A 55950-nucleotide genomic window follows, 5' to 3' on the forward strand; every position below is an offset into this window, starting at 1 on the left:
TGGATCTGTTGGAAGTGGCCGACCGCGACGGCTATTCGGTGGACTGCTGTTCTTATGGCCGGGTGAATATGGGCTATATGAAACTGTTAAAAGAAGAAGCCATCACCGGAAAAACGCCCGAAGCGCTGGCAAATTCGCCGGCAGCCCGTGTCCCGTTGCCTGATTTTGTCCTCACTTGCAACAACATCTGTAATACGCTGCTCAAATGGTATGAGAATCTGGCGGCAGAACTGAATATTCCCTGCATCGTAATAGATGTCCCCTTTAACCATACGATGCCGATTCCAGAATATTCCAAAGAATATATTTCCGACCAATTCCGCAATGCCATTTCACAGCTGGAAGTCATTTGTGGCCGTCCCTTTGACTATCAGAAATTCCACGAAGTCCGCCAGCAGACCCAGCGTTCGATTGTTCAGTGGAATCGCATTGCTTCTATGAGCCAGTATAAGCCTTCTCCGCTCAACGGCTTTGATTTGTTTAACTATATGGCACTGGTGGTCTGCGCCCGCAGCCGCAGCTATGCCGAAGCCACTTTCCGGAAATTTGCCGATGAGCTGGAGGAAAAAAACAAGAAGGGAGAATATGCCTTTAAAGGAGCGGAACAGAACCGCATCACATGGGAGGGAATTGCCGTATGGCCTTATCTGGGTCACACGTTTAAATCTCTGAAGAGCATGGGAACCATCATGACCGGCTCGGCGTATCCCAACATGTGGGATTTGACCTATGATGCGGAAGACGAATCTCTGCACTCAATGGCCGAAGCTTATACCCGTACTTATATCAATACTTGCCTCGATAACAAGGTGAATGTCCTTCTGGGCATTATGGAAAAGGGTCAGTGTGACGGAGTGCTTTATCACCTCAACCGAAGCTGTAAGCTGATGAGCTTCCTCAATGTGGAAACTGCCGAAAAAATCTATGAGAAAAACGGCCTTCCCTATGCCAGCTTCGACGGCGACCAGACCGATCCGCGGAACTTTGCTCCCGCCCAGTATGATACCCGTATTCAGACACTGGGTGAGATGATGGCGAAAAAATCATCTGCGGCTGACGGGGAATAAGGAGAGGAGAGAAAAGCATGAAACAGAACAGAAAAGAACTTTTGGCTCAATTTCGATCCATTGCCGCCAACCCCCGCAAAGCAATGGAAGACTATCAGAAACAAACCGGGAAGGGTGCCATTGGCATTATGCCGGTTTATTCCCCAGAAGAATTGGTTCACGCCACCGGGTTTTTACCCATGGGTCTTTGGGGTGGGCATTGTCCGGTATCAAAAGCCCGTGTTTATCTGCCGCCGTTTGCCTGTTCGATTATGCAGCAGGTAATGGAATTGGAGTGTGACGGGGTCTATGACGATTTGGCCGCCGTGGTATTCTCGGTTCCCTGTGATACCCTCAAGTGTATGAGCCAGAAATGGAAAGGAAAAGCCCCGGCGCTGGTCTTTACTCATCCCCAAAACAGAGGACTGGAATCGGCCAACCGCTTTTTGGAAGAGGAATATTCCATTTTAAAGAAAAAGCTGGAGAAGATTACTGGCGTAACCATTACCAATGCCGCACTGGAAAATTCCATTCAAATCTATAATGAGAATCGGGCCGTGATGCGTGAATTCTCTCGGTTGGCAGCGGAATATCCTCAGTTCATTTCTGCGGTGGATCGTCATGCAGTGTTTAAATCCCGGCAGTTCTTGGAAAAATCGCGCCACACCGCAATGGTGCAGTGTCTTATCGAAGCTGTTCGGGCTGAGGAGCCGAAACCATGGGACGGCAAACGGGTGATTGTTACCGGAATTCTGGCAGAGCCTGACGGTTTGCTGGAATTGTTCGATGAGTTAAAGCTGGCCATTGTAGCTGACGATTTGGCACAGGAATCCCGTCAAATCCGCGTGGATGTGCCGGAAGGCAACGAGGCTCCGCTCTATCGTTTGGCGCGGGTTTGGCAAAACATGTATGGGTGTTCTTTGGCAACCGATACCAAGAAAAAGCATGGCCCCATGCTGGTGGATATGGTTCGCAAGAATGAGGCGGATGCGGTTATCGTGGCAATGATGAAATTCTGCGACCCCGAAGAGTGGGATTACCCCATCTATCGGCAGCAGTTTGAAGAGGCCGGCATCCGCCACCTGATGATTGAAGTCGATCAGGAAATCACTGCTTTGGGTCAGGCGCGCACCCGGCTGCAAAGCTTTGCGGAAATTCTGTAAGGGGGCGATTGAATGGAGAAGGTCAAAATTATCACCGCCGAACAGGCCGCCGACCTTCTGAAAGACGGTGATACCTTTACCACCAGCGGGTTTGTGTCCAGCTGTATTCCCGAGGCTTTGAACAAGGCAGTGGAACAGCGGTTCCTGAATACCGGCCACCCCAAAAACCTTACTTATCTTTACGCCAGTTCACAGGGAAACAAAAAGGGCTGCGGCGGTGAGCATTATGCCCATAAGGGGCTGCTGAAACGCTTTGTGGCCGCCCACTGGGCTACCGTTCCCACTTTGGGTGAAATGGCCATGCGCAATGAGATGGAAGCCTATAACCTGCCCCAAGGGGCCTTGTGTCATCTGTTCCGGGACATTGCGGCCAAAAAGCCCGGTTCCATCACGCAAGTGGGCCTTGGAACCTTTATAGACCCCCGTAACGGCGGTGGTAAGCTCAATGAAATTACCAAAGAAGATATGGTGGAGCTCATCCACATACACGAAAAAGAATATCTGTTTTACCCCTCTTTTCCAGTTCAAGTGGCCTTTTTGCGGGGAACTTATGCAGATGAGCACGGCAATGTGACACTGGAGCGGGAAGTCGCCACTTTAGAGGCCACTTCGGTTGCTCAGGCTGTAAAAAACAGCGGCGGCATTGTAGTGGTTCAAGTGGAAGGCGTTGTGGAAGCCGGCACTCTGGATGCCCGAATGGTTAAGATCCCACGCATCTATGTGGACTATGTGGTTGTTGCTGCCCCTGATGATCACGAGCAGTGCCTGGGCTGCTCTTTCGATCCGTCGATCTGCGGGGAACGAAGAATCTTGGCGGAAACAGCCGCCAGCACTCCGGATTTCCCCATGAGTGCCAAGAAAATCATTGGCCGCCGGGGTGTTTTTGAACTCAAGCCGGGTGATGTGGTAAATCTGGGAGTGGGCGCGCCGGAATATGTTGCTGCGGCGGCAGCAGAAGAAGGCATCGGCGATCAGATGACCCTGACGGTAGAAAGCGGACTGATCGGCGGGATTCCGCAGGGGGGCCCCCGGTTTGGTTCTTCTCAAAATGCAGAGGCGGTTCTGGATCAGGGATATCAATTTGACTTTTATGACGGCGGCGGCTTGAATCAGGCTTTTCTGGGCTTGGCAGAGTGCGACGAGAAAGGCAATATCAATGTCAGCCGGTTTGGCCCGCGGATTGCCGGCTGCGGCGGATTTATTGATATTTCTCAGAACACCCGCAATGTGTGCTTCTGCGGAACCTTTACCGCCGGCGGCTTAAAAATTCATGTGGCCGACGGCAAGGTTCAGATTGTTCAGGAAGGTCGGCAGAAAAAGTTTCTGAAACAAGTGGAAGAAGTTACTTTCAGCGGTGACATGGCGATCAAAAACGGTCAGCTGGTCCGGTACATTACGGAACGCTGTGTAATGGAACTGCGAAAAGATGGAATGCATCTGATTGAGATTGCACCGGGTGTCGACCTCCAAACCCAAATCCTGGATCAGATGGAATTTATGCCAATCATCGATAAAGTAAATGGCGAAGTACCGCAAATGGATCCCCGCATTTTTGCCGAAGAGATTATGGGGATGCATTAAGCCCCGTAATGGTCTGGTTTTCTGATACTGTTCCCATGGTTATGGATTATTTCAAACGATTTCTCGTAACAAAACTCTCTTTCAAAAACCAATAAAACACATTTCTTTTGGTACGATACTCTTTGCAGTGGGGCATCCCTCTTTGCTCTGGCAATCGGAATATTTGTTATGATGTGCAAGCAAGGGATGCTCTTTGCAAAAAACTTTAACTTTCTCGCTTTGCGGAAAATTTTTAAAACCACAATTGTGTTTACAACATTCCTTCTGATTATATAAAAACAGGGTAGATTTTTCGCATCAAAATCTACCCTGTTTTTGTTTGTTTTTTTATAAAAGACTTAGAAGCGAATGGTTTTTGGCTCGTCGGTAAAAGATTCGATGGTGGCTACTGCATTTTTCAGATACAGCACTTCCATTCGGCCATCATCGGCTTGGTACATGCTGCCCAGTGACTCCCGATTATCCTCCAGCATTTTGACACGGGCTTCTCGGCGGCTGTCGGGAACGACTTCTGCCGTTATCCGGATCCAGGTTCCCCTGTCCATGCCTGAAATTTCCACTTTGGGGTTTTTCAGCATCTGCTGGTATACCTTTTTCTGGTTATTGGTCACAAGATAAAGCTTGCCCTCAAATTCTGCAACAGCGCCAAAAGGCCGTACTCTGGGCTGATCCCCCTCATTGGTTGCAAGATAGAAAACTCCGCATTCTTTTAAATAATTTAAAACGTCATTCATCTCGGATTGCTCCTTTCGCGTATTTATGATATATTGATTATATAAGTTTATTATAAAGACTAATATAATAAAATCAACTACGATATTTTAGGATACCAGTATTTTATAGGATACTAGGAGGGGTATATGAATCAAGATTTGTTTGGGCTGTGTCCTTATGTGACATCACAAAAAGTGCTGACCGGAAAATGGTCGATTTACATTTTGTATTTATTAAAGGACGGCCCCATTCGATTCAATGAATTACAGCGTCGGCTGCCGGAAGAAATTACCCACGCAACCTTGTCCCGGCAACTCAAAACATTAGAGCAGGAAGGTTTGATTTTGAGAAAGGAATATACTCAAATTCCACCTAAGGTAGAGTATTCTTTAAGCACTATTGGGGAAAAGTTTCACGTTGTTTTACAGGCGCTGGAAATTTGGGGAAACGAGTACATCGATTATCTGAATCGAAAAAGCCAGAAGGAAACTCAAGTACAAAATTCTTTGGAATAATCGGTGCCGCTATTGGATTTTTCATGATCGGCATTGGGGAGGCAACCGAATTGCACCCGAAAATCAAAGTGACACCCTTGGCAGAAAAAATCGAAGAAACCACCTCAGTCCCGAACGCTCTTTGGGATTAAGGTGGTTTCTTCGTTTGTAAAGTACCAGTACGCACAACACGAAAATAAAAAGGATGACTTTGGATGATACTCTATGTGTATGATATGATTTGCGATTTATTTCCCGGGACACGCTGAAAGATTTGGGGTGAACACAGAAGTGTAAAGAGTTCCCCCCAGATCAAAATGATCTGTTTGTAAAAAGTTATTTTCCTTTAGCTGAGTTTTCAGCTGTTTCGGACTGAACCGGTGTTCCAAAGGGGGGCCGTAGGAAGTTTGCTTTGGGTGGAATTCAATGATTGCCAACATTCCGCCCGGGGTTAAAATGCGTCTGATTTGGCGCAGCATTTCTGGAATGTCCTGAAGCTCATGATAAACGGTGGAAAGCAGAGCAATGCGGCAAGAGGAGGAAGGAACCTTAGAGATTTCTTTTTCCAGAATCACATTTTCCGCCTTTTGTCCTGCCTTTTTTTCTTCTAAAATAGCCAACATTTCCGGTGAGAGATCTACCGCATAAATCAAAGCATGGCTTTGGTTTGCTGCGGCAAAAGTGAAAATTCCCGTTCCGGCGCCGATATCGCACAGGGAATCATTTTCTTTCAGGCCGATTTTTTTGAGCGTTTCCACCGGATTTAATTCTTTGATCCGTTGGGGATTTTCTAATTTGTGTTTCATGTTTTTTCACAGTTCCTTTCGGGTGGCAGCGTGTTTTAACATTGTGCAGGATGGGGAAGCGGCACTCATTAGAAAGAGGAAGAAACCCTGCACCATGCTGATTTTGTTCAAAGCACTTTTTCTTAGGCAGTCGAATGAGAGTTCATCAATTTTTTTCTTCTCCGCTGACGGTTTCATAAGGCCAGTCGATAATGCCGCCAAAATCATAAACTGAGGGATAACCCAGTTCCGCCAGTTTTTGTGCGGCAAGGGCACTTCGGCGTCCGCTGCGGCAATAAACCAAAATGGGGGTGTCTTTCTCAGTTAGTGTTTTTTCTGCCTCAGCGGCGATTTGATAATCCGGAATCAATGTCGCACCCTCAATTCGTTGTTCTAAAAATTCTTCTGCTGTGCGAACATCCAACAAAATAAAATGTTCCAAACTGTCCATTTTTTGTTTCGCTTCTTCTGGGGAAATGGTTTTATAGGCCGTTTTGCCGCTGCTAGTTGAAAGGGAAGAAGAATTGCCAGCCTTTCGGGTACAGCCCCCCAAAAGGAATGCGCTGACACAGATGAAAATGCCCAGTAAAAGAAATGCAATGAGATATTTTTTCACAGTTCTTCTCCTTCACAATAATATTGTTTCAGGACATCTATCACCTTTTCCACACGCTCATCCGCAATTCGATAGGTAATGCTTTGGCCGGATTTTGTAAAATCCAGAATTCCATGAGCTTTTAAAAGTGCCAGGTGCTGGGATAAAGCAGATTGTGTAATATTGGGGATTTTTTCTGCCAATTTACTTACTGTTTTTGGGCCTTCTATCAGCTGGCATAAAATCAAAAGCCGGTTTTCATTGGCAAGCATTTTCAGCAGTTCCGCAATTTGTTTTGCTTTTTCTTCCATTGGAATCGTCCTTTCTGTGTTTTAATTGGCAAATTCCCTGTGTCATCGTGCCCATTGGGCAGTAAACACACCAGGAACGAGGTTTAAAGAGAATCATTGTGACAAGGCCCAAAACAGTGGAAGTCAGCATCACGCCGTAAAATCCAAACGCAAATTGGGCGACCGCCGGAGCGGCAAAAGAAGTGTTTACCCAATTCCAGGGAAGTCTAAAAACCCACAGCAGTGTGACGGCCTCTCGCAAATCAGCACCGGCAAATACCAGATAAGTGGAATAAAGCATCAACCCGAACATGGTCATAAAGAATGTTAAAAATCCATAGCGAAACCACTTGGAGCGCAGAAATTTCGGAGGGGCCTGTTGGCGGGAAAGACCGAATCGTCCGCCCAGCAGTTCAAATAACTGGCCGCGCCCACAATATTTGTTACAGTACGCTTTATTTCCTTTCCAAATAGAAATCAGTAAAGGAACAAAAAAACAAATCAGTCCCAGCCATGCAAATAGAATATTGAAAATACCTAAGGTGAGATAAACGGCTGAGAAAATCCAGAGATATTCATACCACGGCTTGCGCTTTTTCATACATATCCTCCCTTGCAATCATGGTGATGACTTGAGCCGGGCAAACCTTGGCGCATCTTGTGCATCCAATGCATAGTTGTTCGTTCACTTCTGCACGGATTCCCTTGGGAACCGTGATGGCTCCTTTGGGACAAACCTTTACACAGCATCCGCAGGCCACACATTCGGGCGATACAAAAGCAATTTTTTTCATAATCGATTCAAACACCCTTTATCAGTATATTAGTAATTACTAATATACTGATATTAATTTATTTTGTCAAGAGTTTTATTTGTTATTGACATATGCCATAAAAGGAGTAAAATAATAGATGGCATATGCCAATATAGCGCCAGGGAAGGAGAGGGTTTTATGCCCAGACCCCGAAAGTGCAGGCGAGTGTGCTGCCTGCCAAAACGGCAGCATTTTGGTCCGCTGGATGGCAAAGAGATCCAAGAAATGAGCATCGTCATGACGGTGGACGAATTTGAGAGCATCCGTCTGATTGATCTGGAAGGGCTTACTCAGGAAGAATGCGCGAAACGCATGGACGTTGCCCGAACCACGGCGCAGGGGATCTATAACAGTGCCCGCAAGAAATTGGCGGAATGTCTTGTGCATGGCAAACGGCTGCAAATCAGCGGCGGCGATTATACCCTTTGCGGCAACGGGACAGAGTGTCACTGTATTCATTGCCCCAAAAAACAAACGAAAGACTGAATAGGAGGAAAAAAACATGATACTGGCAATTCCTTATCAAGATGAAAAAGTGTTCCAGCATTTTGGGAAAAGTGAAGCTTTTAAGCTGTATGAAACAGAAAATGGTGAGATTTTAAACGGCCGTGTGGTGTCTACCAATGGAAACGGCCACGGTGCTTTGGCAGAAATGCTGGAGCAGTGGAAGGTTTCAGTGCTGATTTGCGGGGGGATCGGTGCCGGTGCAAAAGAAGCTTTAACGCAGCGGAGCATTGAAATTTTTGGCGGAGTGAGCGGGTCAGCGGATCAGGCGGCCAAAGAGTATCTGGCCGGGACATTGATCTATAACCCGGATGTAGCCTGCAATCATCACCATCATGAGGAAGGCCACAGCTGTTCCGGAGAAGATCACTCTGCGTGCGGTCATTGAAAAAGAAATAAATATAAAAACAGAAAGCCTGAAGCAAAAGCTTCAGGCTTTCTGTTTTATTGATTCCTCTTTGCACAAACTTTGTTTTGATTTTAGAGGAATCTGCAAAATGAAAAATCCGATGAGTTATTCTATTTTCAGTCGATTAAATGATGGGAATACCATTGGTTGCCTTTAAGCCGCCACAGAAAGATTACAGCCCGAATCACCCATTCTAACACCATTGCCAAATAAATTCCCATCAGACCAAAGCCAAGGGGGAGGGCCAACAGCCAGCCGCAGCCAACGCGCAGACCCCACATGCAGAACAGGGACACCATAGAGCTGAATTTTGCATCGCCCGCAGCACGAATCGCAGCAGGGATAATAAAGCTGGCGGACCAGAGAAGGGGCTGTGCCAAAGCTGTTACCACCACGATGTTCCAGACTTCAGATACGATTTCTTCCGGTGGTTGAAAAATACCGATTAAGGGTTTGAGAACCGGCAGAATCAAAAGGAAAGTGAGAAGAAAGCTGAATCCGGATAAAACCACAAAAGTGCGAATGAACTTGCGGGCGTCCTGAATCTGCCGCCGCCCCATGCATTGCCCGATGATGGTCACCGCCACCTGACTGATGGTGTTGCTGGGAATTTGCAGAATCAAAATAATTGACCAGCTGATGGCGTTGGAGGTAAGAGCCAAGGTCCCCAGTGCTACAATAAAGGTTTGGGTGAGCAGTTTTCCGCCATTAAAGAAAATTTGCTCTGCCGCAAAGGGAATTCCGATATAAAGAATTCTTTTCAGAATATCCAGATTGGGTTTTAACGCGCCCCGCCACTGAAAATGAAGCATGTCGTCCAGCCGAATCAGGAAGAACAAAGAGCATGTCGCACCCAGCAGGCGGGCGATGTTAACGCCTATGGCCATACCGACTACGCCCCAATCGAATATGTAAATGAAAAGAATGTTTATCAGTACATACGATACATTAGTAATCAGGCTCAAAGCCAGGGCGGGGCGGGTTCGCCCCACACCCCGCAGGCAGCAGACCGCACCCTGATATAAGCCATAGGCAGGGTAAGACAATACACTGCCTAAAAGGTAAAGCCTTGCGTTGTGGAATACCTCTGCGTCGGCATTTCCGAACAGAACCGACAAAAGCGGATCGCGAAATAAGATTAGAAGCAGTCCCAGCGCAAAGGACGCCGTCGGAACCAGCGACACGGCCTGTTCGGTGGAACGGGACACCATTTCAGGGTTCCGGTTGCCCTGATATTGGGCCACCAGCACAGTGCCTCCGGTTGCGATAGCGATAATGACAGTTGTCATCAGAATATTCAGTGAATCCACCATATTGACGGCACTGATGGCCGCCACGCCGGCTGTGCTGATCAAGGCGGTATTAAAAAAATTGATGCCAAGAATAAAGGTTTGTTCCACCAGAATCGGCAGAGCAAGAGAAAGGATTTGCTGGTAGTGGATGTTTTGGCCGGACAGATGCTTTTCCATCAGTCCGACCGAGCGCCTTTTTAAGAAATGCCAATAGTTAACCACAAAATCACACCAATTCATTTTACGGATGGCATCGATTCATTTGCCACGGTTTGTTTTATTCGGTTTGGGACAGAATGTCCCGGGTTGCGACCACGTCTACTCCGGTGCCGCACACATTTTCCAACACGGTTTGCCCCATGTGTACCGGGGCGGTTAAGGTTGCTTTATTTATTTCACGCATTACATCAAACATCATGCCCTTGGGAATGCCGCCGCTGGTTTTCACCGGGCATCGGCGCAAAGAGCTGTTTTTCAGCCGAACGGTAGAAGTGATAATGCGCATGGGGGCAGTCAGTTCCTGTTTGGCGTATACCGGCCCCCGGGAACAGGCATTGCCGGTAACGTGGAATCCATTTTCTGTATCTACCCGCAGGCGGCAGCCTCTGGGACACACAATACAAGTCAGTTCCGTCATCCTTGTGCCTCCTCTATGGATATCTCAATGGTGTTTGCACCTTCCAGCAAGGTTTTAGGCAGCGACACACGCTCCATTTCACCGGGAGCCAGATAAGGCTTGGGGTATCGTGCGGCGATTTCGCCGTCGCGGCGCACAATCACGGCGCTTTTTTCACAGCTTCGGTTCACACGAAAGAAAACACCCACATTCTTTTCCACCCGTTCCGGTCGAATTCTTTGGGGTACGGTATAAGTGACCCCCGAACCGTTTTTCAGTGTTACCGTGTGGGAAGCCGCATTGTCTTTCTGGGCGGCAGCGGTTCCGGCCAGTTGGCTTTCCGCTGTGACGAAGTCCACCAAATCATGCACATGCACGGCATTTCCGCAGGCAAAAATCCCGGGGATAGAGGTTTCCATATTTTCATAGACCATGGCGCCGCCGGTGCGGGGATCCATCTCGATTCCCGCTTTGCGGGTCAGCTCGTTTTCCGGAATCAGGCCCACTGAAAGCAAAATGGTGTCACAATCGAAAATCATCTCGGTTCCGGGAATCGGCTGGCGGTTTTCGTCTACTTGGGACACCACCGCCTGTTCCACCCGCTTTTTCCCTCGGATTTCAGTAATGGTGTGGGAAAGATACAGCGGAATATTAAAATCTTCCAAACACTGAACGATGTTGCGCTTTAAACCGCCGGAATAGGGCATCACTTCCACACAAGCCAACACCTTGGCACCTTCCAGCGTCATGCGGCGAGCCATAATCAGCCCAATATCGCCGGAACCCAGAATCAAAACCCGGCGGCCCACCATATACCCTTCCATATTAACATAGCGCTGGGCGGTTCCGGCAGTGAAAATACCGGCTGGTCGGCTGCCCGGAATGGCAATGGCCCCCCGGGTGCGTTCCCGGCAGCCCATAGACAGAACAATGGAGTGCGCTTTTAAAATCTGAAGGCCATAGGTTTTGCTGACGGCGGTAATGGTTTTATCAGCAGTAATTTCCAGAACCATGGTATCGGTCATCAGTTCAATTCCGGTGCCTTCCAGCATGTGGATGAATTTTCCGGCGTATTCCGGCCCGGTTAGTTCTTCTTTAAAATAATGCAGGCCAAATCCGTTGTGGATACATTGGTTTAAAATACCACCCGGTTCCCGATCCCGCTCTATTAATAAAATGCGTTCAAGCCCCGCCTTATGGGCAGCCAATGCGGCGGCCAGTCCGGCTGGGCCAGCCCCGATTACAATCAGATCATACATTTCATTCATCGGCGGACCCTCCCTTGGTTTCTCCCATTAAAATATTGGTTCCTTCGCCGTCCTGGGGCACCTGATCGGGAGAGACATTCCAATGCTCCGCCAAAAGTTCCAGAATTCTGGGGCTGCAAAAAGAGCCCTGACATCGGCCCATTCCCGCGTTGGTGCGGCGTTTCACCGCATCGATAGAGCGAGGGGGAACCGGGCTGCTGAAAGAATCTCGGATTTCGCCTTCTGTCACGGTTTCACACCGGCAAATGACTCGTCCGTAATCGGGATTCTCTTGAATCAGGCGTGCTTTTTCTTCTGTGGGCAAATGGGCAAAGCGTATTCTGCGGCGCGATTGCACAAACTGCTCTTTTTCGGCCAAAGAAAGTCCGGACTGCCCCAAAAGCTGCACCGCCATTTTTCCGATAGCCGGCGCACAGGTTAATCCCGGTGACTTGATTCCGGCCAAATCAATAAAGTCTGGCACATCGGCTGCGGATTCGATGATAAAATCATCCCGATCCGCTGCCGCACGGATTCCGGCAAAATTGCGGATGGACTGACGCAGATTTAAGTTGGGCAGGGATTTGCGGGCGTTTCGCGCTACCTGTTCCAGCCCGGCTCGGGTGGTGGACAGATCGTTTGGGGACTCAGGCGGCTCATTGTTGGGGCCCACAATCAAATTGCCGTGGACGGTGGGGGCAACCAAAGTTCCTTTGCCCGCCTTGGTGGGACACTGAAAAACAACATGAGAGACCTGATTCCCTTCGCTTTTATCCAACAGATAATATTCACCCCGATCGGGCACAATGGTAAAAGAAGGTTTTGCCACCAGATTGTGAATGATATCTGCACTGACGCCGGCAGCATTTAAAATGTGGCGGGCATGAATGTCTTTTTCTCCTGCTGTAATTGAGAAGCCGTCTTTCTCTTTCGTAATGGCGGTTACCGGACAGCTTAAAAACAGCTCTGCACCGTTTTGTACAGCGGTTTCTGTCAAAGCCAAAGCCAATTCCCAGGGGCTGACAATTCCTGCTGTGGGGGCGTACAGTGCCCCGGACACCGGACTGAGATTTGGTTCCATCGTTTTGACTTGTTCAGGGGTTAGCAGCTCCAGCCCGGGAACACCGTTTTGAACACCCCGTTGGTACAATTCCCGAATCTTTGGCAGCTCCTCTTCGGTAAAAGCCAGCACCAAAGAACCTGTTTGCAAATAAGGGACATCCAATTCCCGGCACAATTGGCCCATTAACTGGGTGCCTTCCCGGTTTAATTTTGCCATCAAAGTTCCCGGTTCCGGGTCATATCCAGCGTGAACAATGGCGCTGTTGGCCTTGGTGGTTCCCATAGAAATATCATTTTCCTGTTCTATGATGGCAACACGCAGGCGATAGCGGGACAACTCATAAGCGGCAGAAGCACCGGTAATTCCGCAGCCGATAATCGCAACATCAAACATAGCGGTCTCCTTTTTTATCTTGGGTCAGGCGACTTTTCGCCTGCTTGGCACAAATAATTAAATCTGGTTTCATCAATTAAATACTATACAATGAATCCCTCGATTTGTCATGGTACAACACAGCCAAAAGCATTTGGAAAAGATACTTTTTTTGGTGAAGTTTCGCTTCGATAAAAAATACACTTACAAGGGGATAGATCGTTTTTGAGGAATAGAGTATAATAACCTCACGGCATAACCGAAAGCAGAGCTTTCGATGCCTGAGAGAACATTGAAGCAGGCTGATGCGCAACGGTGCATCAGGGTATGGTTGACAAAAGGCACTGGCCTTTTGCTATTCTGCTAAAATAACCTCACGGCAGAAGCGAAAGCAGAGCTTTCGATGTTTTGAGAAAAATATCATACCTCTGTATTTTAAACATCACATTGCTTTTAGTATATCAATTTTCGGGAAAAACAACCGGGGACAAGCAGAATGGCGGGGAAAAGTTACTGGGATTCTTTTCCGGCGGGGTGCAAAGTGACAAGAGTGCGCTGGGGGAACCGTATGCCCAAGCAGGGGGGATTTTGCATCAGCAGTTGGCAAAACAAACGGATACTGTCGCAGAATGTGTCAGCTGGGAAGTGAAAAGAGATTGAATGAAACTTTATTTTGTATAGAAGGGGAATACTTTATGGATGGAATGCTAAGAAAAAATATCACGGTGGGTGCACTGGTGGATGTGGTGCAAAAACAGGATCAAAGAACAGGGAAGCTGACCCGGGGCCGGGTTGCACGGCTTTTGACCAAAAGCCCCAGCCACCCCCATGGCATTAAGGTGATGTTGGATTCCGGCATTGTTGGCCGGGTTCAACAGGTGATACAGGAACAGGAGGAAGCGTAATGGAATTTACATTTGTATGTTACCCCAAATGCACGACCTGCCAAAAGGCGAAACGTTGGTTAGAGGAACATCATATTCCTTATACCATGCGGGATATCAAAGAACAAAATCCCACAAAAGAAGAGATAACCCTTTGGTATCAGGCCAGCGGGCTGCCGCTAAAACGTTTTTTCAATACCAGCGGATTGATTTACCGCTCAATGGAGCTTTCTAAAAAATTGCCCCAAATGAGCGACGAAGAACAGCTGGATCTGCTGTCTTCTGATGGGATGCTGGTCAAGCGTCCAATCCTGACTGACGGCCAGACGGTGTTGGTTGGGTTTCGGGAAAAGGAATGGGAAGAAAAGCTGCTGTAACAGAAAAAGATTCAAAACGGAGTCCATAATCCTCTCCCTTTTGAATCTTTTTTCGGTTATATGCTTTTGGGTTCGGCGGCCTTCTGGTAACGGGGTTCAGCCCGCCCCAAGTGGCGCGTTTTTGCAAGTCCAGCTTGCGGCGCTGGGATTTGCTCATCTTTTCTCTGGGTGTCATGTTTTTCAACCACATTCATCCTTTCCTTTGGATGCGCTCAGCATCTCATAAACGGCAGATTGTTTTTGCGGCACAGCCGCTCTTGTGCGAAAGCACGAACTATGATTCTATGCTCTTTAAGGTATTAAATACCGTAAGACTATTTTATCATAAAACACAAGAAAAGTCACTGGCACACAAAACCAGCCGCTTGAAAGAATTCTATAATGTAAAACGTTTTAGGTTGGGATTTTAGATTCCATCAGTGCAAAAATACACCATTTCAATTTTGGTGTTTTCTGTATCAAAAATAGATTTTTGTATTTCATGACAATTCGCTTTCCAAATTGTAGAAGAAATCAAAGAAAGGAGCAGATTTATGAGAAGAAAAATACGTAAAACAGTGACCGGCAGCACCCAGAAAGACGGTGCGGGAGTAAAATTAGTACGGGTAATCAGCCGCCCTGATGTGGAGGAATTTGATCCTTTTTTGATGCTGGATGCGTTTGATTCCACCGATCCGGCAGATTATGTGAAAGGATTCCCCTGGCATCCCCACCGGGGAATCGAAACCGTTACCTACCTGATTGAGGGAACCATTGAACATGGCGACAATTTGGGGAATCAAGGCAGCATCCAAGACGGCTGCTGTCAGTGGATGACCGCAGGCAGCGGTATTCTGCATCAGGAAATGCCCAAGGAAAGCCGGCGGATGTTGGGATTACAGCTGTGGCTGAATCTGCCCCAAAAAGATAAAATGACACCGCCCCAATACCGGGATATTCGGGCAGAGCAGATTCCCGTGGTTCAGACTGATTCCGGAACAACCCGTGTCATTTCCGGGAGCTTTCAAGGAACAAACGGCCCTGCACAAGGCGATTTTGTCCCGATGACCATGCTGGATGTGGCGGTTTTGCCCGGCGGGCAGTGGAGCCTGTCCGTTCCTTTTGAAAACACGGTATTCCTTTATGTGGTGCGCGGTTCCGGTGTTTTTGAGGAATCGGGTTCTGTCGTACAGGAAAAGCACGCAGTTTTGTTTCATGAGGGGGATGATCTTGTGGTACAGGCCAGTGCCGAAACAGGCGTTCGATTTGTTCTGTTCAGCGGGCGTCCGTTACAGGAACAGATTGCATGGGGCGGCCCCATTGTAATGAATACCCGGGAAGAACTGCAAAAAGCATTTCAGGAATTGGAAGAGGGAACCTTTATCCGCAGCTGATTATTGCAGGTTCCGAATGAAAGGGAGCTTTTAGCAAGCGCACAGAACGAAGAGGAGAGTTCAAAGGGTTATTCATTATTGTGAGATAGAAAAGAAAAATTCCAAAATAGGGAACGTGGCCTGCCAAACGGCAAGCCACGTTCCTTTTGTTATAGTTCCACTGGCGCCTATGCCGTGGATTTTTATGATTGAATGGAATCGGCGTAATGTTTCATTGCCTTTTCTAAAAAGGCAGAAAGCCCCTCGCCGAATTGATCGATATTTTCGGTGAACCGTTGGTCGCAGACATACATCTGCCCCAGTCCGGCAAAAGCTTCGGGAGTATAATGATATCCGAAATTTTGATTAAAATAGCGGTACATTTTTTCCATTTCCGTCATCACCTGAGGGCAGTCCGGCGGCATGTGCCTGTACTCTGCCAATTCTTGAAACAGCTGATTCATTTCTGTAGAGATGGTCTGTTGTTCCTTTTGGCTCATCGAACGGATTTTATCGTTGCTGCGGGTTACCACCTCATCGCCCCACAAACGGCGGGCCTCTTCTTCATAAGGGTTATTGGACCAATCAAATCCCTCGAATTTTTCTTTTGGTGTCATGGTTGTTTCTCCTTTCCACGCTTTTCTGGTTTTTGTTAAGGTTTCCAGCATGGTTTCGATTCGCTTTTTTTCATACAGCAGATAATTTTGCTGCACCTGAAATGCCTGTTCCCGATCAAAAGCAGGGTCTTTCAGCATACTGCGAATCACCGCAAGGGAAAAACCGCATTCTTTAAAGAATAGAATCTGCTGCAGACGATCCAAATCTTCTTCGGAATATTCACGATAGCCGTTTTCCGGGTTGCGGACAGGGCATAAAATTCCCATTGCGTCGTAATGGTGAAGCGTGCGCACGCTGATGCCTGTCAGGTTGGCGACTTCTTGTGTATTCATTGGCTTTTCCTCCTTGCAAGGACTATCTTAATCCATGACGCCGCGTCATAGTCAAGCGCTTTTTTATTAATCTTAAAAAATGAATGATGTTTCTGTATTTTGTATCCTTAGTTTCTGTCAATTCAGGGTAAGAATACAGACATTTGGCATTCCCATTCTGGAGTAAAGAGTATGATTAGAATCTGACCGATCAAACTCTTTTATTTCAAAAACAACGGAATCGAAAAAACAGCCTGGTAAAAACCAGGCTGTTTTGTATTTTGCAGGCTATTATTTTGCAGGCACAACGGCTCCGCTATAAGTGTTGTCGATATACTCTTTGATTTCGTCACTTTTCAGCACTTCAATCAAGGCTTTGATGTCCTCTCGGTTTTCATCCCCTTCGCGTACCGCAATTACGTTCACATAAGCGGTAGCAGCCAAAGAAGCATCCGATTCGGTGGCCAGTGCATCGGCAACCTTCAGGCCGCCGGAGATGGCATAGTTTCCGTTAATAACCGCCAGATCCACATCAGGAAGGGAGCGAACAGTCTGGGCTGCTTCAATTTCCTGAATCTTCAGATTTTTGGGGTTCTCGGTAATATCATTTTTGGTTGCGGTGATTCCGGCATCCTCTTTCAGCTTGATCAGACCCTGATCTTCCAGCAGAAGAAGAGCGCGGGCTTCGTTGGTGGTGTCATTGGGCACAGCTACGACAGCGCCATCGGCCAAAGCATCCAAAGACTTTGTTTTACCGGCATAAATACCGAAAGGCTCATAGTGGATGTCGCCGGCAGAAACCAGCTTGGTGCCCTGTTTTTCATTAAAGTCTTTCAAATAGGTAATATGCTGAAAATAGTTGGCGTCCAGTTCCTTATTGTTTACTGCCAGATTGGGCTGGATATAGTCGTTGAATTCCTGAATTTTCAGTTCATATCCTTTGCTCTTGAGCAATTCGTTTGCTTTTTTCAGGATTTCGGTATGGGGGGCAGGGGAAGCCCCAATTGTAATTTGCTTGAGTTCGGTGCTGCCAGCACCGGAATCGCCTGCGGCACTGCTGTCAGAGGATCCATTGGAGCAGCCTGCCAAAACCGAAACGGAAAGAGCTGCTATTAACAGGGTGGAAAGAATCTTTTTCATGTTGAAACATACCTCCATCAATTTTAATACCGGTGTGCTTTATTTTAAGATTTACGCTTATCGCTGCGGTTGGCCGCGCGCATGCCGATTTCCTGAAAAATCTGCACAATGATAACCAGAAGAATGACAGTAATAAGCATAATATCCGTCTGATAACGATAATATCCGTAGTTGGTTGCAATGCTGCCCAGTCCGCCGCCGCCCAAAAAGCCAGCCAAAGCAGAATAGCCTAAAATAGTGGTAATGGCAATGGTGGCCCCGTTCATCAAAGAAGGAACAGCTTCCGGCACCAACACCTTAAAGATAATCTGCCAATCGGATGATCCCATGGAGTGTGCCGCTTCTACAACGCCTTTGTCGACTTCTAACAGAGCAGATTCGATGAGCCGAGCCACAAAGGGCGCCGAACCCAGCACCAGCGGAACAATGGTGGCAGTGGGGCCTAATGTGGTGCCCACAATGGCGCGGGTAATGGGAATAATCGCTACCATCAAAATCAAAAAGGGAATGGAACGGGTGATGTTTACAATAATATCTAAAACCTTAAACAAAGGCTGGTTGGGGCGAATTCCGTCTTTGGCACTGGTGACCAGCAGGATGCCCAGAGGGAAGCCGATAATATAAGAGAAAATGGTGGAAACCACCGTCATGTATAAAGATTCCAGAACGCCTATGGTCAGCATATTAATGGTGGTACTATCCAACATAACCGGTCACCTCCTCTACCGTTACGCCCCGTCGCGTTAAATAGCGAAGCATATTTTCCCGCAAAGCCTGCTGCTCGGGAACCTGAATGACAATTTGCCCAAAGGCTTTTCCATCTATGTTTTTGGTATCGGCATAAATGATGTTTACGGGCATCTTGAATTCCAGCACCATCCCCGCAATAACCGGCTCAAAGGAAGAGTTTCCGTCAAACACAATGCGGTAACAAGGGGAAGAATCCTGAGCAGAGAAGGGCTCGCTTTTCTTGCCATCCGGGTATACCAGCTTTTGAGCGGCAGCTGTTTTGGGGTGAAAGAAGATGTCTTCTACACTGCCCACTTCTGCAATATGGCTTTGATCGATAATGGCTACTTTGTTGCAGATTTGTTCAATGACGCTCATCTCATGAGTGATGATGATAATGGTAATGCCAAGCCGCCGGTTAATATCCTTTAAAAGAGAAAGGATAGAAGCGGTTGTGGTGGGGTCCAGTGCGCTGGTTGCTTCGTCGCAAAGAAGCACCTTGGGGTTCGGGGCCAGTGCCCGGGCAATGGCGATACGCTGTTTTTGTCCGCCGGATAATTGGGACGGATAGGCATGTGCCCTGTCTGACAGCCCCACCAGTTCCAACAGCTCTTTGGCCCGTGCTTTGGCCGTTTGTTTGTCTACACCGGCAATTTCCAGGGGAAAGCAAATATTGCTTTCTGCGTCGCGCTGCATCAGCAAATTGAACTGCTGAAAGATCATGCCCATAGAGCGCCGTACTTGGCGTAAATCTTTGCCGCCAAGCCTTGCGATATCTTTGCCGTCAAACAGAACTTGCCCGGCTGTGGGGCGTTCCAGCAGGTTCATACAGCGCACCAAGGTGCTTTTACCGGCGCCGCTCATGCCGATAATTCCAAAAATATCACCTTGTTCGATTTGCAGATTAATATCTTTTAAGGCGTGAACCGCGCCGTTTTTGGTTTGAAACGTCTTTTCCAGTGCTTTAATCTCAATAATGGGTTGAGAAGCCACAAGATTCCCTCCTTTTCAACATAACCCTCTTAGTATATACCAAAATTCTTTGTTAGTAAATGGGGTATCTAGGTAGAAAAAGGGTTTTTGCAAAAAGAACAATGGGATGGGGAAATGAGAAGTTATGCTTATTATAATCAGGTGAATTCCATTTGTCAATCAAAAATTCATATATTTCATATAAGTTTTGTTTTGTTAGCTGGTGCTGCCGGATAAGATGCCGTGATTTTTACAGAGCTGATGGGATTTTGGGCGATTGCAAAAAGCCAGACATCACAATTAATTTGTGGTGTCTGGCTGTGAAAATCAAAATAGCTCTTAATAAAAGTTGTTTTCCAAAGGTCTTTTGACCGGAGGAATTGTTTTTTGCCGGCTTCTTTTTTTGGCATGTTTTCGTTTGGCCAGGTAACGATCGACTTCGTCCAGCACTTCACCCCCCAGCAAAAACAAGGCAATCAGGTTGGGGAAGGCCATAAAGCCGTTGAAAATATCGCAGATTTCCCATACCAGATGCAGATCCAGAACACAGCCTGCAATGGCTGACAGCGCAAACAGAATCCGGAATAAGGGGACAGCCCGGTTGCCGATTAGGTAACGGACGCCACATTCCCCATAATAAGACCAGCCCAGCAATGTGGCAAAAGCAAACAGCGCAATGGAAATCGCTATCAGAATGCCGCCAAACTCCCCAAATACGGTGGAAAAAGCGGCGGCGGACAAAGCGGCCCCGTCTTTTCCGGTGGAAAGAGCCCCGCTGCAAAGAATAACCAGAGCGGTGATGGTGCACATAATAATCGTATCTAAAAATACCTGAAAGATGCCCCACATGCCTTGTTCCACCGGTTCTTTCAGGGTGCTGCCGGAATGTGCCATAACCGAGCTGCCCAGCCCGGCTTCGTTTGTGAAGATTCCGCGGGAAACCCCGGTTTTCATGGCATTCATCATCACAGCGCCGCCGATTCCTCCGGCAGCCTGGCGCATGCCGAAGGCTTCCTGAACAATTTGAGCCAGCACATCGATCAGCATGTGGCGGTGAAAGAAGAGGACGATTCCCGCAGCGATAAGATAGCTGATCGCCATAAAGGGAACCAGTTTTTCGGTTACCTTTGCGATTCTGCGGATTCCCCCAAAGGTCATGATGATCAAAAGTACTGCCAACACAAGACCGGTGAGCGGCAGACTGGTGCCAAAGGTTTCTTGCATGGCGCCGGCAATGGAATTGGACTGAGCCATGTTTCCCATTCCAAAGGAAGCCAGAACACACCCTATGGAAAAAACCACGGCCAATGGTTTGCTTTTGACTCCCCGTTCCAGATAATACATGGCGCCGCCCTGCCAAGTGCCATCCATGTTCTTTCGGCGGTATTTCATGCCCAAAACGTTCTCTGAAAAAATCGTCATCATTCCCAAAAGGGAAGAAACCCACATCCAGAAAATAGCTCCGGGCCCGCCCAAAGTCAGAGCGGTGGCAACTCCCACAATATTTCCGGTGCCGATGGAACCCGCCAGTGCTGTGGTTACTGCTTGAAAGGGGGAAATACCATCGTCATTTTGTTTTTTGTTCTTAAATAAATTACCAAAAGTAATATGCATCCATAATCTACAATGAGTAAACTGAAAAAAGCCGGAGCGAAAGCTAAAATTGGCTCCGGCTAACAAAATGGCGGCCAAAACCGGCCAGCCCCAGATTAATGGATGCAGAAAATCATTTACACTTTTTATGGTATCATAAATTCCCAAACCAAAAACGCCTCCCATACACCTGTCATATCAAGTGTATGGGAGGGCGCTTTTTTTCATGCCCTTTTCTGGGCGAAAGCTGTTACAAGTCCCAAAAGCAAAACAATTCGATTATAAAGATTCGATTTCTTTGAGCCAAAGCTGCGCACTGGCGTCGCTAGGCATACGGAAATCGCCTCGGGGTGAAAGGGTTACGCTGCCAACCTTGGGGCCATCAGGGAGGCAGGAGCGCTTAAACTGCTGGGAGAAAAAGCGGCGGTAAAAAGTCAGAAGCCATTTTTTGATGATTTCTTCCTCATAGACTCCGGCAAAAGCCAAGCGAGCCATCCGGTAGATTTTAGACGGCCGGAAGCCGAAACGAAGCATATAGAACAGGAAGAAGTCGTGCAGCTCATAGGGCCCCACCAGATCCTCCGTTTTTTGAGAGATCTCTCCGTTAACGGGGGGAAGAAGCTCTGGGCTCACAGGGGTGTCCAGCACATCCAGCAAGAGCTTTTTTACCTGAGGTTCGCTGTGTTCGGCAGCATGGCGCACCAGATGACGCACTAATGTTTTGGGAATGGAAGCGTTCACTCCGTACATAGACATGTGATCGCCGTTATAAGTGGCCCAGCCCAAAGCCAGCTCTGACAAATCGCCGGTTCCAATGACCAGCCCGCCGGTCTGATTGGCAATATCCATCAGCACCTGGGTGCGCTCCCGTGCCTGAGAGTTTTCATACGTTACGTCATGCACCTGGGGATCGTGCCCAATGTCTTTAAAATGCTGCAATACTGCATCGCCGATTGATATTTCGCGGAACGTGACACCCAGCTGTTCCGCCAACCCATTGGCGTTGCTTTTGGTGCGGCTGGTGGTTCCGAAACCGGGCATGGAAACTGCGGTAATCCCTTTGCGGTCCAGATTCAGGGAATCAAAAGCACGGACTACCACCAGCAGGGCCAAGGTGGAATCCAGTCCGCCGGAAAGGCCCAGAACCACATTTTTTCCGCCGGTGTGGCGAAGGCGGGTTTTCAGTCCTTCTGCCTGCATAGATAAAATCAGCTCACAGCGTTCATTCAGATCAGAAGAATCGGACGGAACAAAGGGAAGGCAGGGGAAGTTCCTGCGGACTTCAAGCGGCTTGGCAGTAAAATCAAAGGCAATTTCATGGCTGCAGCAGCTGCTTTGCCAGGTGGTCATACGACGGCGCTCCTGAATGAGCCGCTGTAAATCCACATCCGCACAGACAAGCCCCGTGCTGAATAATGGAGCTTCTGCCAGAAGAGTTCCGTTTTCTGCAATTAAGTTATGCCCCGAAAAAACCAAATCGGTCGAGGATTCCCCTTCGCCTGCATCTGCATAGGCATAGGCACAAATTAGCCGGCCGGACTGCCCGGTTACCAGTGCGCGCCGATAGGCTGCTTTGCCGATGACTTCGTCACTGGCCGAAGGATTTAAAATTACCGTGGCACCGCAGGAAGCCAAATTGGCAGAAGGCGGCTCGGGCATCCATAAATCCTCACAAATTTCCACACCAAGCGCCAGTTCGGGAATGGAAGAGCAGCGGAAAATCAGATTTCCGCCCAAGGGGACAGTTTGTCCGCAAAATGAAATTTCACGGGTGGCCGGGGCGGAAGAAAAGTGTCGTGCCTCATAAAATTCGGAATAATTCGGGATGCTGCGTTTAGCAGACAGTCCCAGAATTTTGCCTTTGTAAATCACCGCAGCAGTGTTGTACAGTTCTGCATTGACTGCCACAGGAATACCGATAACGGCGATTAAATCCATTTCTTTCGTCTTGTCCAAAAGATTGGCCAGTGTGGCCTCGGCACCCTGAATCAAGGTGCTGTCGCGGAACAGGTCACCACAGGTATATCCGGTGACACACAGCTCAGGGAACACCACGGCGCCAACCTGCTGTTGAGCCGCTTGTTCCATCAGGCCCAAAATGGCGGCTCCGTTGTGTTCACAGTCCGCCACCCGGATGACAGGGGTAGCGGCGGCAATTCTAAAAAATCCGTCCTTCATAACAATTGTTCCTCCATATGGAAAACAGGGCTGCGGTTCCGGGCTGCTTTTTTAGCTGTGCAGCCCAAAAGGACACGGCATCCTGTATTTTCCTTATTAATTTTTTGCACGCCTTTTGGAATGAGAAAAAGGGCGCGGAATCATCGCGCCCTTAGTATTACCGGGTAGAATAATTTTTTTTCAAAGCCGGTGGACATACGGCAACGTCTGGCATATGGCGGCGCAGGTTTTCCAGGGTGAATGGTTTGCTGCTGCAATAGCGGATGCCCCGGTGAACCCGTTTCAGATTACTAAGGCAATTGGCACCTTTTTTCTCGCGCAGGTGCATTTTTAAAACATAATAAACACAGCACATACAGGTTTTGCGGCACAGCGCACGATAGGCTTTTTCGTAATCCCGGTAAACCCCGGAATGTTCTAAAGTGGAACGAACCATGGCAGTTGCATAAATAAAATCGTTGATTTTGTCCGCATTTATGGTTGCCAATGTGCTGGTGCTTTGCTGGCTGTAATAGTATAGGGCTTTATCAATTACCACGACTTTATTCGCATGAGAAAACAGACGGTTGGCGGTGGCCAAATCTTCAAAAGCCATGGTGGGGAAGGTGATTCCATGTTCGGTGAACAAACTTCTTTTATAGATCTTGTTCCATACCAGGCTTTGAATCTGTGTATCATGCAACAGCTTGTTCATCGCGGTATCTCGGTCGAACACCCCGTGACATCGAAAAGGATACTTGTACAGCACGTCGGAGCGAACGAAATGATAATAATAATAGCAACAGGCAATATCCGCTTGGTAAGTGGTGACAGCCCGGTACAATTCTTCCAGAAAATAGGGGGATACATAATCATCGCTGTCTACAAAACACAAATATTCCCCGCGGGCTTGTTCCATTCCACGGTTGCGTGCCATCGACATACCAGCATTTGGCTGGTCGATTACAGTAATGTGGGAATATTTCCTCTCAAAATAGCGAAGAATTTCAAGAGAGCCATCTTTCGATCCATCGTTGACCGCAATAATTTCAAAATCCTGAAATGTTTGATGAACCAGAGTAGAAAGACACTTGCCGACAAAAGGCTCTACATTGTAGACCGGAATGATAATACTGATTTTAGGGTCTTTGGTAACAATTTGATCCGGCAAAGCTTATTTCTCCTTTCACGATATACTCGCGCTGCCCGCCGGTTCGGTTCCGAAACCGGCGGGCAAGGTTGATATTCTTCTAAAACTTCTCAAAACCTAGGGTGTTTGAGTTTGATCTTGTGACTCTGTTTTAGAGGAAGAAGGGACAGACTCCGCTGGCAATGAGGAAGCAGGAGCCGAGGATGCAGGGGCCGAAGATGCCGGCTTAGAGCTGGATGGAGCGGAAGAAGCAGGCTTAGAAGAAGCGGGCGAGGATGACGTAGTGGTGTCCGGCCCCACTTTATAAATAGTAGCAATCGCGCGGTAATAGCTGTTGGGAAGTGCTTCTGTTTTTACCACTTGGCCGTTTAAATAAAAGGTTCTTTGTGCAGAGGCGCGAATTCCGGCATTGCCCTTCCGGTCTAATATCTTTTCCCCTTTTTTCAGGGAAGTATCCACCACAAACTGATCTTCCGGCTGGGGAACTGTACCAGTCTGTTTCGAGGTAATCTCTATTTTATCATAATCCGGGGACTGATAACCGTAAATGGTAACCGTTACCTTAGAGCCGTACATTCCCGCCAGAATGTAAATGGGATAATCGGAAGAGTTTTTGAATTTAAAATCCAAACCAGGATAACTTACGGTTGCATCTAAACCAACCGGCACATAAGAAGACTGCCACATATGGTTGGCACGAGAAGTAATCTCTAAATTAGCGCGAATCACCGCACCATAAAGGGTAGAAGAGACCTGACAGACTCCGCCGCCGTATTCCATTACCTTTTTGCCGCCGGAAATCGCCACCGCTTTGCGGTAGCCATTTTGGGGCAGGTTGGTGTCGCCCGTGGCCTGATTAAAAGAAAATACTGCGCCGGGCTGCACAACGCTCCCATTAATAGCCTCTGCCGAAAGTTTCATATTATGGTTACCGTCGGCTGAGTTGGTAGAGGTTGTGGTGAAGCTGGCTAATTTCTGCATACGACTTTTTAGATGTGCCTGAGTGACATCAAAGGGAACGGATTTTACCGGAATGGAAACAGCACCCACCCCGCCTTTCTCCGTTAAAGATTTGATCTGCTTCAAAAGCGCTGCTTCATCGACGGCGATTCCATTCTTGCCGTCTTTGTATTGAAAAGTAGCGGTACTCGCATCAAAAGATGCCACCGTTGCATCAATGGGAGCAGTATTGATCGTTCCGGCAATGTCAGCCAGTTTTTGTTTTAAAATGGAATCATCCTGAGTCATTTCCAGTTTGTATTCCTTGGGCTCTGTTTTTAGTTTTTCAATTAAAAGAAGACGCTCCTCATCGCTGCCGGAACGGGCGTAGTCATAAGCTTCTTTCAGAACTTGTTCGGTGTTAAACCCAAAGCCCATGTCCTGCTCGGTGATGTTCCAGTCTTTGGTTTCATCATCGTCTTCATAGGTTAACCGAATATCGTATTTTGGCAAAAGCTTTGTTTCTGCCGCTGCAAGAGCCTTTTGTGCCTCTTCCTGAGTTTTTCCTCCCAAATCGATGCCTTCTACCACGATACCCGCGTAATAAGTATTGGCCTGAAGAAGTTCGGCCTCGCGTTTTTCTTGCTGCTGTTTTTGAAAATAAGTAACGCCTGCAAAAATTGCGGCGCCGATGACCAGCACGCCGACCGCGGCGGCGCCGATTTTTTTCCAGCGCCCGGTGTGATTCTTGCCATGTTTTGGCGAGGAAGAGTATACATCCGTTTTGATTTCCTCTGACACGGATTGCATTGTTTGGTTCATGTTGGATTCTCCGTTTCTGGGACAGTACAGTCTTAATTTGGCTGCATCCCGCAACATACGCCAGAAGTGCGGTTTTTAGCGCGAAAAATGGTACTTTCAGTGTGTACTATTTTATCGCCTTTTTGCTGAAAAGTAAAGTTACATCTTTTACATAAGTTTTTCGGACTTCTGGGTTCCATCAGAAATTTTTTACAAATGGAGGCTTGAAACTTTGATGATTATGCTATATTGTATAGATACGCACAAAGTAGGGCAAAAATGCGAATTTTGTATGCCTTATTGCCGTGTAAATTACCCAAAAATATAAAAATACGCAGTATGAATCGGAATTTGTTATTCTGACAGGAGGAACCATCAGGTGAAAATCATCATTTTATCTGCGGCGACCGGAGGGGGCCATTTACGGGCATCTCATGCGATTGAGTCATACCTTTTGGAAAACACCACAGATGTCGAGGTAAAGGTGGTTGATGCGCTTAAAACCATACACCCTATATTAGACAAGACGATTTGCGACGGATATCATTTTCTGGCAACGAAAACCCCAAAAATGTTTGGAATTTTATACCAAAAATCCAATGAGGAAACTCCTTTGGCACAGATGGTGCCAAAGTTTAACAGCTTGTTTAGCCAAAGGCTTTTGCCTTTGTTTGAGGAGTATCAGCCGGATGTTATTATTGCAACCCATCCTTTTGTCACAGAAATGGTGTCGCACTTAAAAGAAAAAAACCATGTGACAGCACCGCTTATCTGCATTATGACGGACTATGGCCCGCACAAGGCCTGGATATCGGAAAATGTGGATGCTTATGTCGTATCCAGCGAAGATATGGTGCCGGAAATGCAGGAGATGGGAGTTCGCAGAGAAATTGTACATCCCTTTGGCATACCGGTTCACAATGTTTTCTTTAATAAAACGGACAAAGCCGATCTTTTGGAAGAGTTGGGGATGAAGCCCGACCTTCTGACTATTTTGATTATGGCAGGCAGCTTTGGCGTAACGAATATCATGCAGATTTATCAGGATATCATTCGGCTGAATCTGCCGTTTCAAATCATTGTGATTACCGGCCGCAATGAAAAGTTATTTCAGGCGTTTGAAGATGCGATAGAAGAAAGCCGAAAAAATCCTTGGGATGGGTACAAGCATACCCGTTTGGTGTATTTCACAAATGAAGTGGATAAATATATGCACGCTTCAGACTTGATTATTACAAAACCAGGCGGCTTGACCGTGTCAGAGGCGCTGGCCTGTAATGTTCCCCTTGCGGTGTTTGATGCCATACCCGGGCAAGAAGAGGACAATGCTAATTTTCTGATGACCCACGATATGGCGGTTCGTATCAAGAAGGGCGATGACTGTGCAGCGACCATTTCAGAGCTGCTTCGCAATCGGGAAAAGCTGGAGCGAATGAAGCAATCCTGCCAAAGTTTTGATAAATCCCAATCCAGCAAAAATATTTTTACATTGATTAACGAATTGCTGCAAAACCAACAGGAAATGAAAGAATGAATCCCATAAAAAAACAAGAGGGACTGATTGAATTCAGTCCCTCTCTTTTTTTGTTTTTTAATTGCCAGAGCTCAAAATGTGTTCCATATTAGGAAGCTGATCCACATGAACCACAGCCACCACTTTGTCGTTGGCCATCAGCTGGGTTTCCCCGCGGGGAATCAGCAGATCAGAATTGCGGATGACAGCAACCAGCACGCACTCGGTGGGAAGCTTAACCTCTTTGAGCAGCTTGCCCTGAATGGGAGAGTTGGGCTCTACCATTCGCTCTACCAGCGAATATTTTCCGCCGTGCAGCTTTAACAGGGTCATCATATCGCCCATGGACATTTCTTCTGCCACCAGCCGCGCCATCAGATCTGCCTGATTCAGTGCGGCGTCGATTCCCATTACCGGTGTGAACAGCCATGCGTTTTTCGGGTTGTTCACACGGGCGACAACCCGGTGTACGCCGTATTCCAGCCGTGCCAGCGTGCCGATCACCAGATTGTTTTCATCCGAGCCGGTGACTGCGGCCACCACGTCGGCCTGCCGAACACCGGCCGCTTCTAAAACAGCGGGTTCGGCTCCGTTGCCATGCATAATGACCTCCCCCGGCAGGCTTCTGTTCAAAACCTCGATTCTGGCGTCTTTTGCTTCTATAATGGTAATCTGGTGGCCCCGTTCCCTTAAAAGTGAAGCCAGATAAGAACCCACTTGGCCGCCGCCAACAATCAGTACTTTCATAACTGCATCCCCCTTATGTCATTGATGCCCAGCAGTTTTCTCAGCTGATTTCTCGATGCCGCTGTCACAGCAATATATAAGATATCACCGCGCTGAAAAACCGTTCCGGAGGTGGGCAGCATAGTTTTGTTGCCCCGTTCAATGGCGGTTACATGAATATCGCCCAGAACAGTCAAGTCATGCACCTTATACCCGGCCATCAGGGAAGGCAGTTCCACCCGCACCAGTTCCACGTCTCCGCTGCCGAAGCTGTAGATCTGATTCAGTGTGGAGTAAGAGAGCAGATCGGAAGCCCGCTGAATGCCCCAGGTGGTGGAAGAAAGGGTCTGTACGCCAAGACGCCTATAGATTTCGGCTTTTTCCCGGTCATACAGCCGGGCGACTACTTTGGGAACATGATAGATTTCCCGGGCGATTCGGGCAATCACCGCATTGGATTCATCGCTGGAAGTAAAAGCGGCCAAAGCGTCGGTGCGCTCAATTTCCGCCTGCTGCAAAATATCCCGGTCAAACCCGATGCCTTCCACCGTTTTTCCTTGAAAGTTCTTTCCAAGGCCGGCAAAGGCGGCGGCATCGGAGTCAATCACGGTAACAGAATGTCCGTTTTTGCTCATGGCCTGTGCCAGGCCGGAACCGTTGCGGCCGCATCCCACAATAATTACTTTCATCGTACAGCCTCCTTTTTTGTCTTGTGCTGTGTTGTGTGTTGTGTTTTTGTTTTTTTTCTTGCATCCGAACGCCTCAGATACCATTTGCGCAGTTCATCCAAAAGAAGCATCGCCGGCGGGATTACCAGCAGAGAAGCCAGTTGATTCCAGCCCAAAGGCGCTGTGTGGAACAAGTCGTGCAGAAATGGGAGCGGCAGATAAACCAAAAGAGCTAACAGAATAAACTCTACGGCAATGCCGATTAAAATCAGGCGGTTGCGTACCAGACTGACTTGAAAGGCCGAAGTGCGTTCTGTCCGGCAGGCAAACACCGCACCCACCTGAGAAAGAACAATGGCCGCAAAGGTCATAGAGGTGGCCATCCGGTAATCCACACCGGAAGATGCCAGCGGAACAGCAGGCCAACCCATCATCAGATTCAGCAAGAAGTAAGCCGCAATTCCGAATCCGGCTTCCAGCAGGCCATACCAGGCAAAGGCACGCAGAATCAAAGGGCGGCTCAGCAAAGTGTCGTTTTGTGAGCGAGGGGGAACTTCCATAATTCCTTCTTCCGGGGGCTCGGCGCCCAATCCCATGGCGGGGACCATGTCGGTGCCAAGGTCAATGGCAAGTACCTGCATGACAGTCAGGGGCAGCGGAATGGCTCCGCCGGAGAACAGGTACAAAACCATGGGAATGGCACAGGACATATTGCTGGTAAAGATATAAAGAACAAATTTGCGGATGTTGCTGTAAACGGCGCGTCCTTCTTCAATGGCGTTGACAATGGAGGCAAAGTTATCGTCGGTCAAAATCATATCGGCGGCTTCTTTTGCCACATCGGTTCCCGAAATTCCCATAGCCACGCCAATATCGGCTTTTTTCAGGGCAGGGGAATCGTTCACTCCGTCGCCGGTTACAGCCACAATTTGCTTCATATCCTGCAAAGCGCTGACCACCTGAAGTTTTTGCTCCGGCGCCACACGGGCAAAGAGTACTTCTCCCGTGAGTGCTTTTTCCAATTCCTGTTTGCTCATCTTTTCCAGCTCTACGCCGGTGATCACCCGGGGATGAGCGCTGGTCACAATGCCGATTCGGCGGGCGATGCTCTCAGCGGTCAGGCCGTAATCACCTGTGATCATAATGATACGGATACCGGCTTTGTGGCATTTTTTTACCGCTTCAGCCACTTCGGGACGGGGCGGGTCTACCATGGCGATTAGGCCAAGGAAGGTAAGGTTTTGCTCAATCAGCTCAGGAGTATATTCGCTCAGGCTGACGGGAAGCGCTGTATCCCCCGTCAATTCACGGACTGCCACAGCCAGAACACGCAATCCTTTTCTGGCGTATTCATCGTTCACCGCCATAATTTGGCGGCGGTCTTCTTCGCTGATGGAAAGAACGGCCCCGCCCCGGCGCTGACTGGTGCAAAGATCCAGAACCTCTTTGGGTGCACCTTTTACATAGGCCAGGCGATTCCCCATGGAGGGCTGGTGGATGGTGCTCATGCGTTTGCGCCCCGAATCGAAGGGCAGCTCCCGCAAGCGGGGGAGAGAGGTGCCAAGTTCTTCCAGATTTATGCCGTATTTTTGTGCCAAAACCAACAGTGCGGCTTCGGTGGGATCTCCCAGCACAGTAAAGCGGGAACTTTCGCCGTTTGGCGGAAGGAGCCGGGCATTGCAGCACAGTCCGGCCGCAGATAAAAGCTGAAACAGATCGTTGTCATCCCCGGAAACAGAAGCTCCGTTTTGCCCCAAAATCTGCCCGTCTTTGGCGTCATATCCCACGCCGGTGACTTCCAGATGCTGTCCCCCCAGCCAAACATTGCTGACGGTCATTTCATTTTGGGTTAGTGTGCCGGTTTTGTCGGTGCAGATTACCGTGGTGCAGCCCAGAGTTTCCACTGCAGACAGTCGTTTCATTAGGGCATTGCGTTTGGCCATGCGCTGTACACCCATAGCAAGGGAAAGGGTAACGGTGGGCAACAGCCCCTCCGGAATAAAGGCAACCATCATTCCCAAGGCGAAAATAAAGGCAGCTACGGGATCTGTTTTGGCCAGAAAAATAGCCAGAAAGAAAAATGCAATACCAATGGAAACCGCAATGGCCGAAACCTTTTTTGTCACGTTCCCCATTTCTTTTTGCAAAGGGCTGGGTTCTTCTTTCAGATTTTGGGTCAGACCGGCAATTTTTCCGAATTGAGTTTCCATGCCGGTACAGCAGACCACAGCTCTTCCTGTTCCGGAAGAAACGGTGGTTCCTGCAAATATCATGTTGGGCATTTCGGCTTTTGACAGGTCAGTGCGCAGCACCGGATCACTGGCTTTGTGAACCGGGTTGGATTCCCCGGTTAAGGTGGACTGGTTCACGCGAAGATCATTGTCTTCCACCAGCCGGGCGTCGGCCGAAATTCGGTCGCCCTCAGACAAAAGCATAATGTCGCCGGGAACCAGTTCTTCGGCCAGCAGCCGCAGTTCCTCTGCGCCCCGCAAAACCCGAACATAGTCCGGAAGCATTTTTTTCAGCGCATCGGTTGCCTTTCCGGCTCGGAATTCCTGCCAGAAGCTGAAAGAGCCGTTAATGATATTGACCATCCAAATGGCAATGGCCAGTTCTGGAATATCTGCCAGCAAAGCAATCAGGCCTGCTGCCCACAAAAGAATTGCCATCAGATGAGTAAAATTCAATAAAAATTTTAAAATCAGCGGCTGCCCTTTCTTTTCTTCCAGTACATTTTTTCCGTATTGTTTCAAACGGCGCGCTGCTTCTTCCGCAGTAATTCCTTGCGGATTTGTACCCAATGTCTGGAACACGCCGTCCACCGGCAGACTTTGTATCTGCCCTTGGGGGTTGTTTTCCGGCGGTGCGGCCGGGTTTTCCTGTAACTCCTGCATTCTCAATTCTTTCATGTTCATACTCTCCGTTCTGTCACATGTAAAATTCCGTTTTGATCCCGCCGGATGAAAAAGGAGTTCCCCGGTTCGGGAAGGCAGTCTGTTTCTTCATACGCGCATGTGCCGGTACGGGAAAGACTGCCGAAGTAATTCAGGTTGTGTCTGGCAGGCAGATAAGCAGGGTCTAAAGCCCACGCAGAGCGAAAGTGCCGCATTGCCCCCATGTGGTTGTTTTCCTGCTCCAGCAAAATGCCCATCAGATTGTGCGGCTGGGGGTCATGGGGATATTCCTTCATTGCTTCTGCAATGATCTGCTTGCACTGCTGGTACTGTTTTTCCGCAATCAAAAGCTTTGCGGATGTGCACAGTTCTGTCAGATTTTTGATGTTTTGAAGTACTGTAGATTTCATTGTTATCGCCCCTGTCTGCCAACATCAATTGCATGGTGTATTTGCATTCCTTATTGTAGCGAACTGTCTGTGAGATGGGTGTGAAAAGAGAGTCAATGCTGTGAGAATGCTGTGAGAATGCGAAAAACAAAAAACTGTTCCGGAAAAATCCGAAACAGTTTTTTATTAAAAATCAATTTATTTTAAAATCTTTTGGGCAAATTCATCCTGTAGGTATTAATGAATTTGGCAGGCTGACATATCTCTCGGTTCCGCAAAGCCTGCTTTTTCCTGTTGTAATTCTACGATTACAATTGTATCTTATTTTTTTGCTAAGATCGAGCTAATAATAAGACGTTTCAATAGCAAGTTGAGGAGGGCAGGGGATGTCACAATGGTTTTATCAGGATGTCACGATCGGCAGTGCCTTAAAAAGATTGCGTCACCGTGCCGGGCTGTCGCAAGAGCAGGTTGCATCTCAATTGCAGGTGATGGGCTGTAATGTTTCCAGAGCAATGTATGCTCAAATGGAAACCGGTACCTATGGAATTCGTCTTAGCGTCTTAATCGCTTTAAAGCAAATATTCAAAGCCGAATATGCGGATTTTTTCGAGGACTTACCCTGACTGATAGGGCAAGTCCTCTTTTGTTAGAGTATAAATTGTTATCTTCCAGAGCCTTACGAATACTGCTTCGATAGTCTTATTCATCCACCATGCGGTAGCCCACGCCGATTTCCGTCACGATATACCGGGGCTTTGCCGGGTTTTCTTCAATCTTTCGGCGAAGGCTGGCCATCAGCGCGCGCAAAGCCTGAGTGTCGCTTCCGTAGCCGATTCCCCAGATTTCTTTGAGGATGAATTGGGTAGTCAGCACTTTGCCGCAGTTTTTAAAAAGCAAGGACAAAAGGCCATATTCCATGGGGGTTAGGTGCAGTTCTTCGCCGCGAAGATACGTCAGATGTTTTTCCATATCAATTTTGAGATCACCAACCTGATACACCGCTTGCGTTTTGTTTGCACCTTGCCGCTGCAAATGCCGAATGGCCACGCGAATGCGGGCCAGCAGCTCGGTGGCGGAGAAAGGCTTGGTCAGGTAATCGTCTGCACCGGCATCCAGCGCCGCCGCCTTTTCTTTGTCTTGATCCCGAGCAGACACAACGATAATAGGCATTTCTGACCACTGGCGCACCTTTTGCAGAATCTCCATTCCGTCACAGTCCGGCAGTCCCAAATCCAAAAGAAGCACAGAAACCGGCTCCGACACCAAAATGCTCAATGCATTTTGCCCCGTGCCGGCAGTTAAATAGGGGAAGCCGGCTTGCTTTAATGCAAATCCGATAAAGTTTTGGATTTGCCGGTCGTCTTCCACTACCAGAATTATTTCATGAGAATCATTCATCGTTATTCTCCTCCAGCGGCAATGTAAACACAAATTCCGCTCCGGGACCGTCCGAACGGTTTTTAGCCTGTATGGATCCGCCGTGTGCTTTGACTATGGTTTCGCAGATGGAAAGGCCAAGGCCCACACCCTGGCGGGAATCGGATTCCTTTGCGTGAGAGGTATAAAAGGTTTCAAAAATGCGGGGAAGATCCTCGCTTTTTATTCCGCTGCCCCGATCACACACCGAAAATACAGCTTGATGATTTTCAGTATCTTCCTCAACAAAAATGCAGATTTCTCCCGGTGGTTCTGTGTGTTTTATGGCGTTCTCTAAAAGATTAATCAGTGCCTGACTGATTAGTTTTGCATCCATGGGAACCAGAAACAGTTCTTTTGGGGCATGAACTTCTATGTCATATTGAGGATAATGCCGAAGTACATGCCGGGCGCTTCCTCCCAATATTTCTTCGGCAGCTTCCATCTGTTTGTGAATGGTGAGTTTTCCGTCCTGCAAGCGGGTCAGGCTTAAAATATTCTCTACCAAAGAATGAAGCCAGCCGGCATCTTTATAGATGCTGTCCATCAAAGAGCGCCGGGGATCTTCCGGTTCAGTCATGCCAAGAAGCATTTCAGACGTGCCCATCATTCCGGCCAAAGGGGTTCGAAGATCGTGAGAAATGGCTCGCAGAAGGTTAATGCGGTACCGCTCCTGCACGGTTTGCTCATGCAGACGGATTTTCTGCTGTACCGAGCGGAATCGATCCATAGCCATCGCAGTGCTTTCGATCATAGATCGCAAAATCTGAACCTGAGCCACCGGAAGAACCTTGGCCTGTTCTGCAGGAAGACGGATGATTCCTAAAATGGCATCCCGGCCATAGATGGGCCAGTCATAAAATTCGGCTCCGACAGAATATCCGCCGTCCAGTTCCTGAAGGCTGTGCAGAAGGGTTTCCGGATCCTTGGTTTTTTGCTGTACCTGTCGTTCCGGCGTGACCTGCTGAATATAAAACGTTTCGGGGAATCCGTTTTCATCAAAACAAAGGCAGGCAGCACCCGGACACACCGCATAGCTGATGGATTCCGCAGCCAGCCCCGCAATTTCATGGGGACTTTTTGCGTCGGAAAGAAGATTGGTCAGCGCATACAGCGCACGGGATTCGGATTCTCGTTCTTTTGCGTGACGCTCATTTTTCTTTGCGTGGTATGTCAGCATGCTGGTTAAAAGAGCGGCCGTCATCATAATCACCAAAGTAATGATGTAATTGTGAGCATGCACCGCAAAGCTGAAATATGGTTCTGTAAATAGAAAGTTAAACACAAAGGCCGCCAAAACGGAAGCCAAAATTCCGATTCCGTAGCTGGAAACCAGCAAAGTGGTGAGCAGCACCGCCAAAAAGAATACGATGACAATGTTGGCTTCGGGCAAACCCCAGTTGCGAAACAGAAATCCGATTCCGGACGCCGCAACTAAAAGGGCGCTCATAATGCTGAAATGGAGCAGAATCGTTTTGATAGAAAACCTTTGGAACATGCTTTTCATTGTACCGAAACAGCTTTCCCGCCCGGGATTTCTTTTATCCGACAGGGAAAACTCTCCTCCTGTGTTTTTCAGGCCATAGCCTGTATTTTTTGCTTGGTTTCTTTTGAATGCTTCTAGTGTATTTCTAACTGATGCGGATTGCAAGGGGGTGAGAGAAAATATTCTTTGGGTTTTTGAGAAAATACAAGAGATTTCATGCTTTGAGGAAGAGACAGAAATAAGAAAACCCAGTAAACCGTGGGGGAAGACAAGTCAGAAAAAAATTCACACACTTCCCCAAAGAGAAAGAGCAGCGGCTTTTTGTGAAATCCGGCGGGGGTTTTTGCTGCCGTAATTTAAAAAAGCTGTTGCTCTTGTGGTTTTAGATGGTTTTACTCCCAAAAAGAGGGGGAATTTACTAAGGATACGTCTTTTAATAGAACCGCACGGCAAGGGGATGCCTCCAGTCCGCGCAGCTTTAAAGGAAGTGCAATCAAAAGATAGTTCCCGTCCGGGACGTCATCCAGAAAAAGCCCTTCCAAAACAGGGATTCCTGCGCCCAAAAGTTCCAAATGAACCGCGCGTTCATCCAGTTCACTGGCGATGGAAATGGCGTCGGTTCCCACCAGCGTGGCGCCGCTGTCAGCCAGAACAAAGGCAGCGCTGCGATCTAAAAAGGCTTGGCTGTCCCCCCGGAATAAAATCCGTTTTTGACTTTTTTGCAGCAGTTCTTCCACTTGAGCGCCCGTAATCAGTCCATCGACTGTTACCACTGTGCATGGGCCGATGAAAGGCTCTAAAGACATGCGGTCAATGGTGTCACCATCCTCTATGAAATGGCGGGGAGCATCCAGATGGGTCCCGCTGTGGGATCCGGTGAAAAAAGCAGAAAGATTGTGCTCGTCGCCCGTGTCTATCCGGCGGACCCGTTCGGAATAAGGGATGGGATCGCCGGGGTACACATCAGCGGAAAACAATTCGCGGGAGATGTCATAAATGGTCATACGCACCCTCCGTTTCTGTTTGTCAGGAACCGTTCGTGTCAGAGTTTAATTCAGTTTAGGAAGCACGCGGCACAAAAGTTCAATGCCCCGTTGGGCGGCAATGGGAGCAAAGGTGGCGTAATCCATTTTTGCATCGTCATCTGCATTGTCAGAAATGGTTCGCAGTACGACGAAATCCAAACCATTTACATGGCAGACATGCCCGATGGCGGCGCCTTCCATTTCACAGGCCAGCGCACCGAAATTCCGGTGCAATTCCTGAAGCTTTTCTCCGTTGCAGATGAATTGATCGCCGGTGGCAATGATTCCCACATGCACAGACCCTTTGTAAACTTCGGGTGCGGTGCGGCTCAGTAAAGTAACAAGGTGTTCTGCAGCCGGAATCTCTATCAGCCCAATGCCGGATAAATAGCCTTTTCGGTCACCAAGGGGCGAAGTGTCCATATCGTGCTGAACTACGGCGCTGGAAATTACCAAATCGCCGATATGGATGTCTTTTCCGATTCCGCCGGCAATTCCGCTGTTAATGATAAGGCGGGGCTGATAATGGTTTATCATCAGCTGTGTGCAAAGTGCCGCATTCACTTTCCCCGGGTTGCAATGAGCAACGACGCATTCCACACCAGACAGCAGCCCCTGGCAGAATTCCAGTCCCGCAAATTTTTGTACCGACGGATTTTGCATCTTCGCTTTTAGTCCTTCTACCTCAATTGGCATTGCGCCGATAATTCCGATCATAAGTTGTTCTCCTCCACCAGTCAATTCCGTTATTTGTTTCGATTATAAAAGATTTGTGCCGGAAAAGCAATGTTCGTTTCCGAAATCGAAAATTTACAAAGTCGGGATGAAACAGCGAAAATGAAGGAAAAATAGAATTATTGGGTACTGGAAAAAGAAACAAAGGAAACGTTGACATTATTCTTTTTAAGAATTAAATGTTCTGAAAAATACTTTATAATATTAATAATAAAATGCATTTATTACAGGGGGAAGCAGAAATGATCAAAAAGCGCATCCTGAGCCTTTGGATTTTGGTGGGATGGTTGCTTTCTGTTGGCGCGGGTATGCAGGCTTATGCCTTTCAAACAGCCGGTGGAACTGTGGTTCAGTCCCAATCCTTGGCGGAAAACGGTTTTTTGGCTCAGGCTCCGCCCTTCCGTGTTTATATCAGCCCGTCACCTCAATATTATAATAAATATCCTGACGGCCGGACCGAAGAGGATTATATGCGCCAGATAGCAGAGCAAATGGTTCTGTACTTAGAAGAGTATGGCATCGATTCTGTTGTGGCACCTGCCAGCAAGGATGTCCCGCAAAAAGAGTGGGGAACGATTCTTCAGCAGCGAGCGAAAGAGGCATCTTCGGCGGATTGCGATTTATATCTTTCTCTGCATTCCAATGCTTCGCGCGAGCAGCCGGCCGGCCAGAATCAAGGCGCTTATATCTATTACCAGACCCATATGCCCATGAGCCGGTATTGGGCGCAGATTGTTCAAAAAAATTATATTTATCCCGACTCGGATCGGATTAAATTGGCCAATAATCAAAGCTTTACTGAAATGAATACACCGGATATGCCCGCTTTGCTGGTGCAGACTGCTTTTCATGACAATGCCAATGATGCGGATTGGCTGGTGAATAACAAAAAGCGGATTGCCGCCAATTTGTCCTATTCCATTGCCGAGTATCGAAAACAGTATTATGGTGTTCCGATTCGGGAAATTACGGATCCGGATTTAATGGTTCCGTTTCCGGTCAGATGATAAAAAGAAAAAGCTTGCCGACGGCAAGCTTTTTTTGCGCAAAGGACAATTTATTGCTTCGTCAGGAGTATTTTAAAAATATTCTGTAGTACAATAGGAAAAAATAAGGAACAAAACCGTATGAGAAAGAAAAGCGCGGTATACCAGAGACTGAGCAAAGTCTTTTCAAAAACCGGATTGCCATAGAGGAAAACCGGTGTAAATCTGGTGTTGTTTTGGCTTGCTTTCCGCCGCAAAGAAAGTTATAATAAAACATTATGCGGTTAAACGGTGTCCGGTTAAATTGCGGCTGCCGTTTTCAGGCGGCGGGCTACCATTGGGTGGCGGCCGCTTTCTCTGTTTTATTTTGTTTAGCAAAGGGCTTGCCCGTGGATTGGTATGATTTGGGGAGCAGGCTTTTATTAGGAAGGATTTTTACATGAATTTTGAAGAACTTAATATCATTCCGCCTATTTTAAAGGCTTTGGGGGAAGAACAGTATGAGAAGCCCTCTCCCATTCAGGAAAAGGCGATTCCTCCCGCTTTGCAAGGTCGGGACGTTCTGGGGTGTGCACAGACGGGAACGGGAAAAACAGCGGCTTTTGCAGTGCCGATTTTGCAAAGGCTGAATATGCAGCCGCCTGTTCCCAAAGGGCAGCGCAGGGAGATTCGGTCGCTGATTTTAACCCCCACTCGGGAATTGGCTATTCAAATAGGGGATAGCCTGCATGCTTATGGCCGGTATCTGGGGCTGCGCAGCGAAGTGATTTTTGGCGGAGTGTCTCAGGTGTCTCAGGTGAAGAACCTAAAGAACGGAATCGATGTTCTGGTGGCCACCCCCGGGCGCTTGAATGACCTGATTCAGCAAGGTTTTGTTGATTTGGGGAAGATAGAGACCTTTGTTCTGGATGAAGCGGATCGAATGCTGGATATGGGCTTTATCCATGATGTGAAGCGAATCATTGCCCGTTTGCCCGAGAAAAAACAGACTTTGTTCTTTTCCGCCACTATGCCTGCGGAAATTACAAAGCTGGTAGATTCTTTGCTGGTAGATCCGATTAAGGTGGCGGTAACTCCGGTTTCTTCTACCGTAGAAGCGATTCAGCAGTCTGTCTATTTTGTGGACAAGAGCAACAAGCCGAAGCTGCTAATCGATTTGCTGAAAAATTCCGAAATTGAGTCTGCTTTGGTTTTTACCCGCACCAAACATGGAGCGGATCGTGTGGTGCGGGAATTGGCCCGTGTAAAAATTAAAGCTCAGGCCATTCACGGCAACAAATCCCAAACAGCGCGCCAGTTTGCACTGAATAGCTTTAAAGCGCATAATATCCGCGTGCTGGTGGCAACGGACATTGCTGCCCGCGGAATTGATATTGACGAATTGTCCCATGTGATTAACTATGACTTGCCTGATGTACCGGAAACCTACGTTCATCGGATCGGGCGTACCGGGCGGGCCGGATTGGACGGAATGGCGATTTCTTTCTGCAATATTGATGAAAAATCGAATTTGAAGGATATCGAAAAGCTGATCGGCAAAGAGGTCCCGGTAGTGGAAGATCATCCTTACCCCATGCAGGTTTTTACACTGACACCGCCGAAACAGCATATGGGACGTATGCCGAAACAGCAGTCGGAACGGCGGCCGAAAGCGAATGCCCCCAAGAAGGACGCGATTCAGTCCAAACAGACGGCGCCGAAAAAAGATGTGAAAAAGTCGGTTCCAAAATCAGAAGCAAAGCCGAAAGAGAAAAAGGCAGAGCCGATGATGCAGGAAAAACCCAGACAATCCAAGCCAAAGCAGCGTCAACCGGAACGGACAGAAAAAAAACCGGAAAAGGAAGGCCGAAAAGCGCCGGCTGCTCCCAGAAAAGAGGAGTATGTTTCGACTTTGGCAGCCCGTAAAAAGAGTGAACCGCCACGGCCTTTGCTGCAAAGTGCGCAAACCGGGAAAAAACCTGCAGATCAATTCCTTAGCAACAAGCCGTTTTTCCGCAAGGGATAATTCTTCTTTGATGAAATGAAGCAGGCACCAACGGTGTTAATCCCAAACGAGTGGATGAAAATAAAAGAGAACCGTTTGGGATGGTTTTGAAAGCGTAAAATAACGAACTTTTCGCTGTGGAAGAATGGATGTCAGGCAAAACGAAAGAATATTACGAAGATTGTCTTTTACAGTAGGCACAGGCGGATGGCTTAAAGCGTTCAGATAGCCCTTAGTTTCAGCCGGCGGAACAATGCTTCTGCCGGCTGTTTGTAATTCGAGCATTTAAAAAAATAGAAAATCTTTGTTTTTTTTCGCTGCCAAAAGGTCTTGCAGAAATCATAGGTCTTAAAAAGATTGCTTTTTGTAGTTTAAATAGACGGAAGGTTTCAATCGGTTTCATCGCCCCGGAGAGGAGAAAGTGTATGGAAGAACAGTTGGATTTACAGCGGATTGTATCCCCTTTGCTTTGCTGGTACGATCAATCGGCGCGCGTGTTGCCTTGGCGCGAAAACCCCGAGCCTTACCGGGTTTGGGTTTCAGAGATCATGCTTCAGCAAACCCGGGTGGAGGCGGTAAAACCGTATTATGAACGCTTCCTGTCGGCTTTGCCTACTGTGGATGCGTTGGCTCAGGCGCCGGAAGAAACCCTTTTAAAGCTTTGGGAAGGGTTGGGATATTATAACCGGGTTCGCAACCTGCAAAAAGCAGCGGTTTTGATTATGGAGCAATATGACGGAGTCATTCCCGCTTCCTTTGAATCGCTGCTTTCTTTGCCCGGATTTGGAGAATACACGGCAGGGGCGGTGGCGTCTATCGCTTTTGGTCTGCGGGTTCCCTGTGTAGATGGGAACGTGCTTCGGGTTGTGTCCCGGCTGACGGCCGATAACCGAAACATGCTGGATGCCAAAGTGAAAAAGCAGGTAACAGAAGTCATTCGCCAAATCCTGCCCGAACGAACGGGAGATTTTAACCAATCGCTAATGGAATTGGGCGCTACGGTGTGCCTTCCCAATGGGGCACCTTTGTGTGACAAGTGTCCTTTGGCCGGGCTGTGTTTGGCAAAGAAAAAAGGACTTATGGCAAGTCTTCCGGTCAAGGTGTCAAAAAAGCCCCGCGTCATTGAGGAACGAACGGTGTTTGTCCTTTGCAGCGGGGGGCAGGTTGCCTTGCGCCGCCGCCCCAATCGGGGGCTTTTGGCAGGGCTTTGGGAACTGCCGTCTGTTTCGGGAAAATTGACTGCGGAACAGGCAGAAAAGCAGCTGAAAGACTGGGGAGCAACCGATGTGAATATCTGCTCGCTGGCCCCGGCCAAACATATCTTTTCCCACCGGGAATGGCATATGGCAGGCTTTGCCGCAAAAGAGAAAGAGCCCTTTGGGGACTTTATTTGGGTGACGGACGAAGAGCTTTTGCGGGATGTTACACTGCCCTCTGCATTTAAAAGTTACGCAGAATTTCTGAAAGATTGGATTTCGGTTGATATTTAAAAATCTGGTAAGTATAATAGGATAGAAGCAAAAACAGAGTGAGACAATGGGGGTGCGGAGGAATGGATAGCGGGGTACAAACCTTTTTTCAGGGACTCAGTGGAAAAAAAGTCGCTTTTTGCGGAATCGGTGCCAGCAATTTGCCGTTGATTCAGATGTTTTCTGAACATGGGGCACTGGTGCAGGCCTGCGACCGCCGCCAGCGGGAACAGCTGGGTGAAACGGCACAGCAGTTGGAACAATTGGGGGTTGAGCTTCGGTTGGGAGAAAGCTATCTGCAAAATCTGGATGCAGATATGATTTTTCGCACACCGGGTATGCGCTTTTTTACCCCGGAACTGGAAAAAGCAAGGAAAGAAGGGCGGGCGGTCACTTCCGAAATGGAAGTGTTTTTCGATCTTTGTCCCTGCAAAATTTATGGAGTGACCGGCAGCGACGGCAAAACCACCACTACCACTATCATTTCAAAGTTGCTGGAAGCATCCGGAAAAACCGTACATTTGGGCGGCAATATCGGCAAACCTCTTTTGCCTGAGATTGCGTCTATCCGGCCCGATGACGTGGCTGTGGTGGAACTTTCCAGCTTTCAGCTTATTTCGATGCGAAAAGGCCCCGATGTGGCCATCGTCACCAATGTTTCGCCGAATCATCTGGATATTCACAAGGATATGACAGAGTATGTAGAGGCAAAGAAAAACATTGTGCTGCACCAAACTGCTTTCAGCCGCACCGTGATAAACGGCGATAACTCCGTGGCATCCGGTTTTGCTGAATATGCCAGGGGGCAGGTGTGCCTGTTCAGTCGCCGCCGCCCCAGCGCTTATGGTGCGTGGCTGCGGGAAGATGGCATGATAGTGGTGGGCAAGGATACCGAAATTATGCCGGCTTCTACCATTCGGCTGCCCGGGATGCACAATGTGGAAAATTATCTGGCGGCTATCTCTGCTGTTTGGGGAGAAGTGGACGCAGAAGTGATTCGCTGTGTGGCGGCGGAATTTTCCGGCGTACAGCACCGCATGGAATTGGTTAGAGAGGTTGACGGCGTCAAATATTACAACGACTCCATTGGCACCAGTCCTACCCGTACCATTTCTGGTACTTTATCGGTGTATCCAGAAAAAATTATTTTGCTGGCTGGCGGCTATGACAAGCATCTGCCCTTTGCGGAATTGGGTGTTGCCATTGTGGATAAGGTAAAGCTTTTGATTTTGATGGGCCAGACGGCGGATAAAATTGAAGAAAGCGTCACAGCGGCACCCGGCTACCGGCCCGGCTGCCCGGAAATCAAACGGGTTGGCGGAATGGAAGAAGCGGTGCAGTGCGCTTATCAGGCGGCGAAAAGCGGGGATATTGTTTCTTTGTCGCCGGCTTGTGCCAGCTTTGATCAATATACCAGTTTTGAGGTTCGCGGATATCACTTTAAACAGTTGGTGAACGCGCTTCCCGGGACAAAAAAGAAAGAGGAATAAAATTATGGAACAGCTGCAGGAGCTTCTGCACCGCCTTTGCTCCGCGCCCGGTGTATCCGGCGCGGAGCAGGCGGCAGTTAAGGCGGCAGAGCAGGAGCTGAAACAATACGGAACAATTTCTTACGATCCCTTGGGCAATTTGGTGTGCCATATGGGGAATCCGGAAGCACAGCGGCGCATTTTGCTGGATGCTCACATTGATCAGATTGGCATGATTGTCACCAGCATTGACGAAAAAGGTTTTTTACGGATTGCCCCCTGTGGCGGTGTGGATCGCCGGGCTTTGCCGGGAACGCCGGTAACGGTGTATGGAAAAGAACAGCTGCGCGGTGTGGTGTGCTGCCTGCCGCCCCATTTGGTGGAAGGCGGCGAGGATAAGGTTCTTCCTGTAAATCAGATGGCAGTGGATATCGGCTTGAGCAAGGAAGAAGCGGAAAAGCTGGTGGCTCTTGGCGACCGGATTTTGTGGGAAGCACAGCCCCGGCCTTTGCTGGGCGAGCGTTTTACCGCCAGCGGACTGGATAACCGGGCGGGTGTTTGCACGTTGATTCGGTGCGCCCAGCTTTTAGAAAAAGAATCGCTGGACTGCTCTTTGACTATTTTGCTCAGCAGTCGGGAAGAAGTGGGCGGACAAGGTGCGCAGACCGGCGCTTTTGCCCATAACCCCGAAGAAGCGATTATTGTGGATGTCAGTTTTGCCAGCCAGCCGGGTGTATCGGAACAAAAAAGCGGCAAGCTTGCTGCCGGGCCGATGATCGGAATTGCGCCCACCCTTGACCGGAATATCACCGACGAGCTGATTCGTTTGGCAAGGGAAAAACAGATTCCCTTCCAGTATGAAGTCATGGGCGGTAAAACCGGAACCAATGCAGATTCTATCGGCACAGCCCGTGCCGGGGTTCGTTGCGGCCTTGCTTCGGTTCCGCTTCGTTATATGCACACGCCGGTAGAAGTGATTGATGCGGTGGATATTGAAAATACGGCCAAGCTGATTGCGGCCTATATTAAGGAGGGGAAAACATGGCAGATGTAGCGCTTTTGCGGCGGCTGTGCCGACTCAATGGAATTTCAGGCTGGGAACAGCAGGTGGCTGAAGCAGTCATCGAAGAAATTTCCCCTTATGCCACGAAAGTGGACACGGATGCCCTTGGCAATGTCATTGCATTTAAAAAGGGAGCACAAGAACCTGCCGTTTCGCTGATGCTCAGCGCTCATATGGACGAAGTGGGGATGATAGTCACCCACATTACCGAAAGCGGCCTGCTGAAATTCACGGGAGTCGGCGGACTGGATCGCCGTGTTCTGTGTGGGAAACAGGTTTTGGTGAATGGAAGCCTTTCCGGAGTGATCGGCGCAAAGCCCATTCATTTGCTGGAGGGAGAAGAACGGGGGAAATCGGTACCCATTAATGACATGTACATCGATATTGGCGCTTCTGATCGGGAAGAAGCACAAAAAGTCGTTTCTCCCGGTGCTCCTGTCACGTTTGATACCGATTTCCACGAGGAACGGGGCGTGATTACTTCCCGTGCGCTGGATGATCGGGCCGGATGTGCCATTTTGATTGATATTTTGAAGCAAGATCTTCCCTATGACATGACTTTTGTGTTTTGTGTTCAGGAAGAAGTGGGGCTTCGCGGCTCCAGAACGGCAGCGTATTCGGTGGCGCCTCAGGCGGCACTGGTGGTAGAAGCCACCACCGCGGCGGATATTGCCGATGTAGAGGAAGAAAAACAGGTCAGCCGGGTAGGAAAAGGGCCGGTGCTTTCCTTTATGGATCATCACACCATTTATGACAAAGCCTATTTTGATTTGGCACTCAAGGCTGCCGAAGAAAAGCAGATTCCCTGCCAGATAAAGCAAGCGGTAGCCGGTGGCAACGACGCGGGAGCCATTCATACCTCTCGGGGCGGTGTGCGCACCATGGCGATTTCTATTGCATGCCGGTATTTGCATGCTCCGGCCGGGCTGATTGCTGAGCAGGATTTTCACGACACCCAGCGGCTGGTGTTTGAGCTGGCCTGCCGCATTGCGGCAGGAGAAGGCGCCCGGTGATTCGTCTAATTAAGCCGGAGGAGGTGCCTCGGCTGCAATCGTTTTGTGAAACCACTCCGTTTGGATGTAAGATAGAGGGGCTGCGCCGGGCTTATGGCCTTGCGCTGCCCTTTGCCCGGTTTTGGATGCAGGAAGCGGAACAAGGGGAGATTACAGCCGCTGTTTCTAGCCTGGACGGAATCATGGTGCTGGATTGGCGAAATCAGGCGGACGGGGAAGAGTTGACAGAATTCCTGTCTGCTGCCGGATGCCGGACACTTCTTTGTGAAGAAGCCGCCGCAACACTTCTGTATGGAAAGGCAGATCGTCAGGGCAGGATTCTGACTTTGTGTAAGGACAGGAAAGAGGAACCGAACTCTTATTCCGGCCAACTGCGTTCAGAGGTTCCGGTTCGAAATCTGTTTTCTCTGCTTTGTGAATGCGGAGAATTAAAGCAGGAGCAGTTTGAAGCCTTTTATCTGGATGTTTCTCATCGGGTGCGTCACCATGCGGCTTTGATTCAGGGATTGGAAATAGATGGCCGATTGATTGCCTGTGCTATGGCTTCTAGCATTACAGATCATGCGGCTGTTCTTTCTGCGGTAGCAGTTCATCCGCAGTTTCGCCGGGAAGGGGCGGGAAGCACAGCGGTGATTCAGCTGCTAAAACGCCTTGCGCCCAGAAAGGTGTCTGTGTTCTGTGAAACAAAAGAGGCAGAGCGGTTTTATGCATCTTTGTCCTTTGTGCCCAGTGGAACATGGAGCGAGCTGGATTTTTGAAACAGATGCAAGTGATCTGTTTTTAAGGAAATATTGATGTTTTTCGCACAATTCTAGAATACTTACACCGGCATCCATTATTTGCAGGAAGCAAATGGCGGTGCAGAAGGTTTGATTGCCCTTTTAAATCCGGACAGAAAATCTTTGCTCACAAGCCGGAAAACAAGAGAAAAATAAAATAAGGGAGCAGGCAAAATTCATGATATACCCATATTTTAAGCTGGAAGATAAAATTCTTTCTGCTTCGCAGCAGGCAATGGAACAATTGGAGCCTGTATTTCAGAACATAGATGCCACCACCGGCTATAATCAGCAGAAGATGATGGCGGCCTTTAATCAGGCACGGGTGAGTGAGAGTCATTTTACCGCAACCACCGGATATGGATATGGCGACCGTGGGCGTGATACATTGGATCAGGTGTATGCCTATGCTTTGGGCGCCGAGGATGCATTGGTGCGCGCCAATTTTGTCAGCGGAACTCACGCTTTGACCGTGGCGCTGTTCGGAGTACTTCGCCCGGGCGACACAATGCTCAGCGTTACCGGAATTCCTTATGATACTTTACGGGGAGTACTAGGAATTACGGAACAGACCAATGGATCTCTCAAAGAATTTGGAATCGATTATGAACAAGTGGACTTAAAAGAAGACGGCACACCGGACTATGATGCAATGGAACAGCGGATTCATCCGGGTATCAAAATGGTGTATATCCAAAGATCCCGGGGATACAGCCTGCGGCCTTCGCTGTTTATAGAGGATATCGAACGCATTGCCGAAATTGCTAAGCGCCGTGCACCGAACTGCATTGTGATGGTGGATAACTGCTATGGCGAATTTGTGCAGAAAGAAGAGCCCACCCAGCGTGGGGCAGATTTGATGGCCGGCTCTTTGATTAAAAATCCCGGCGGCGGAATCGCGCCGACCGGCGGATATATTGCAGGCAGACGGGATTTGGTGGAAAGCTGCTCGTATCGTTTGACCACACCCAGCACCGGCCGAGAGGTTGGGTGTACGTTAGGGCATAACCGAGAACTATTTTTGGGCGCGTTTCATGCTCCCAATGTTACGGGAGAAGCCCTGAAAACAGCGGCTTTTACTTCTGCTTTATTTTCTCAGCTGGGGTATGATGTAACCCCAAAATGGGACGAGCCGAGAGCCGATATTATTCAGGCGGTGCTGCTGCGAGAAAAAGAAGCACTGATTGCTTTTTGCCAGGGAATTCAAAAAGGCGCGCCGGTGGATTCTTTTGTCACACCCGAACCTTGGGATATGCCGGGCTATGACTGCCAGGTGATTATGGCGGCAGGGGCGTTTACTTTGGGAGCCTCTATTGAACTTTCAGCAGATGCGCCTTTGCGCGACCCCTTTGCTGTTTGGATGCAGGGGGGACTGAATTTTCACAGCGGAAAGCTGGGGGCAATGCTGGCGGCCCAGTCTATGCTGGAACAGGGCGTGTTACCGTAACGAATCATTTGGGAATCAAAAAGCCTGCCATACAACGATTGTATGGCAGGCTTTTTGCCTGAAGGATTGATTGCCCCGAACAGTGCAAAATCAAACGGATGGCTCACTTTTTCCCTTCACGGCAATGTATAAATAGCAATGTGCTTTCCCATCTTTTGTGTATTCGGCCGGAACGGTACTCTCAAAATCTTCGGTGAAGGCTCGGCTGATTTCTCCGGATTGTTGTTGGTTCCAGACTTTTTGCCATGCTTTTTGGGTGCAGGCCTGCAGATTACCGGTTTCATCCGATTCATCGTATTTTTGATAGAGATCTTTGCTCACAAGGCTGTCTAATTCTTTGAAAAAATCAGAAGTGACGCCCAGGATGCTAAAATCATAATTGCCATTTTCGTCACTTTCGTAATTGGAATACCTTGAAACGGGAGAAATCCCCGGCAAGAAATTTAATTCATTATTGAAGAGAATGGGAAGTTTGCCGCTGGAGACATCTTGCCACATTTCTTCAATTCTTTTGATGCCCTCTGCGGTGTTGTCGGTTCTAATCGTTGCTTCCTTTAATTGATATGGCATAATTTTACTTCCTCACCGTTTTATAAAATTTAATAAATCTTTAAAGGGATGATAGGGAAAACCCCCTATCATCCCTTTAAAAGACACAGTTAACCGATCTGTTCCGCAACCACAGTAAAACGTTTGCGAATATGCGCCGGTTTTTCCACTTCATCCATCATCGCAATGGCGTAATCAGCGTAAGTAATATAACTGTTCCCGGCACTGTTTACCAAAAGCTGCTCTTCGCCCAGTGTATAGCGTCCGGTGCGAAGCCCTTCAAAATCAAATTCGGCGGAAGGGCTCAAATAAGTCCAGTTAATATCGCTTTGTTTCAACAGCTGAAGTGATTTTGCCATGTTGGAAGCAGTCGGCAAATATTCTTTCGGAAAATCTTTGGTCTGGTACAGTTGTGTTTTTTGTTCCGGATCCACATAAAGGCTTCCTGCACCGCCCACAATCAGAAGGCGAACCTGCAAAAGTTCTTTCAGTATGGAGATCAGGTGCTGTGTAGCAGTGACATACTCCTCTTCCTGACCTTCCGCTGCACGAAAAGCGCAGATTACCGCATCAAATCCTTTTAAATCTTCGGCGGAAAGACGGAAAATATCTTTTTCTAAAACCGCAACCACACTGAACATAACCTTAGAACGGTTACGCACAATTGCCGTTACCTCATGTCCGCGTTTTAAGGCTTCCTGAACGAGAAGCCCTCCTTGCTTGCCCGTTGCACCGATAACTGCAATTTTCATAAGAATCCCCCCTGTGACGCTTACTTTTGGATTTCTCATTCCATCATACCCCGTTCTGTAACTTTTGTAAAGTATTGGGAATTTTCATTCGTTATTCTTTTGATGAATAAAAAGAAACAAGGGAAAGAATAACAAAAAGTTTTGCTTGCAAAGAGTTCTGGTTTTAGATATAATGTTTATCGTACGAGAAATTGGGGTATTAATATTGGACAGTTGTTTTGTGAAAAACAATTAGCTGTACTCTTTCAAAACTGCTGGTTTGAGATATCATGTATGTGCACTAAACCGGATGATTGAAAGAAATGAAATTTCTATATGCGGATGTGGCGAAATTGGCAGACGCGCTAGATTTAGGTTCTAGTGGGTATCCCCGTGCAGGTTCAAGTCCTGTCATCCGCACCAGAAAGAAAATCGCATGAGGGCTGGAAAATCCAGTGTTCATGCGATTTTTTATGTTTTATATGTCTGATATACTGGATTATAGGATACCCCCAAATACGATATTTTGAAGAAAAATACAACACATGCAACACGAAATACAACACGAAACAACACCCTTATCCTTGGTCAGGAGATAGGGGTGTTGTCTTATTTTCGAGTAAATCCAGCTTTTCATAAAGTAGAGCCTGATTCCTGATGATAGTGTTAAGTTGTATGTTAACCAGCTGCAGCTCTTGAAGAATTTTATCATCCATATGATTACCCCTTTTTATTTTAAGGTAGCATAAAATAAGCGGACAAGAGTGAAAAGGTGAGAAGATCTTACAATAATAATCCCGCTACCGGATTCAATTACGATTCCGGTATTTGTTTCACTTGGCCTATAGAGGGAAAGTAAATAAGTGTTATACGGGTGTTATATACACACTCAAAAATATTTTAAAGAAAGCCCAACTAACAAAAGCTATACTATATATAGTTCAAAGAGGTGTTTTTGCCTTGTTTTCACTATATATTGTGGTGATAAATTAGCCGTTGTAACAAAACACACTAATTTTGTCAATCAATAAATTGTTGACCTTTATTACTGAATACTGTAAGATAAAAGCACAATAGGATTATGATTATTGAAAAGTGAATATAAAACATAAATCAGTATTATAATTAATGATAATAACATTGAATAACAAACATAAACGGAGTTAAAACTAATGGAAGATACGGTACGTTTAAAAGGATACCATAACACTTCTTTAGAAAATGCGTATAATATAATTTCAGAGAAATATTTTTATTTGAGTAAAAAAAACACCGAATGGTTAGGATGCGGTATATATTTCTGGGATGAATATGATAATGCAGTTTGGTGGTCAACAAAACAGAAAAACCCTTCACATGCAATTATTATTGCATGTATAAAAGCAAATTCTAGTAAGTTTTTGGATCTAGATCAACAAGAAAATATGGATAAACTAGTTGAATTTGCGCGCCAATTTAATGAGGAAAATAAACATAATAATATGATACCAAATTTCAAAAACAATACTCAGATTAGACAATATTATTGTACTGGATATAAAAAAAGATTTGATGTTAAAATAATGAAATATACATTTAAATACCCAGTAATTAATTGTGTAGGATTTCCTACACAAGAAATAGAAAGAGTACAGTTATGTTTATCTGATAATGAGACGATCGCAGACATGAAGTTAAGGAGGATTGATTATGCTATTTAATCAGCTGATGAAAGAAATCTGTGATATGTATGACATTGAGTTAGTAAAGGGAAATGGATACCCAATGCTCAATGGAAAAGAATTAACTATGGATAGAATATCAGATATTTTATCGGATCCCAATAGTGACCATTTAGAAAAACCTGAAAATCAAATATGTCAAGATTCTTTTAAAGTAAAATTTTCTGAAAAGATATTGATATATGGTGGTAATTCAAATCGGTTTTTTGCGGCCTAAATAATCAGGAAGGCGTTTTGACTTATGAATCAAATATCTACAGGGTTAGAGAGTGAATTGAAACTAAACAAAATTTTATTTAGCGAAATTAATTTCCGTAGAAGTGAAACTGATATTAATTGTAATAAACTTCAGATAGAAATAGGTAAACATATTGAATACGTAGACGAAAATAATGCAAAAGTAAATTTGAATATTAAAATATTTGCAGCAGATAATTCTTTAGATTTGTCTTTAACAATGTTAGGTTTTTTTGAATTCACAGGTTTGCAAAACAAGGAATTCATGAAAGACATTGTGGAAACTAACACAATCGCTATTATGTTTCCGTATTTAAGAAGTCAAGTTTCTTTAATAACTACGCAACCGGATATGTCGCCTATTGTTATACCTGCCCTTAATATTAATAAATTAATTGATTCCGATAAATAAAAAATCCCCCTGCTGGATAAACTCCGGCAGGGGGATAACTGTTTTCATTCGGTTTTCTTCGCCCTCAACACCGCCGCATACGCACCGTTTGCACTGGTGGACACAATCACCGCATTAAAGGGGATAAGCGCCCACGCGCCAGCGTCAGCCCCGCCGGTAAACAGTGTAGCGAGTCCCAGCACAACAACGGCCAGTATGTAGCTTAACCACTGAGTGGGGAGTCTGTCAAAGGCATCTTTAAAAGCCTGTGTTAAGATACTGACTGCCGCCGAAGCTCCGGCCAGTGTAGCCAGCACTTCCCATGTGAAAAACTGATCCATATATGTTCCTTCTTTCTGCCGGGTGACCGGCTTATTTTTTTATAATCTCGTCGATACGATGATGTGCCTGGGCCGTGGAGCTTTCTACTTTTGCCAGACGTTCGCTATGATTTCCGACCGTCGTATCCAGTTTTGCTACATCGGACTTGATGCCCACAATCAAATCCAGCTTAGCATCCACACTGCCACGCCATTGTGCATCGTTTGCCACACGCTTATCCCGGCCAGTCAACCAACCAGCCAGCCCTACAAAGCAACCCACTAGTGCTATGATCGTGCCCAACTCAATTGCCCCCATAAATCGCCCTCACTTCACATTAAAATTGCACTGCTGCGTCACCCCGTCGGCAGTTACTTTGATATGTCCATGTCTGGCAACCGGCTCCGGCGGCAGCCCCTCTACATCAATCAGCCAGCCTCGGCCTTTGGGATCAAGATACACCCGCAGCACCTTGATAACATCCCGACCGACAATATCGGATATCACAGGCTTGTCTTTGCACTTGGCCAGTAAAGTGTATTTATCCCCGGTAGCCATGTCTTTGCTGCGGGTATCGAGGGTTAGGCCGGTGATTGCGGGGGCTGTATATTGCGGGACTGTTGCCGCCTGCTTGTACGCTATCCCTGTATGGTTGCAGATCCCTTTCGCAATGGCAGCAGCAGCTTTGCCGGCATCAAACAATGCCATATCCACAGCACTGTCGATGAATCCCACCTCAGCCAATACCGCAGGCATGTTTGTTTCCCGGATTACCGCCAGATAGTCCCGCCCATCGCTGCCTTTGCGGGATTTTACACCCCTATCTTTATAGCCCAGCCCAACAAGCTGAGTGTTAATGCATTGTGCCAATGTCTTAGATTGGCCGCCAGTAATGCTACACCAAGTTTCAGCGCCCTGCCCCCCTCCAGCATTTAAATGAATACTGACAAAATAATCCGCGCCCCATTGATTTGCACGGGAGGCGCGGGTAGACAAGCCAATATCAACATCTGTGGTACGGGTACGGTTTACAGCAAATCCGCAGCGTGTTAATTCGGCGGCCAGGGCGTTTCCGATTTGCAGGGTTAAATCCTTTTCTTTATAGCCTTGGGCGCAGGCTCCGGGCTGTGCGCCGCCATGGCCTTCATCAATCCGGATTTTCATTTATGTTCAGCTCCTTTCTAACTTCCCGCACTTGTTCCGCAGTCATGCGGGGATAATCCATAATAATAGCATCAAAATCCTCACCGCTTGCCCTGCGGCGGGCAATTACCCGGCAAGCAATCTGTAAAAATATGTTCATGATTATGCCCCCTCTCCAAACGTCAGTGCTGTAATTGCATCCTCAACGGCGGCAAGCCTGTCACTCTCTGCGGCTCTATCCGTTTTAGATTGTGCCACGCTTTCACGTTCAGTGAGGATCGCGTTAATGTGGTTTTGCGCGCTCTCATCAATCGTCGCGCCGGGGTGCGGACAATTGGCCTGTGTCTGTACAATCCAGTCGCGGCCATTATCATCAAGGATGATATACACCTTGTCAGATGCGGTGATGCCAAGTGTGGCCATAGCCTGATCCGCCGGGCAGCCGTTGATAGGGGACTGCTTGTCCCAAATGCGATATGTCATAGATAATACCTCCGTTATGTTATTGTGCCGCTCTTGCAAGCGTCCATTGTGTGCCGTCGCCGATGTAAAGCGCCGGAAAAGTGATGTCGCCATCAGCAAACAGCATAGAGTCCTTAAAATAAATTGGCAGCATATCAATTAATTTTGATTGCAGCAGGTTGGTGCTAAAAGTAGTATCGCGCTTTACCGCGTGGATCAAAAGGCTGGGATTGTTTGGATATTGCTTGGCGGTTAATTCCATGCAGTCAACTGACTTCAAATAAGTCATTCCGCTGGTTCCCCCGAAAACAAAAATTTTATTACCTAAAATCCCGCAGCATGCGCCTTGCCTTATATCGGTCATATTAGCTAATGCCCGGTAAGTATTTGTACTTGGGTTGTAAGTTGTAGCTTCATTTAAATATCCACCGAAGATAAAAATTTCATGATCCACTACAGCGCAGCATGCAGTAATCTTTGTTTTTGGCATTTTAGATATTGTCCGGTAAGTATTTGTACTTGGTTTATAGGCTATAGCGGTGTCGGTAGCCCCCACATTGTCTAGGTGTCCGCCAAAGATAAAAATTTCATTACCCATTACTGCGCAGCATGCACTTTGTCTTGCAATTGGCATATTGGCTAATGTGCGATAGGTATTGGTACTGGGCTTGTACGCTATGGTGTCAATCAAAGTATTGCCGTTCTCATTTCCGCCAAAAATAAAAATCTCATTACCCATTACTGCGCAGCATACCTCTGCTTTTACCTTGGGCATATTGGCTAATGCTCGGTAAGTATTGGTACTGGGCTTGTACGCTATGGCAGAGCGTAAATTGTCATTAGCAGCGATTGCGCCACCAAAGATAAAAATTTCATTGCCCATTGCTGCGCAGCATGCATCAGATCTCTCTATATCAAGATAGGATATACTTTTATAAGCGTTTGTACTTGGGTTGTAAGCTATGACGGAAGATGTGTAACTAAAAGTGCCATATTGCCCACTAAAGATAAAAATTTCATTGTCCATTGCTGCGCAGCATGCATTTGATCTTGCTATCAGCATATCCGCTACCAAACTAGGATCTTGCCAGCCCTCTGCCGCCCAAATGTTATCGTCAAACACAATCTTTTTAGGTTTAATCGATGTGGCTGTTTTTAGCCAGATACCGTCTTTTGTCACGGGCTCCGTCGGCTGGCAAAAGACATTGTATGTGACACCATCCCCGCCAGCCGCCCTAAAACCCAGCTTATCACCATCGAGCCGCACCCCGGTGACCCAATTGCCCGACTTAAACATATCAGCGGGTAAAGGCTCCCCGTTTTGCAGCGCGGCCGTGACCGACTGGCCGTTGACCGTCCATGTGTCACCTTCGGCAAAGTCAGCGGTAGCTTTAAATTCGATTTTATTACCGCTGCCAGTTAGGGCGTGCACTGTGCCGGTTTTGGTGTGGGTGTAGGTGGAGATAGCCGCATCTGACAAACCTGATTCTATTCTGGATTCAAGGTCGTTCATAGCCGCATCGTCAAACATATCACCCGTTTCGGTGACATTGCCCTCCGCGCGCACCACATCATAGGTGTTTTCAATCCCAGTCGGCTCTAGCTTGCGCCGATTCGGGAATTCGGACATTCGGTTCTTCCATGTTTTTTTCAAGAAAGCCACGGTCTAAATCACTCCAATCATTTGCCCGGCATAGGGTTCACCGGCGTACATAAGTGCACGTTTATTGTCTTCATAGATGGCATACAAATCGTGTAAAATCTGTTCAAGGTCATTTGCTTTGTGAAATTGATTCACGGGATTCTGTGGTGTGTCTGGCGTCGTCTGATAAACAAAATAAGCGGCGCGCAAGGTGTTCAGGTTTGCAAGGATTCGCTCAAATTCACCCGGCGTCGGAAAGTCTGTGCGACTCCATACGCGAGTGTTAACAATAACGCTGAAGATGCCGGCCAGATATTCACAATCCTGCTCAATGCGGTTCAGGTCGGTGGCATTGTAATAGCCTTTTACTGTGCGGCCATCAATATCAGCTTGGGTGCGGTCATAAACTGGTGCAATCCACATCACAGCACCCCCATATTCTGGCCGGCATAGAGCTCGCCGGTGTGATAAGCCATCACGATATCCAGACCGTTACCAACAAATGTGGCGCTTGCTACAAAACCGCCCACAAGGTCAATGTCCATCTTTTCAATAACATTCATTGTGTACCCGGTTCCGTCAGTGTTTTGCAGAGCAACTTTTTCTCCTGCACGCTCTCGGTCTAAAATAATAGGGGCGGCGGTCTGGTATCTAAGCTGATAATAATCGTAAAGCCGCTGCGCAATAACCGGAGCATTCGCACCGGAAATGAGCGTGGCGGCTTCAAATTTAATAGTGTTTCGGGCTGCACCAGCTGGCAGTTTGTTCGTAGCGTGTAGGTAAACGGTAGGGCGGTCTTCATATTTCTTTCCGGTGATTATAACTTCGCCGGGTTCGCTCACTGCGACGATAACATAATTCGGGTGTTGCTCCGCAATTATGCCGCCGGTTATGGTCAGCCCTGTACAAGCAGCATCAAACTGGATTTCGTGTTGCCCGACATAAAGATTGCCTTGGAAAAGCTGCTCCGCTTCGGACTTTAGCACAAAATTATGTGCGGTTAGCGACACGTCTGAAATGTAGGAAAGCAGTTTCACGCTGCCACCAGAGAATTTTCGGGAACGGGGGATAAGGTTGTTATAGGTGGGCGGCTGTGAGTAAATACGGATAGTGCTGCTACGGCTATCGTCTACAATGGCGCCCGCCGCAAACGCTACTTGCTGCAAAGCGGTTCGGTGTGTGCTTATTGCCAACCAGCCGGAAAGGGGTGTATTACGAATAGCTTCTTCGGCTTCGTAATCTGTCCAGCCCGCAGACGCCATAATCGCGTCAATGATATTCCCGGCGGGTTCGTCAACATAAATCTGGCCCCGCTTAAAATCCGTCTTATCCAGTTCGCCTACACTGGCGTTTGCTGTAAACTGTCCAGTCGATGCGTTGGCGCTTTGCCAAGTAGCCAGCCGGAACGTCCCCATTTGCACGGGTCCAGAATCCAAGAAGTGCCGGATATGCACCTGTTGGCCCTGCTGGAAAAGCTTGAATACGCCCTGTGGGTTCATCAAATTAAAATCATCAGTGGGGCTGTGAAGAGTGAAATTTGCCATGTTTATGCTGATTGTATTGGCTATTGGGTCAACTTCCTCAGTGATTTTAGCCTCCACCACGTCAGTATCAACGTAGGTCAGGTAAGTACCATAATCAATTGCGTGCAACTTGATATATCGATAGGGTTTCGCAGT

At 47.7% G+C, this 55950-nt stretch carries 60 protein-coding genes and 1 tRNA gene (2 of these 61 running past the window's edge); 24 read left to right on the top strand and 37 right to left on the bottom strand.

Translation table 11 applies throughout. From position 1 onward, the window contains the following. The 3 genes in view from C1A02_RS11825 to C1A02_RS11835 are tightly spaced (at most 17 nt apart) and all read left to right on the top strand, a layout consistent with a single transcriptional unit that may run on beyond the window. Positions 1-1067: the 3' portion of a 2-hydroxyacyl-CoA dehydratase subunit D gene (locus C1A02_RS11825; RefSeq protein ID WP_101698440.1), read on the top strand. The gene continues 214 nt to the left of window position 1, outside the view; the window shows 1067 of its 1281 coding nt (coding positions 215-1281); its start codon lies beyond the left edge, outside the window; it ends in the stop codon at positions 1065-1067. 17 nt (positions 1068-1084) lie between these two features. Beyond that, positions 1085-2209 (top strand): 2-hydroxyacyl-CoA dehydratase subunit D, encoded by a 1125-nt coding sequence (locus C1A02_RS11830; RefSeq protein ID WP_101698441.1) that lies wholly within the window; start codon positions 1085-1087, stop codon positions 2207-2209. A gap of 12 nt (positions 2210-2221) precedes the next feature. Next, positions 2222-3790 (top strand): acyl CoA:acetate/3-ketoacid CoA transferase, encoded by a 1569-nt coding sequence (locus tag C1A02_RS11835; RefSeq protein ID WP_101698442.1) that lies wholly within the window; start codon positions 2222-2224, stop codon positions 3788-3790. Between the two features lie 338 nt (positions 3791-4128). On the opposite strand, the gene C1A02_RS11840 is transcribed toward C1A02_RS11835, so the two are convergent. Then, a complete protein-coding gene (locus tag C1A02_RS11840; protein WP_101698443.1) occupies positions 4129-4524 on the bottom strand; it encodes a pyridoxamine 5'-phosphate oxidase family protein in 396 nt (131 codons plus the stop codon). 126 nt (positions 4525-4650) lie between these two features. Between C1A02_RS11840 and C1A02_RS11845 the strand changes: the two genes are divergently transcribed. Then, positions 4651-5019: a winged helix-turn-helix transcriptional regulator gene (locus tag C1A02_RS11845; protein ID WP_101698444.1), complete on the top strand. Its 369-nt coding sequence runs from the start codon at positions 4651-4653 to the stop codon at positions 5017-5019. Between the two features lie 227 nt (positions 5020-5246). Here the strand turns inward: C1A02_RS11845 and C1A02_RS11850 are convergent, their stop codons facing one another. From C1A02_RS11850 to C1A02_RS11870, 5 genes are all read right to left on the bottom strand, one after another. Continuing rightward, positions 5247-5804, bottom strand: a complete 558-nt coding sequence (locus C1A02_RS11850) for a class I SAM-dependent methyltransferase (RefSeq protein WP_101698445.1) — start codon at positions 5802-5804, stop codon at positions 5247-5249. Positions 5805-5949: 145 nt separating this feature from the next. Continuing rightward, positions 5950-6399, bottom strand: coding sequence for a rhodanese-like domain-containing protein (locus C1A02_RS13780; protein ID WP_243578006.1), 450 nt, complete (start codon positions 6397-6399; stop codon positions 5950-5952). Beyond that, the gene (locus tag C1A02_RS11860; RefSeq protein WP_101698446.1) at positions 6396-6689 is read right to left on the bottom strand and encodes an ArsR/SmtB family transcription factor; all 294 of its coding nucleotides are present in this window, start codon (positions 6687-6689) and stop codon (positions 6396-6398) included. The genes C1A02_RS13780 and C1A02_RS11860 overlap by 4 nt, the downstream gene beginning before the upstream one ends. After that, positions 6637-7269 carry a 4Fe-4S binding protein gene (locus C1A02_RS11865; protein WP_101698447.1) on the bottom strand — a complete coding sequence of 211 codons (633 nt, stop codon included), beginning with the start codon at positions 7267-7269 and terminating at the stop codon, positions 6637-6639. Before C1A02_RS11865 ends, C1A02_RS11860 begins: the two co-directional genes overlap by 53 nt. Continuing rightward, a complete protein-coding gene (locus C1A02_RS11870; RefSeq protein ID WP_101698448.1) occupies positions 7244-7462 on the bottom strand; it encodes an ATP-binding protein in 219 nt (72 codons plus the stop codon). The genes C1A02_RS11865 and C1A02_RS11870 overlap by 26 nt, the downstream gene beginning before the upstream one ends. 159 nt (positions 7463-7621) lie before the next feature. On the opposite strand from C1A02_RS11870, the gene C1A02_RS11875 reads away from it, so the two are divergent. Continuing rightward, positions 7622-7969: a DUF134 domain-containing protein gene (locus tag C1A02_RS11875; RefSeq protein ID WP_101698449.1), complete on the top strand. Its 348-nt coding sequence runs from the start codon at positions 7622-7624 to the stop codon at positions 7967-7969. 16 nt (positions 7970-7985) lie between these two features. Next, positions 7986-8375 (top strand): NifB/NifX family molybdenum-iron cluster-binding protein, encoded by a 390-nt coding sequence (locus C1A02_RS11880; RefSeq protein WP_101698450.1) that lies wholly within the window; start codon positions 7986-7988, stop codon positions 8373-8375. A gap of 137 nt (positions 8376-8512) precedes the next feature. Here C1A02_RS11880 and C1A02_RS11885 read toward each other — a convergent pair whose 3' ends face one another. The 4 genes from C1A02_RS11885 to C1A02_RS11900 are packed head-to-tail and all read right to left on the bottom strand — an operon-like array spanning position 8513 to position 13007. After that, entirely contained in the window at positions 8513-9910 is a 1398-nt protein-coding gene (locus C1A02_RS11885) for an MATE family efflux transporter (RefSeq protein WP_243578007.1), read from the bottom strand. A 55-nt stretch (positions 9911-9965) separates the two neighbouring features. Continuing rightward, positions 9966-10325 (bottom strand): DUF1667 domain-containing protein, encoded by a 360-nt coding sequence (locus C1A02_RS11890; protein ID WP_101698452.1) that lies wholly within the window; start codon positions 10323-10325, stop codon positions 9966-9968. Beyond that, positions 10322-11572 carry an NAD(P)/FAD-dependent oxidoreductase gene (locus C1A02_RS11895; RefSeq protein ID WP_207204909.1) on the bottom strand — a complete coding sequence of 417 codons (1251 nt, stop codon included), beginning with the start codon at positions 11570-11572 and terminating at the stop codon, positions 10322-10324. Before C1A02_RS11895 ends, C1A02_RS11890 begins: the two co-directional genes overlap by 4 nt. Further along, positions 11565-13007: an NAD(P)/FAD-dependent oxidoreductase gene (locus tag C1A02_RS11900; RefSeq protein WP_101698453.1), complete on the bottom strand. Its 1443-nt coding sequence runs from the start codon at positions 13005-13007 to the stop codon at positions 11565-11567. The genes C1A02_RS11895 and C1A02_RS11900 overlap by 8 nt, the downstream gene beginning before the upstream one ends. Before the next feature lie 387 nt (positions 13008-13394). Between C1A02_RS11900 and C1A02_RS11905 the strand changes: the two genes are divergently transcribed. From C1A02_RS11905 to C1A02_RS11925, 4 genes are all read left to right on the top strand, one after another. After that, a complete protein-coding gene (locus C1A02_RS11905; RefSeq protein ID WP_129588166.1) occupies positions 13395-13646 on the top strand; it encodes a hypothetical protein in 252 nt (83 codons plus the stop codon). A 35-nt stretch (positions 13647-13681) separates the two neighbouring features. Next, a complete protein-coding gene (locus tag C1A02_RS11910) occupies positions 13682-13891 on the top strand; it encodes a YwbE family protein (RefSeq protein WP_101698455.1) in 210 nt (69 codons plus the stop codon). Then, a complete protein-coding gene (locus C1A02_RS11915; RefSeq protein WP_101698456.1) occupies positions 13891-14247 on the top strand; it encodes an arsenate reductase family protein in 357 nt (118 codons plus the stop codon). The genes C1A02_RS11910 and C1A02_RS11915 overlap by 1 nt, the downstream gene beginning before the upstream one ends. Positions 14248-14780: 533 nt before the next feature. Further along, the gene (locus tag C1A02_RS11925) at positions 14781-15620 is read left to right on the top strand and encodes a pirin family protein (RefSeq protein WP_101698458.1); all 840 of its coding nucleotides are present in this window, start codon (positions 14781-14783) and stop codon (positions 15618-15620) included. A gap of 182 nt (positions 15621-15802) precedes the next feature. On the opposite strand, the gene C1A02_RS11930 is transcribed toward C1A02_RS11925, so the two are convergent. The 8 genes from C1A02_RS11930 to C1A02_RS11965 all read right to left on the bottom strand — a co-directional run bounded on the left by C1A02_RS11930 (position 15803) and on the right by C1A02_RS11965 (position 26030). Further along, positions 15803-16549, bottom strand: coding sequence for a MerR family transcriptional regulator (locus C1A02_RS11930; protein ID WP_101698459.1), 747 nt, complete (start codon positions 16547-16549; stop codon positions 15803-15805). Between the two features lie 270 nt (positions 16550-16819). Further along, positions 16820-17668: a MetQ/NlpA family ABC transporter substrate-binding protein gene (locus C1A02_RS11935; RefSeq protein ID WP_101698460.1), complete on the bottom strand. Its 849-nt coding sequence runs from the start codon at positions 17666-17668 to the stop codon at positions 16820-16822. Positions 17669-17712: 44 nt separating this feature from the next. Continuing rightward, positions 17713-18375: a methionine ABC transporter permease gene (locus C1A02_RS11940; protein WP_101698461.1), complete on the bottom strand. Its 663-nt coding sequence runs from the start codon at positions 18373-18375 to the stop codon at positions 17713-17715. Further along, a complete protein-coding gene (locus C1A02_RS11945) occupies positions 18365-19390 on the bottom strand; it encodes a methionine ABC transporter ATP-binding protein (protein WP_101698462.1) in 1026 nt (341 codons plus the stop codon). Before C1A02_RS11945 ends, C1A02_RS11940 begins: the two co-directional genes overlap by 11 nt. 318 nt (positions 19391-19708) lie before the next feature. Next, a complete protein-coding gene (locus C1A02_RS11950) occupies positions 19709-21130 on the bottom strand; it encodes an alanine/glycine:cation symporter family protein (RefSeq protein WP_243578008.1) in 1422 nt (473 codons plus the stop codon). A 111-nt stretch (positions 21131-21241) separates the two neighbouring features. Beyond that, positions 21242-23140, bottom strand: a complete 1899-nt coding sequence (locus tag C1A02_RS11955; protein WP_101698464.1) for an NAD(+) synthase — start codon at positions 23138-23140, stop codon at positions 21242-21244. A 157-nt stretch (positions 23141-23297) separates the two neighbouring features. Continuing rightward, positions 23298-24290 carry a glycosyltransferase gene (locus tag C1A02_RS11960; RefSeq protein WP_101698465.1) on the bottom strand — a complete coding sequence of 331 codons (993 nt, stop codon included), beginning with the start codon at positions 24288-24290 and terminating at the stop codon, positions 23298-23300. A gap of 96 nt (positions 24291-24386) precedes the next feature. Continuing rightward, positions 24387-26030, bottom strand: coding sequence for a VanW family protein (locus tag C1A02_RS11965; RefSeq protein WP_101698466.1), 1644 nt, complete (start codon positions 26028-26030; stop codon positions 24387-24389). Between the two features lie 358 nt (positions 26031-26388). On the opposite strand from C1A02_RS11965, the gene C1A02_RS11970 reads away from it, so the two are divergent. Then, positions 26389-27543 carry an MGDG synthase family glycosyltransferase gene (locus tag C1A02_RS11970; RefSeq protein ID WP_101698467.1) on the top strand — a complete coding sequence of 385 codons (1155 nt, stop codon included), beginning with the start codon at positions 26389-26391 and terminating at the stop codon, positions 27541-27543. Between the two features lie 57 nt (positions 27544-27600). Here the strand turns inward: C1A02_RS11970 and C1A02_RS11975 are convergent, their stop codons facing one another. From C1A02_RS11975 to C1A02_RS11990, 4 genes are read right to left on the bottom strand one after another with little or no spacing between them, the layout of a single operon-like run. After that, entirely contained in the window at positions 27601-28269 is a 669-nt protein-coding gene (locus C1A02_RS11975) for a potassium channel family protein (protein ID WP_101698468.1), read from the bottom strand. Beyond that, entirely contained in the window at positions 28266-28937 is a 672-nt protein-coding gene (locus C1A02_RS11980) for a potassium channel family protein (RefSeq protein ID WP_101698469.1), read from the bottom strand. The genes C1A02_RS11975 and C1A02_RS11980 overlap by 4 nt, the downstream gene beginning before the upstream one ends. Continuing rightward, a complete protein-coding gene (locus C1A02_RS11985) occupies positions 28934-31825 on the bottom strand; it encodes a cation-translocating P-type ATPase (protein ID WP_101698470.1) in 2892 nt (963 codons plus the stop codon). The genes C1A02_RS11980 and C1A02_RS11985 overlap by 4 nt, the downstream gene beginning before the upstream one ends. Positions 31826-31827: 2 nt before the next feature. Beyond that, positions 31828-32220: a hypothetical protein gene (locus C1A02_RS11990; protein WP_101698471.1), complete on the bottom strand. Its 393-nt coding sequence runs from the start codon at positions 32218-32220 to the stop codon at positions 31828-31830. A 365-nt stretch (positions 32221-32585) separates the two neighbouring features. Between C1A02_RS11990 and C1A02_RS11995 the strand changes: the two genes are divergently transcribed. After that, positions 32586-32825, top strand: coding sequence for a helix-turn-helix transcriptional regulator (locus C1A02_RS11995; protein WP_101698472.1), 240 nt, complete (start codon positions 32586-32588; stop codon positions 32823-32825). A 76-nt stretch (positions 32826-32901) separates the two neighbouring features. Here C1A02_RS11995 and C1A02_RS12000 read toward each other — a convergent pair whose 3' ends face one another. From C1A02_RS12000 to C1A02_RS12015, 4 genes are all read right to left on the bottom strand, one after another. Continuing rightward, entirely contained in the window at positions 32902-33600 is a 699-nt protein-coding gene (locus C1A02_RS12000; RefSeq protein ID WP_101698473.1) for a response regulator, read from the bottom strand. Beyond that, positions 33593-35125, bottom strand: coding sequence for an ATP-binding protein (locus C1A02_RS12005; protein ID WP_101698474.1), 1533 nt, complete (start codon positions 35123-35125; stop codon positions 33593-33595). Before C1A02_RS12005 ends, C1A02_RS12000 begins: the two co-directional genes overlap by 8 nt. A gap of 371 nt (positions 35126-35496) precedes the next feature. Continuing rightward, entirely contained in the window at positions 35497-36108 is a 612-nt protein-coding gene (locus C1A02_RS12010; RefSeq protein ID WP_101698475.1) for a cyclase family protein, read from the bottom strand. Positions 36109-36153: 45 nt separating this feature from the next. Next, positions 36154-36846 carry a 5'-methylthioadenosine/adenosylhomocysteine nucleosidase gene (locus tag C1A02_RS12015; protein WP_101698476.1) on the bottom strand — a complete coding sequence of 231 codons (693 nt, stop codon included), beginning with the start codon at positions 36844-36846 and terminating at the stop codon, positions 36154-36156. 260 nt (positions 36847-37106) lie between these two features. Here C1A02_RS12015 and C1A02_RS12020 point away from each other — a divergent pair, with 260 nt between their 5' ends. The 8 genes from C1A02_RS12020 to C1A02_RS12055 all read left to right on the top strand — a co-directional run bounded on the left by C1A02_RS12020 (position 37107) and on the right by C1A02_RS12055 (position 47074). Then, positions 37107-37871, top strand: coding sequence for an N-acetylmuramoyl-L-alanine amidase family protein (locus tag C1A02_RS12020; RefSeq protein WP_164997204.1), 765 nt, complete (start codon positions 37107-37109; stop codon positions 37869-37871). A 418-nt stretch (positions 37872-38289) separates the two neighbouring features. Next, positions 38290-39855 carry a DEAD/DEAH box helicase gene (locus C1A02_RS12025; protein WP_101698477.1) on the top strand — a complete coding sequence of 522 codons (1566 nt, stop codon included), beginning with the start codon at positions 38290-38292 and terminating at the stop codon, positions 39853-39855. Between the two features lie 404 nt (positions 39856-40259). Next, a complete protein-coding gene (gene mutY, locus C1A02_RS12030) occupies positions 40260-41324 on the top strand; it encodes an A/G-specific adenine glycosylase (protein ID WP_101698478.1) in 1065 nt (354 codons plus the stop codon). A 62-nt stretch (positions 41325-41386) separates the two neighbouring features. Then, positions 41387-42793, top strand: a complete 1407-nt coding sequence (murD, locus tag C1A02_RS12035) for a UDP-N-acetylmuramoyl-L-alanine--D-glutamate ligase (protein WP_101698479.1) — start codon at positions 41387-41389, stop codon at positions 42791-42793. 4 nt (positions 42794-42797) lie between these two features. After that, the gene (locus C1A02_RS12040; RefSeq protein WP_101698480.1) at positions 42798-43826 is read left to right on the top strand and encodes a M42 family metallopeptidase; all 1029 of its coding nucleotides are present in this window, start codon (positions 42798-42800) and stop codon (positions 43824-43826) included. After that, a complete protein-coding gene (locus C1A02_RS12045; RefSeq protein ID WP_101698481.1) occupies positions 43814-44848 on the top strand; it encodes a M42 family metallopeptidase in 1035 nt (344 codons plus the stop codon). The genes C1A02_RS12040 and C1A02_RS12045 overlap by 13 nt, the downstream gene beginning before the upstream one ends. Further along, positions 44845-45606, top strand: coding sequence for a GNAT family N-acetyltransferase (locus C1A02_RS12050; protein ID WP_101698482.1), 762 nt, complete (start codon positions 44845-44847; stop codon positions 45604-45606). Before C1A02_RS12045 ends, C1A02_RS12050 begins: the two co-directional genes overlap by 4 nt. A 199-nt stretch (positions 45607-45805) precedes the next feature. Beyond that, positions 45806-47074: a methionine gamma-lyase family protein gene (locus C1A02_RS12055; protein WP_101698483.1), complete on the top strand. Its 1269-nt coding sequence runs from the start codon at positions 45806-45808 to the stop codon at positions 47072-47074. A gap of 90 nt (positions 47075-47164) precedes the next feature. Here the strand turns inward: C1A02_RS12055 and C1A02_RS12060 are convergent, their stop codons facing one another. Continuing rightward, positions 47165-47644, bottom strand: a complete 480-nt coding sequence (locus tag C1A02_RS12060) for an effector binding domain-containing protein (RefSeq protein WP_101698484.1) — start codon at positions 47642-47644, stop codon at positions 47165-47167. Between the two features lie 89 nt (positions 47645-47733). Then, positions 47734-48375, bottom strand: a complete 642-nt coding sequence (locus C1A02_RS12065) for an NAD(P)-dependent oxidoreductase (RefSeq protein WP_101698485.1) — start codon at positions 48373-48375, stop codon at positions 47734-47736. A 317-nt stretch (positions 48376-48692) separates the two neighbouring features. On the opposite strand from C1A02_RS12065, the gene C1A02_RS12070 reads away from it, so the two are divergent. Beyond that, positions 48693-48777 (top strand) — tRNA-Leu (locus C1A02_RS12070). A gap of 155 nt (positions 48778-48932) precedes the next feature. Here C1A02_RS12070 and C1A02_RS13560 read toward each other — a convergent pair. Next, entirely contained in the window at positions 48933-49070 is a 138-nt protein-coding gene (locus tag C1A02_RS13560; protein ID WP_164997205.1) for a hypothetical protein, read from the bottom strand. A 456-nt stretch (positions 49071-49526) separates the two neighbouring features. Here C1A02_RS13560 and C1A02_RS12075 point away from each other — a divergent pair, with 456 nt between their 5' ends. Genes C1A02_RS12075 through C1A02_RS12085 form a run of 3 tightly spaced genes read left to right on the top strand, consistent with a single transcriptional unit; the run spans position 49527 to position 50724 of the window. Continuing rightward, positions 49527-50054: a hypothetical protein gene (locus C1A02_RS12075; protein WP_101698486.1), complete on the top strand. Its 528-nt coding sequence runs from the start codon at positions 49527-49529 to the stop codon at positions 50052-50054. After that, the gene (locus tag C1A02_RS12080; protein ID WP_101698487.1) at positions 50044-50292 is read left to right on the top strand and encodes a hypothetical protein; all 249 of its coding nucleotides are present in this window, start codon (positions 50044-50046) and stop codon (positions 50290-50292) included. Before C1A02_RS12075 ends, C1A02_RS12080 begins: the two co-directional genes overlap by 11 nt. 24 nt (positions 50293-50316) lie before the next feature. Then, the gene (locus C1A02_RS12085) at positions 50317-50724 is read left to right on the top strand and encodes a protein-export chaperone SecB (RefSeq protein ID WP_101698488.1); all 408 of its coding nucleotides are present in this window, start codon (positions 50317-50319) and stop codon (positions 50722-50724) included. A gap of 44 nt (positions 50725-50768) precedes the next feature. Here C1A02_RS12085 and C1A02_RS12090 read toward each other — a convergent pair whose 3' ends face one another. The 8 genes in view from C1A02_RS12090 to C1A02_RS12120 are tightly spaced (at most 31 nt apart) and all read right to left on the bottom strand, a layout consistent with a single transcriptional unit that may run on beyond the window. Further along, entirely contained in the window at positions 50769-51044 is a 276-nt protein-coding gene (locus tag C1A02_RS12090; protein WP_101698489.1) for a hypothetical protein, read from the bottom strand. A gap of 31 nt (positions 51045-51075) precedes the next feature. Next, positions 51076-51342 (bottom strand): hypothetical protein, encoded by a 267-nt coding sequence (locus tag C1A02_RS12095; RefSeq protein ID WP_101698490.1) that lies wholly within the window; start codon positions 51340-51342, stop codon positions 51076-51078. 9 nt (positions 51343-51351) lie between these two features. Then, positions 51352-52188 carry an N-acetylmuramoyl-L-alanine amidase family protein gene (locus C1A02_RS12100; RefSeq protein WP_101698491.1) on the bottom strand — a complete coding sequence of 279 codons (837 nt, stop codon included), beginning with the start codon at positions 52186-52188 and terminating at the stop codon, positions 51352-51354. Continuing rightward, positions 52172-52327, bottom strand: a complete 156-nt coding sequence (locus C1A02_RS13345; RefSeq protein WP_129588168.1) for a DUF433 domain-containing protein — start codon at positions 52325-52327, stop codon at positions 52172-52174. The genes C1A02_RS12100 and C1A02_RS13345 overlap by 17 nt, the downstream gene beginning before the upstream one ends. 2 nt (positions 52328-52329) lie before the next feature. Then, on the bottom strand, positions 52330-52650 hold the full coding sequence (locus C1A02_RS12105) for a hypothetical protein (RefSeq protein WP_101698492.1): 321 nt from the start codon (positions 52648-52650) through the stop codon (positions 52330-52332). Positions 52651-52669: 19 nt separating this feature from the next. Beyond that, on the bottom strand, positions 52670-54292 hold the full coding sequence (locus C1A02_RS12110) for a Kelch repeat-containing protein (RefSeq protein WP_129588169.1): 1623 nt from the start codon (positions 54290-54292) through the stop codon (positions 52670-52672). A gap of 3 nt (positions 54293-54295) precedes the next feature. Then, positions 54296-54694, bottom strand: a complete 399-nt coding sequence (locus tag C1A02_RS12115) for a hypothetical protein (RefSeq protein WP_101698494.1) — start codon at positions 54692-54694, stop codon at positions 54296-54298. After that, positions 54694-55950, bottom strand: the 3' portion of a protein-coding gene (locus C1A02_RS12120; RefSeq protein ID WP_101698495.1) for a hypothetical protein. 474 nt of this gene lie beyond the right edge of the window; only the last 1257 of its 1731 coding nucleotides appear in the window; its start codon lies off the right edge, out of view; the stop codon is at positions 54694-54696. The genes C1A02_RS12115 and C1A02_RS12120 overlap by 1 nt, the downstream gene beginning before the upstream one ends.

The sequence above is a fragment of the Clostridium minihomine genome (genome assembly GCF_900240385.1).
Classification (GTDB): domain Bacteria; phylum Bacillota; class Clostridia; order Oscillospirales; family Acutalibacteraceae; genus Faecalispora; species Faecalispora minihomine.

Excerpts from the sequence above, each read along its gene's own strand:
- C1A02_RS11830 (WP_101698441.1), top strand. The coding sequence starts at position 1,085 with ATGAAACAGAACAGAAAAGAACTTTTGGCTCAATTTCGATCCATTGCC.
- C1A02_RS11835 (WP_101698442.1), top strand. The coding sequence starts at position 2,222 with ATGGAGAAGGTCAAAATTATCACCGCCGAACAGGCCGCCGACCTTCTG.
- C1A02_RS11840 (WP_101698443.1), bottom strand. The coding sequence starts at position 4,524 with ATGAATGACGTTTTAAATTATTTAAAAGAATGCGGAGTTTTCTATCTT.
- C1A02_RS11845 (WP_101698444.1), top strand. The coding sequence starts at position 4,651 with ATGAATCAAGATTTGTTTGGGCTGTGTCCTTATGTGACATCACAAAAA.
- C1A02_RS11850 (WP_101698445.1), bottom strand. The coding sequence starts at position 5,804 with ATGAAACACAAATTAGAAAATCCCCAACGGATCAAAGAATTAAATCCG.
- C1A02_RS11860 (WP_101698446.1), bottom strand. The coding sequence starts at position 6,689 with ATGGAAGAAAAAGCAAAACAAATTGCGGAACTGCTGAAAATGCTTGCC.
- C1A02_RS11865 (WP_101698447.1), bottom strand. The coding sequence starts at position 7,269 with ATGAAAAAGCGCAAGCCGTGGTATGAATATCTCTGGATTTTCTCAGCC.
- C1A02_RS11870 (WP_101698448.1), bottom strand. The coding sequence starts at position 7,462 with ATGAAAAAAATTGCTTTTGTATCGCCCGAATGTGTGGCCTGCGGATGC.
- C1A02_RS11875 (WP_101698449.1), top strand. The coding sequence starts at position 7,622 with ATGCCCAGACCCCGAAAGTGCAGGCGAGTGTGCTGCCTGCCAAAACGG.
- C1A02_RS11880 (WP_101698450.1), top strand. The coding sequence starts at position 7,986 with ATGATACTGGCAATTCCTTATCAAGATGAAAAAGTGTTCCAGCATTTT.
- C1A02_RS11890 (WP_101698452.1), bottom strand. The coding sequence starts at position 10,325 with ATGACGGAACTGACTTGTATTGTGTGTCCCAGAGGCTGCCGCCTGCGG.
- C1A02_RS11895 (WP_207204909.1), bottom strand. The coding sequence starts at position 11,572 with ATGAATGAAATGTATGATCTGATTGTAATCGGGGCTGGCCCAGCCGGA.
- C1A02_RS11900 (WP_101698453.1), bottom strand. The coding sequence starts at position 13,007 with ATGTTTGATGTTGCGATTATCGGCTGCGGAATTACCGGTGCTTCTGCC.
- C1A02_RS11910 (WP_101698455.1), top strand. The coding sequence starts at position 13,682 with ATGGATGGAATGCTAAGAAAAAATATCACGGTGGGTGCACTGGTGGAT.
- C1A02_RS11915 (WP_101698456.1), top strand. The coding sequence starts at position 13,891 with ATGGAATTTACATTTGTATGTTACCCCAAATGCACGACCTGCCAAAAG.
- C1A02_RS11925 (WP_101698458.1), top strand. The coding sequence starts at position 14,781 with ATGAGAAGAAAAATACGTAAAACAGTGACCGGCAGCACCCAGAAAGAC.
- C1A02_RS11930 (WP_101698459.1), bottom strand. The coding sequence starts at position 16,549 with ATGAATACACAAGAAGTCGCCAACCTGACAGGCATCAGCGTGCGCACG.
- C1A02_RS11935 (WP_101698460.1), bottom strand. The coding sequence starts at position 17,668 with ATGAAAAAGATTCTTTCCACCCTGTTAATAGCAGCTCTTTCCGTTTCG.
- C1A02_RS11940 (WP_101698461.1), bottom strand. The coding sequence starts at position 18,375 with ATGTTGGATAGTACCACCATTAATATGCTGACCATAGGCGTTCTGGAA.
- C1A02_RS11955 (WP_101698464.1), bottom strand. The coding sequence starts at position 23,140 with ATGAAGGACGGATTTTTTAGAATTGCCGCCGCTACCCCTGTCATCCGG.
- C1A02_RS11965 (WP_101698466.1), bottom strand. The coding sequence starts at position 26,030 with ATGAACCAAACAATGCAATCCGTGTCAGAGGAAATCAAAACGGATGTA.
- C1A02_RS11975 (WP_101698468.1), bottom strand. The coding sequence starts at position 28,269 with ATGAAAGTACTGATTGTTGGCGGCGGCCAAGTGGGTTCTTATCTGGCT.
- C1A02_RS11980 (WP_101698469.1), bottom strand. The coding sequence starts at position 28,937 with ATGAAAGTAATTATTGTGGGATGCGGCCGCAACGGTTCCGGCCTGGCA.
- C1A02_RS11985 (WP_101698470.1), bottom strand. The coding sequence starts at position 31,825 with ATGAAAGAATTGAGAATGCAGGAGTTACAGGAAAACCCGGCCGCACCG.
- C1A02_RS11990 (WP_101698471.1), bottom strand. The coding sequence starts at position 32,220 with ATGAAATCTACAGTACTTCAAAACATCAAAAATCTGACAGAACTGTGC.
- C1A02_RS11995 (WP_101698472.1), top strand. The coding sequence starts at position 32,586 with ATGTCACAATGGTTTTATCAGGATGTCACGATCGGCAGTGCCTTAAAA.
- C1A02_RS12000 (WP_101698473.1), bottom strand. The coding sequence starts at position 33,600 with ATGAATGATTCTCATGAAATAATTCTGGTAGTGGAAGACGACCGGCAA.
- C1A02_RS12005 (WP_101698474.1), bottom strand. The coding sequence starts at position 35,125 with ATGAAAAGCATGTTCCAAAGGTTTTCTATCAAAACGATTCTGCTCCAT.
- C1A02_RS12010 (WP_101698475.1), bottom strand. The coding sequence starts at position 36,108 with ATGACCATTTATGACATCTCCCGCGAATTGTTTTCCGCTGATGTGTAC.
- C1A02_RS12015 (WP_101698476.1), bottom strand. The coding sequence starts at position 36,846 with ATGATCGGAATTATCGGCGCAATGCCAATTGAGGTAGAAGGACTAAAA.
- C1A02_RS12020 (WP_164997204.1), top strand. The coding sequence starts at position 37,107 with ATGATCAAAAAGCGCATCCTGAGCCTTTGGATTTTGGTGGGATGGTTG.
- C1A02_RS12025 (WP_101698477.1), top strand. The coding sequence starts at position 38,290 with ATGAATTTTGAAGAACTTAATATCATTCCGCCTATTTTAAAGGCTTTG.
- mutY (WP_101698478.1), top strand. The coding sequence starts at position 40,260 with ATGGAAGAACAGTTGGATTTACAGCGGATTGTATCCCCTTTGCTTTGC.
- murD (WP_101698479.1), top strand. The coding sequence starts at position 41,387 with ATGGATAGCGGGGTACAAACCTTTTTTCAGGGACTCAGTGGAAAAAAA.
- C1A02_RS12040 (WP_101698480.1), top strand. The coding sequence starts at position 42,798 with ATGGAACAGCTGCAGGAGCTTCTGCACCGCCTTTGCTCCGCGCCCGGT.
- C1A02_RS12045 (WP_101698481.1), top strand. The coding sequence starts at position 43,814 with ATGGCAGATGTAGCGCTTTTGCGGCGGCTGTGCCGACTCAATGGAATT.
- C1A02_RS12055 (WP_101698483.1), top strand. The coding sequence starts at position 45,806 with ATGATATACCCATATTTTAAGCTGGAAGATAAAATTCTTTCTGCTTCG.
- C1A02_RS12060 (WP_101698484.1), bottom strand. The coding sequence starts at position 47,644 with ATGCCATATCAATTAAAGGAAGCAACGATTAGAACCGACAACACCGCA.
- C1A02_RS12065 (WP_101698485.1), bottom strand. The coding sequence starts at position 48,375 with ATGAAAATTGCAGTTATCGGTGCAACGGGCAAGCAAGGAGGGCTTCTC.
- C1A02_RS13560 (WP_164997205.1), bottom strand. The coding sequence starts at position 49,070 with ATGGATGATAAAATTCTTCAAGAGCTGCAGCTGGTTAACATACAACTT.
- C1A02_RS12075 (WP_101698486.1), top strand. The coding sequence starts at position 49,527 with ATGGAAGATACGGTACGTTTAAAAGGATACCATAACACTTCTTTAGAA.
- C1A02_RS12080 (WP_101698487.1), top strand. The coding sequence starts at position 50,044 with ATGCTATTTAATCAGCTGATGAAAGAAATCTGTGATATGTATGACATT.
- C1A02_RS12085 (WP_101698488.1), top strand. The coding sequence starts at position 50,317 with ATGAATCAAATATCTACAGGGTTAGAGAGTGAATTGAAACTAAACAAA.
- C1A02_RS12090 (WP_101698489.1), bottom strand. The coding sequence starts at position 51,044 with ATGGATCAGTTTTTCACATGGGAAGTGCTGGCTACACTGGCCGGAGCT.
- C1A02_RS12095 (WP_101698490.1), bottom strand. The coding sequence starts at position 51,342 with ATGGGGGCAATTGAGTTGGGCACGATCATAGCACTAGTGGGTTGCTTT.
- C1A02_RS12100 (WP_101698491.1), bottom strand. The coding sequence starts at position 52,188 with ATGAAAATCCGGATTGATGAAGGCCATGGCGGCGCACAGCCCGGAGCC.
- C1A02_RS13345 (WP_129588168.1), bottom strand. The coding sequence starts at position 52,327 with ATGAACATATTTTTACAGATTGCTTGCCGGGTAATTGCCCGCCGCAGG.
- C1A02_RS12105 (WP_101698492.1), bottom strand. The coding sequence starts at position 52,650 with ATGACATATCGCATTTGGGACAAGCAGTCCCCTATCAACGGCTGCCCG.
- C1A02_RS12115 (WP_101698494.1), bottom strand. The coding sequence starts at position 54,694 with ATGTGGATTGCACCAGTTTATGACCGCACCCAAGCTGATATTGATGGC.